The sequence below is a fragment of the Enterobacter sp. 168J2 genome (assembly GCF_034107265.1).
Taxonomy (GTDB): domain Bacteria; phylum Pseudomonadota; class Gammaproteobacteria; order Enterobacterales; family Enterobacteriaceae; genus Enterobacter; species Enterobacter nematophilus.
In genome coordinates, this window is the sequence record NZ_JAWNEB010000004.1 from 115344 (window position 1) to 173014 (window position 57671).

A 57671-nucleotide genomic window follows, 5' to 3' on the forward strand; every position below is an offset into this window, starting at 1 on the left:
GACGCAATGCGCAGCCCGCGTGGTCTGAAAGCGGTAGGTCCGTACGTGGTCACCAAAGCCATGGGTTCTGCGGTTTCCGCATGCCTGGCGACCCCGTTCAAAATCCACGGTGTGAACTACTCCATCAGCTCCGCGTGTGCAACTTCCGCACACTGCATCGGCAACGCGGTTGAGCAGATCCAGCTGGGCAAACAGGACATCGTATTTGCTGGCGGCGGCGAAGAGCTGGGCTGGGAAATGGCCTGTGAGTTCGACGCGATGGGCGCACTGTCCACCAAGTACAACGAAACCCCGGACAAAGCCTCCCGTACCTATGACGCGCACCGTGACGGTTTCGTCATCGCGGGCGGCGGCGGTATGGTTGTGGTTGAAGAGCTGGAGCACGCGCTGGCGCGCGGCGCGCACATTTACGCTGAGATCGTGGGCTACGGCGCGACGTCCGACGGCGCCGACATGGTTGCACCGTCCGGCGAAGGCGCGGTGCGCTGCATGAAGATGGCGATGCACGGCGTTGATACCCCAATCGACTACCTGAACTCCCACGGTACCTCTACTCCGGTAGGCGACGTGAAAGAGCTGGGCGCGATCCGTGAAGTGTTCGGCGACAACAGCCCGGCTATCTCTGCAACCAAAGCCATGACCGGCCACTCTCTGGGCGCGGCGGGCGTGCAGGAAGCGATTTACTCACTGCTGATGCTGGAAAACGGCTTTATCGCCCCGAGCATCAACATCGAAGAGATGGACGAGCAGGCGGCTGGCCTGAACATCGTGACCAAACCAACGGAAGCGACGCTGACTACCGTCATGTCCAACAGCTTCGGCTTCGGCGGCACCAACGCCACGCTGGTTATGCGCAAGCTGAAAGCATAAGCGTTTGAATGTATAATAGAAGGGAGCCGGAAGGCTCCCTTTTTTATGCCTGAACACGGAGTTATGCATGAAGGCTGTTACCCCCGAGAAGGGCACTCCTTCCGGGAACCTTTCTCTTTTCCGCATCGCCTTTGCGGTATTCCTGACCTACATGACCGTTGGCCTGCCGCTGCCGGTGATCCCGCTGTTCGTTCATCAGGAACTCGGCTACGGCAACACCATGGTCGGCATTGCCGTGGGCATTCAGTTTTTAGCCACGGTGTTAACCCGCGGCTACGCCGGACGGCTGGCGGATCAGCACGGTGCAAAACGCTCGGCCTTACAGGGCATGTTTGCCTGCGGGCTGGCGGGCGGCGCGTGGCTGCTGGCCGCTCTCCTGCCGGTCGACGCCGCGTATAAATTTGCGCTGCTGGTGGTGGGCCGTTTAATCCTTGGCTTCGGTGAAAGCCAGCTGCTGACCGGCACCCTGACCTGGGGGATGGGGCTGGTGGGGCCTGCGCGCTCCGGCAAAGTCATGTCCTGGAACGGGATGGCCATTTATGGCGCACTGGCCGCAGGCGCGCCGCTGGGGTTGCTGATCCACAGCCAGTTTGGATTTGCGGCGCTGGCGGGTACCACCATGGTGCTGCCGCTGCTGGCGTGGGCGTTTAACGGTTCAGTGCGTAAAGTGCCCGCGCACAAAGGCGATCGTCCTTCGCTGTGGAGCGTGGTGGGGCAAATCTGGCAGCCGGGGCTCGGGCTGGCGCTTCAGGGCGTGGGGTTTGCGGTGATTGGCACCTTCGTCTCCCTCTATTTCATGAGCCGCGACTGGGCGATGGCGGGCTTTACGCTGACGGCCTTTGGCGGCGCGTTTGTCCTGATGCGCGTCCTGTTCGGCTGGATGCCGGATCGCTTTGGCGGCGTGAAGGTGGCGGTGGCGTCGCTGGTGATCGAAACCATTGGGCTGGTGCTGCTCTGGCAGGCGCCGGTCGCCTCCGTGGCGCTGCTTGGCGCCGCGCTCACCGGCTGCGGCTGTTCGCTGATCTTCCCGGCGCTGGGCGTTGAGGTGGTGAAGCGCGTGGCGCCGCAGGTGCGCGGTACGGCGCTGGGCGGCTATGCGGCGTTTCAGGATATCTCATACGGGGTAACCGGGCCGCTGGCGGGGCTGTTGGCCACCTCGTTTGGCTACCCGTCCGTCTTCCTGGCCGGCGCGTTTTCCGCGGTGGTGGGGATCGTGGTGACGCTGGTGGCGTTTCGCAGGACTTGAGCCGTTGTAGGCCCGGTAAGCGGAGCGCCACCGGGCAAAACGTCAGGCAACCAGCCAGAAAATCGCCAGTGCAATCAGTAGCGCAATAAACATCAATCCCGGACGGGCAGAGAGCGTTCTGAACGTCTCTACAACGGGCGCAAACAGCGGGCTGTAGATCGGCTGAACGTTTCTTACCTCCGGCACGCCGCCTTCCCGCTCGGCGCGGCGAATGAAGATCTGATTGAGAAGATCCTGCACCTGCGCGGTGGTCAGCACCGTTTGCGGCGTGGCCTGCCAGTTCTGCTGGGCGTAATCCCGAATCACCTCGAGCTCGTGCGGCTCCAGCGGCTGTTTAAGCGCCGCCTGAACGGTATGCAGGGTAGGGGCGCTCTGGGTGCTGAGCGTCTGGCGCGCCTGTAGCCAGGTCACCAGATGGGTAAACTGTTTGGCCGGAATCAGCTCGCCCGCCTTCACGCCGGACAGTTCGAGCATGGATTGCCAGATAAGCTTCGTCGACTCGCCGGTCGCGGCGGCCAGTTTGGTCACCATCTGGTTCAGCGTGTTGTGCTCGGCAGGCTGCAGCGGGCGCTCGGTTGACGGGCGTACCTGAGGCTGAGGAATAGATAACTGATTGTTCTGCAACAGCGTCAGCACGGTTTTAAGCTGGTCTGGCGTCAGCTGGCTCAGGGCGGTCTGGCCATACTGCTGACGGATAAAGTCACTGACTGCCTGACGGTTATTTCCCTGGCCCAGCAGCTCGGTCAGCTGCGTGACAATCTGGCGCGTGGTGTGGTTCTGCTGCGCGGTCGTAATACGCTGGTTGAGATTTTGCTCGGCGGCAGGGAAATGGCGCGACTGCAGCGGTGCGTCGTTCCTCACGCCTAAATCATGCTTTACCCCGGCCCAGACTTCCGCGTTTTGCTGCGAAGTCAGCGCTATCAGGCGCGTGATCAGTCGCTCCAGCACGGTGCGCTGTTGCGTGGATAGCGGCTGTTCACCGGCAACGTTTGGCGTGACGGGGCTTTCACCCGGAGGGCGTGGCGGCGTACCTGAAATGGGCTGCATCGTCAAAAATCCTTAAAGTCAAAACTCAGCGTAAACCCGGCATACGTATATGCCTGGCGGCCAGATTATGGCACACTTGGCAGGTTTTCTTCCTCTCAAACAGGTACTCAGACGTGAAAATCCTCGTTGATGAAAATATGCCTTACGCCCGCGAGCTGTTTAGCCGCCTCGGCGACGTTAAGGCTGTCCCTGGTCGCCCGATTCCGGTTAACGAACTGGATGACGCAGACGCGCTGATGGTGCGCTCGGTGACCAAAGTAAATGAGGCGTTGCTTGCCGGTAAAGCGATTAAGTTTGTCGGAACCGCAACGGCAGGGACCGATCATGTGGATGATCAGTGGCTGAAGCAGGCCGGAATCGGTTTTTCCGCCGCGCCGGGCTGTAACGCCATTGCCGTCGTGGAATACGTTTTCTCCTCGCTGCTGATGCTGGCCGAGCGCGACGGTTTTGCGCTAAAAGACCGCACCGTGGGGATTGTCGGCGTGGGTAACGTTGGCGGGCGCCTGCAAAAGCGCCTTGAAGCGTTAGGGATCCGCACGCTGCTGTGCGATCCGCCGCGCAAAGATAACGGTGACGACGGGGATTTCCGCGCGCTGGATGAGCTGGTTGAACAGTGCGATGTGCTGACGTTCCACACGCCGCTGTTTAAAGAGGGGCCGTATAAGTCCCTGCATCTCGCGGACGAGGCGCTGATTCGCCGTCTGAAGGCTGGCACTATTCTGATAAATGCCTGCCGTGGCCCGGTGGTGGATAACGCCGCGCTGCTGAAATGTCTGAATGAAGGGCAGGACCTCAGCGTGGTGCTGGACGTCTGGGAGCCGGAGCCGGATCTCAACGTTGAGCTGCTGAACAAGGTTGACGTTGCTACCGCGCATATCGCGGGCTATACGCTTGAAGGTAAAGCGCGCGGCACGACGCAGGTGTTTGAAGCTTACAGCGCCTTTATCGGCCATCCGCAGCAGGTGGCGCTGGATACTTTACTCCCCGCGCCTGAATTTGGCCGCATTACCCTGCATGGCCCGCTCGATCAGGCAACGCTGAAAAGGCTGGTGCATTTGGTGTATGATGTGCGCCGCGACGATGCGCTGCTGCGTAAGGTGGCGGGGATCCCGGGTGAATTTGACAAGCTGCGTAAGAATTACGTTGAGCGCCGCGAGTGGTCTTCCCTGTATGTGATGTGCGACGACGCAGCGGCTGCGACGTTGCTCAAGAAACTGGGTTTTAACGCCGTTCATCACCCGGCGCATTAATGTCTTCATAATGCTCCCTGTCGGATACGCCGACAGGGACGCTTTTTTATTTCTGGAGTAAACCACCATGTCTGAAGGCTGGAACATTGCCATTTTAGGTGCCACGGGTGCCGTGGGCGAAGCCCTGCTCGAAACTCTTGCCGAGCGTCAGTTCCCGGTGGGCGATATCTATGCGCTGGCGCGCACCGACAGCGCGGGCGAGCATCTGCGTTTTGGTGGTAAATCCGTGATGGTTCAGGATGCGGCCGCGTTTGACTGGACCCAGGCGCAGCTGGCGTTTTTCGCCGCGGGCGCTGAAGCCACGGCGTCTTACATTGAAGAGGCGACCAATTCGGGTTGTCTGGTGATCGACCTGAGCGGCCTGTTCTCCCTGGAGCCGGACGTGCCGCTGGTGGTACCGGACGTCAACCCGTTTGTGCTGGCTGACTACCGCAACCGTAACGTCATCGCGGTACCGAACAGCCTGACCAGCCAGCTGCTGACCGCGCTGAAGCCGCTGATCGACGACGGCGGCCTGTCGCGCATTACCGTCACCAGCCTGCTGTCCGCGTCGGCGAACGGTAAAAAGGCCGTTGACGCGCTGGCCGGGCAGAGTGCGAAGCTGCTGAACGGCATCCCGATCGACGAAGATGATTTCTTTGGCCGCCAGCTGGCGTTCAACATGCTGCCGCTGTTGCCGGATCGTGAAGGTTCCGTGCGCGAAGAGCGCCGTCTCGTCGACGAAGCGCGCAAGATTCTGCAGGATGAGGGGCTGATGATTTCCGCCATCGTCGTGCAGTCCCCGGTCTTCTACGGCCACGCGCAGATGGTCGGTTTTGAGGCGCTGCGCCCGCTGGCGGCAGAAGAAGCGCGCGATGCGTTTGGCCGCGGTGAAGATATTGTTCTTTCCGAAGAGAGCGAGTTCCCGACCCAGGTTGGCGACGCCACCGGCAGCGCGCATCTCTCCGTTGGCTGCGTGCGTAACGACTACGGTATGCCGGAGCAGGTTCAGTTCTGGTCCGTTGCCGATAACGTTCGCTTTGGCGGCGCGCTGATGGCGGTCAAGATTGCCGAGAAGCTGGTGCAGGAGTATCTGTACTGATGTCCGAAGTGGAACAAAAGCCGGTTCATAAAATTGCCCTCGGTATTGAGTACGATGGCAGTAAATATTATGGCTGGCAGCGTCAGAATGAGGTGCGCAGCGTTCAGGAAAAGCTGGAGAAAGCGCTCTCACAGGTGGCAAACGAGCCGATTAGCGTCCTGTGCGCGGGACGTACGGACGCGGGTGTTCACGGCACGGGGCAGGTGGTTCACTTTGAAACCACCGCCGTGCGTAAGGATGCCGCCTGGACGCTGGGTGTAAATGCGAATTTACCTGGTGACATCGCGGTGCGTTGGGTGAAAGCTGTGCCGGATGATTTTCACGCGCGCTTCAGCGCGACGGCGCGTCGCTATCGCTATGTCATCTACAACCAGCGTCTGCGCCCGGCGGTATTAAGCCAGGGCGTGACGCATTTTTATGAACCGCTCGATGCAGAACGCATGCATCGCGCGGCGCAGTGCCTGATTGGTGAAAATGACTTTACGTCGTTTCGTGCGGTGCAGTGTCAGTCCCGTACGCCGTGGCGTAACGTCATGCACATTAACGTCAGTCGTTATGGCGCGTATGTGGTGGTGGATATCAAAGCCAATGCCTTTGTACATCATATGGTGCGGAATATTGTAGGCAGCCTGATGGAAGTGGGCGCCGGACACCAGCCGGAGAGCTGGATTGCAGAACTGCTGGCAGCGAAGGACAGAACGCTTGCGGCAGCAACGGCGAAAGCGGAAGGGCTTTATCTGGTCTCGGTAGACTATCCGGATCGGTTTGACCTGCCAAAACCGCCAATGGGCCCGCTGTTTTTAGCGGACTAAACAAAGGTGCAATTAAGGCTTAGACAATATGGACGTAATACGTTTTCTGATTGATTTCATTCTGCATATTGATGTTCACCTGGCGGAGCTGGTCGCGCAGTACGGCGTCTGGGTTTACGCCATTCTGTTCCTGATTCTGTTCTGTGAAACCGGTCTGGTCGTTACCCCGTTCCTGCCGGGAGACTCGCTGCTGTTCGTGGCCGGTGCGTTATCTGCCCTGCCAACCAATGACCTGAATGTCCACCTGATGGTCGTGCTGATGATCGTCGCGGCGATTATCGGTGATGCGGTCAACTACACCATCGGGCGGGTGTTCGGTGAGCGGTTGTTCAGCAATCCGGACTCGAAAATTTTCCGCCGCAGCTATTTAGACAAGACCCATGCCTTCTATGAACGTCATGGCGGAAAAACCATTATCCTTGCGCGTTTTGTGCCTATTGTGCGCACATTTGCACCGTTTGTGGCGGGAATGGGCCATATGTCCTATCGTCATTTTGCAATGTATAACGTGGTAGGGGCCCTGCTGTGGGTACTGCTGTTTACCTATGCAGGCTACCTGTTTGGCGACCTGCCGGTGGTTCAGGAAAACCTTAAGTTACTGATTGTAGCGATTATTGTGCTTTCCGTACTGCCAGGCATTATCGAAATTATTCGTCACAAACGTGCGGCGGCAAAGCAAGCGAAGTAAATGCACGCTGGCGGTTCGACCACTTTTTTATCCAAAGTTTCGGGCTGTTATGTTTTAATGTGCAACATTCATGGTCTGTTGGAGGCAAAAATGGCATTATTCGCCTCTTATAGCAAAACTGGCATACGACCAGGTTCAGGCAGAAAGGTTATCAATGAGCTGGATTGAACGAATTAAAAGCAACATTACCCCGACGCGCAAAGCGAGCATTCCTGAAGGGGTATGGACGAAGTGTGATAGCTGCGGCCAGGTTCTGTATCGCGCAGAGCTGGAACGCAATCTTGAGGTGTGTCCGAAGTGTGACCACCACATGCGTATGTCGGCGCGCAACCGCCTGCATAGCCTGCTGGACGAAGGTTCTCTGGTAGAACTGGGCAGCGAGCTTGAGCCAAAAGACGTGCTGAAGTTCCGCGATTCCAAAAAATACAAAGATCGTCTGGCCTCTGCACAGAAAGAGACCGGCGAGAAAGACGCGCTGATCGTCATGAAAGGCACCCTGCACGAGATGCCGGTTGTTGCCGCCGCGTTTGAGTTCTCCTTTATGGGCGGCTCAATGGGCTCCGTGGTGGGCGCGCGCTTTGTGCGTGCCGTTGAGCAGGCGCTGGAAGACAACTGTCCGCTGATCTGCTTCTCTGCCTCCGGCGGTGCACGTATGCAGGAAGCGCTGATGTCCCTGATGCAGATGGCGAAAACCTCTGCGGCGCTGGCGAAAATGCAGGAGCGCGGTCTGCCGTACATCTCCGTGCTGACCGACCCAACCATGGGTGGCGTCTCCGCAAGCTTCGCGATGCTGGGCGACCTGAACATCGCTGAGCCAAAAGCGCTGATCGGCTTTGCCGGTCCTCGCGTCATCGAGCAGACCGTTCGTGAAAAACTGCCGCCGGGCTTCCAGCGCAGTGAGTTCCTCATTGAGAAAGGCGCTATCGATATGATCGTCCGCCGTCCGGAAATGCGCCTGAAACTGGCCAGCATTCTGGCGAAGCTGATGAATCTGCCAGCGCCTAACCCGGATGAGCCGCGCGAAGGCGTGGTGGTACCGGATCAGGAACCCGAGGCCTGATAACTGAAAAGGGCAGGGCCAGATGGCGCTGCCCTTTTGCTTTATAACCTGTTAATGACAACCGGGCATTATGGAAAATAAAAGCATTCCCCAAGCCACGTCGCCCCTGGCCGCGTGGCTTTCTTATCTGGAAAACCTGCACAGTAAAACCATTGATATGGGGCTTGATCGCGTAAGCCAGGTTGCTGCTCGTCTCGACGTGCTGAAACCGGCGCCTTTCGTGTTTACCGTCGCCGGAACCAACGGTAAAGGGACGACCTGCCGCACGCTGGAATCAGTTCTGATGGCGGCGGGTTATAAGGTTGGCGTCTACAGCTCTCCGCATCTGGTGCGCTACACCGAGCGGGTTCGCGTGCAGAACAGCGAGCTGGCGGAATCTGCCCATACGGCGTCGTTCGCGGCTATCGAAGCTGCGCGCGGAGAAACCTCATTAACCTATTTCGAATACGGTACCCTGTCAGCGTTGTGGCTTTTTAAGCAGGCGCAGCTGGACGTGGTGATCCTGGAAGTGGGGCTGGGCGGGCGTCTGGATGCCACCAATATGGTGGATGCGGACGTGGCGGTGGTCACCAGCATCGCGCTGGATCATACCGACTGGCTGGGCCCGGATCGTGAAAGCATTGGCCGCGAGAAGGCCGGTATTTTCCGGGCGAATAAGCCCGCCGTGGTCGGCGAGCCGGACATGCCGCATACCATCGCTGATGTAGCAAACGAGAAGGGCGCTCAGCTCCTGTGTCGCGGCGTTGACTGGCACTATGAGGTGCAGGACAACGGCTGGCGCTTCAGCGATGCGCAGGGCGTGCTGGACAACCTGCCGCTGCCGCAGGTACCGCAGCCGAACGCGGCAACTGCGCTGGCGGCACTGCGCGCCAGCGGATTAGCGGTCAGCGAGCAGGCAATCCGTGACGGCATTCAGAATGCGCTGCTGCCGGGTCGTTTCCAGATAGTCAGCGAGTCACCGCGTCTGATACTCGACGTGGCGCACAACCCGCATGCGGCGGCGTATCTCGCAGGACGTCTCAAATCGTTACCAAAAACCGGGCGCGTGCTGGCGGTTATCGGTATGCTTCATGATAAAGATATCGGCGGGACGCTGGCCTGCATGGAGAGTGTGGTCGATAGCTGGTATTGTGCTCCTCTGGAGGGGCCGCGCGGCGCGACCGCTGAGCAGCTGATGGAGCATCTCGGCAAAGGCGCAATCTACTGTAGCGTGGCGCAGGCCTGGCATGCCGCGATGGCGGAGGCTAAACCAGAAGATACCGTGCTGGTGTGTGGCTCTTTCCACACGGTGGCACATGTCATGGAAGTGATGGACGCGGGGAGAACCGGTGGCGAGTAAGTTTCAGAACCGTTTAACAGGAACCATTGTGCTGGTCGCGCTCGGGGTGATTATTCTTCCCGGGCTGCTCGACGGGCAGAAAAAACATTATCAGGACGAGTTTGCAGCCATTCCGCTGGTGCCGAAGCCGGGCGACCGCGATGAGCCGGATATGCTGCCAGCGGCGACGCAGGCGCTGCCTGCGCAGCCGCCTGAAGGGGCGGCGGAAGAAGTCCGCGCGGGCGATGCCGCTGCGCCGTCGCTCGACCCGTCGCGTCTGGCGGCGAATAACAACATCGAGATCGATCCGGTACCGGTAGAGAAGCCAAAGCCTGTTGAAAAAACGAAGCCGGTAGAAAAACCGCAGCCGAAGCCACAGCAACAGCGAGATAAAGCAGCAGAGCAGCTGGCTGCAGCGTCTGAAACCCCACCGCCGGCGAAGCAAGACGCAGCGCCGACCGGCAAAGCCTATGTTGTGCAGCTGGGGGCGCTGAAAAACGCCGATAAAGTCAACGAGGTTGTCGGAAAACTGCGCAGCGCGGGATATCGTGTTTACACTTCACCTTCCACGCCGGTGCAGGGTAAAATTACCCGCATCCTCGTGGGGCCTGAGGCGTCGAAAGACAAGCTGAAAGGGTCGCTGGGCGAGCTGAAGCAGATCTCCGGGTTGAGCGGTGTGGTGATGAGCTACAGCGCGAACTGATAAGATCTACCCCCTCACCCCGGCCTTCTCCCCAAAGGGGAGAGGGTGAAAGTCGCATCGAGCGCGTTTGTATCATACTGCATCGTACAGTTCCCTCTCCCCTTTGGGGAGAGGGTTAGGGTGAGGGGCGTTGAACATTTTTTCAGCGCCTTTTTTATTTACGCGCGGGAAGGAAATCCCTACGCAAACGTTTTCTTTTTCTGTTAGAATTCGCCCCGAACTGGATGACAGGGCGTTTAATCGTGGGACACATATGGTCTGGATTGATTACGCCATCATTGCGGTGATTGGTTTTTCCTGTCTGGTTAGCCTGATCCGTGGCTTTGTTCGTGAAGCGTTATCGCTGGTAACCTGGGGTTGTGCTTTCTTTGTTGCCAGTCATTACTACACTTACCTGTCTGTCTGGTTCACGGGCTTTGAAGATGAACTGGTCCGAAATGGAATCGCCATCGCGGTGCTGTTTATCGCGACGCTGATTGTCGGCGCTATCGTGAATTACGTGATAGGTCAGCTGGTCGAGAAAACCGGTCTGTCAGGAACGGACAGGGTGCTCGGCATCTGTTTCGGGGCGTTGCGAGGCGTGCTGATTGTGGCCGCGATCCTGTTCTTCCTGGATACCTTCACCGGGTTCTCCAAAAGTGAAGACTGGCAGAAATCGCAGCTCATTCCAGAGTTCAGCTTCATCATCAGATGGTTCTTTGACTATCTGCAAAGCTCGTCGAGTTTTTTGCCCAGGGCATAAACCCTGAGATGTGGCTTAACGAGGAAAAGACGAATGTGCGGTATTGTCGGTATCGCCGGTTTCATGCCGGTAAACCAGTCGATTTATGACGCGTTAACGGTGCTTCAGCACCGTGGGCAGGATGCTGCGGGTATCATCACCATTGATGCAAACAACTGCTTCCGTTTACGTAAGGCCAATGGCCTGGTAAACGATGTGTTTGAAGCCCGCCATATGCAGCGTCTGCAAGGTAATATGGGGATCGGTCACGTTCGTTATCCTACTGCTGGCAGTTCCAGCGCCTCTGAGGCACAGCCTTTCTACGTCAACTCACCGTATGGCATCACGCTTGCCCATAACGGCAACCTGACCAACGCTCATGAGCTGCGTAAGAAGCTGTTCGAAGAGAAACGTCGCCACATTAACACCACCTCTGATTCAGAAATCCTGCTCAATGTGTTCGCCAGCGAGCTGGATAACTTCCGTCACTACCCGCTGGAAGCAGACAATATCTTCGCTGCCATTGCCGCGACCAACCGCCAGATCCGCGGCGCGTACGCCTGCGTGGCGATGATCATCGGTCACGGTATGGTCGCCTTCCGCGATCCAAACGGCATTCGTCCGCTGGTACTGGGCAAGCGCGACCTCGGCGATGGCCGTACCGAATATATGGTTGCCTCTGAGAGCGTGGCGCTGGATACCCTGGGCTTCGAGTTCCTGCGCGACGTTGCGCCGGGCGAAGCGGTGTATATCACCGAGAAGGGCCAGCTGTTTACCCGTCAGTGTGCCGACAACCCGGTCAGCAACCCGTGCCTGTTCGAATACGTCTATTTCGCCCGTCCGGATTCCTTCATCGACAAGATCTCCGTCTACAGCGCGCGCGTGAACATGGGCACGAAGCTCGGCGAGAAGATTGCCCGCGAGTGGGACGATCTCGACATCGACGTGGTTATTCCTATCCCGGAAACCTCCTGCGATATCGCTCTGGAGATCGCCCGTATTCTGGACAAGCCATACCGTCAGGGCTTCGTGAAGAACCGCTACGTTGGCCGCACCTTTATTATGCCGGGCCAGCATCTGCGCCGTAAGTCCGTGCGCCGTAAGCTGAACGCCAACCGCGCGGAATTCCGCGACAAGAACGTTCTGCTGGTGGATGACTCCATCGTTCGCGGCACCACCTCTGAGCAGATTATCGAGATGGCGCGCGAAGCGGGTGCGAAGAAAGTCTACCTGGCGTCTGCCGCGCCGGAAATTCGCTTCCCGAACGTCTACGGCATTGATATGCCAACCGCCAACGAGCTGATTGCTCACGGTCGCGAAGTGGACGAGATTCGCCAGATCATCGGTGCCGACGGCCTGATTTTCCAGGACCTGAACGATCTCATCGACGCGGTGCGCGCCGAGAACCCGGAAATTCAGCAGTTCGAATGCTCCGTGTTTAACGGCGTCTACGTGACGAAAGACGTTGACCAGCAGTACCTCGACTATCTTGATTCGCTGCGCAATGACGATGCGAAAGCCGTTCAACTGCAAAACGATCTCGAAAGCTTAGAGATGCATAACGAAGGTTAATCTCTCCGCAGGTGAGGGCGCTCGCCCTCACTTGCAACTCCCCGCAAAATCCTGCACAGTCAGCCCAGAAATCAGCAAGGGCGAAATCATGAAACGACTCATTATAGGCATCAGCGGTGCCAGCGGCGCGATTTACGGCGTACGCCTGCTACAGGTTTTGCGTAACGTGGCAGAAGTGGAAACGCATCTGGTGATGAGCCAGGCGGCGCGGCAAACCCTCTCCCTTGAAACGGATCTCTCCCTGCGCGATGTCCAGGCGCTGGCGGACATGGTTCACGATGCGCGCGATATCGCCGCCAGCATCTCCTCAGGCTCGTTTAAAACCGCCGGCATGGTTATCCTGCCCTGTTCAATCAAAACGCTCTCCGGGATTGTGAACAGCTATACCGACACGCTGGTCACGCGCGCGGCGGACGTGGTGCTGAAGGAGCGTCGACCGCTGGTGCTCTGCGTGCGGGAAACGCCGCTGCATCTGGGCCATCTGCGCCTGATGACCCAGGCCGCCGAACTGGGCGCGGTGATCATGCCGCCGGTGCCGGCGTTTTATCACCGGCCGCAGTCGCTGGACGATGTGATTAATCAGACCGTCAATCGCGTGCTGGATCAGTTTGACATCGATCTGCCCGAAGACCTCTTTACCCGCTGGCAAGGAGCCTGATTCTGTGCACAAATGCTGTGCATGAAAAGAGACGTTGCCCTGTTTCAGGGCAATTATGCAACGGCGATCATATCCTCGACATTTAATTCGCTTTTTCCCTTTTTCTCTTTCCGGTTCGTTCGGCAGACCTGCTATCTTTCACCATTAAGGCAATATCGCAACGTTTTATTAACATATTTAACGTCGAAGTTTTGACCAGACGGCAATGTGGCATAAGACCTGCAAGAGAAGCCTGCAACACAACACACAACACAATACATAATAAAATCACGGTACTTGAGGGTAAATGTATGAAGAAGACGGTTCTGGCTCTGTCTTTGCTGGTGGGGTTAAGTGCGGCAGCAGGTTGCTACGCAGCGCTTCCACAGACGGTTCGTATCGGTACAGACGCAACCTACGCGCCATTCTCTTCCAAGGATGCGAAAGGCGATTTCGTGGGGTTTGATATCGATCTGGGAAATGAAATGTGCAAACGTATGGAAGTGAAATGCACATGGGTGGGCAGCGACTTCGACGCGTTAATCCCGTCGCTGAAAGCCAAGAAAATCGACGCCATTATCTCTTCTCTCTCCATCACCGAAAAGCGTCAGCAGGAGATTGCCTTCTCTGACAAGCTCTACGCTGCGGATTCGCGTCTGATTGCCGCGAAAGGTTCTCCGATCCAGCCGACCATCGACTCGCTGAAAGGCAAGCATGTGGGCGTGCTCCAGGGCTCGACCCAGGAAGGTTACGCGAATGCCAACTGGCGCGAGAAGGGCGTCGACGTGGTGGCTTACCAGAACCAGGATCTGATCTACTCTGACCTGGCGGCAGGCCGTCTGGACGCCGCGTTCCAGGATGAAGTCGCCGCGAGCGAAGGCTTCCTGAAGCAGCCGGCCGGTAAAGACTACGCCTTTGCGGGCCCGTCCGTAAAAGACAAAAAATACTTTGGTGACGGTACCGGCATCGGCCTGCGCAAGGACGATAAAGAGCTGAAAGCCGCCTTTGACAAAGCGTTTGCCGAGCTGCGCAAAGACGGTACCTACGACAAACTGGCGAAGAAATACTTCGACTTCAACGTCTACGGTGACTAACGCATAACGGCGATGCACTAACATGGTGCTCCTGGGGTGCGAATGATTCAATATGGTGCAGGTTGTGCACCATATTGGGTCGCTATGTGCATACTTAAGCATTTATAATGCAAAAAATCCCGCCAGAAAGGCATTATTCTTTGCCTGACAGCGGGGATTAATGGCACATTAACCCCACCCCGTCGTCGTAAAAAACCGTATGTAGACAGTTTGTTGAGGACAAATATGAAAAAACTCGTGTTGTCACTATCCCTCGTGCTGGCCTTTTCCAGCGCCACCGCGGCATTCGCAGCCATTCCGCAGAAAATCCGTATTGGTACCGATCCAACCTATGCGCCGTTTGAATCGAAGAATTCTAAGGGTGAACTGGTAGGTTTTGACATCGATCTGGCCAATGAGCTGTGCAAACGCATCAAAGCGCAGTGTACTTATGTAGAGAACCCGCTGGATGCGCTGATCCCGTCCCTGAAAGCTAAAAAAATCGACGTAATTATGTCCTCGCTTTCCATTACCGAGAAACGTCAGCAGGAGATTGCCTTCACCGACAAGCTCTACGCGGCCGATTCACGTCTGGTAGTGGCGAAGTCTTCTGATATTCAACCGACACTCGAGTCGCTGAAGGGGAAACGCGTGGGCGTGCTGCAGGGCACCACGCAGGAAACCTACGGTAACGAACACTGGGCACCGAAGGGGATCGAAATCGTCTCCTATCAGGGCCAGGAAAATATTTACGCAGACCTGACGGCAGGCCGTATTGATGCGGCATTCCAGGATGAAGTCGCGGCAAGCGAAGGCTTCCTGAAAACGCCGGTGGGTAAAGATTACAAGTTCGGCGGTCCGTCCATTAAGGACGAGAAGCTCTTTGGCGTGGGCACCGGTATGGGCCTGCGTAAAGAAGACAACGAACTGCGTGAGGCGCTGAACAAAGCGTTTGCTGAAATGCGCGCTGATGGTACCTACGACAAGCTGGCGAAAAAGTACTTCGATTTCAATGTGTACGGCGGCTAATCGCTCCGTCAAATAACGTGCGGCCCCTCCCGCTGCGGGAGGGGATAAGACACGGTTTACCACTCACGATACGACAGGGCTCGCGGTATGCTGTACGGATTTTCTGGCGTTATTTTACAGGGCGCGCTTGTCACCCTTGAGCTGGCCATCAGCTCCGTGGTGCTGGCGGTGCTGATAGGTCTGGCGGGCGCAGGGGCGAAGCTTTCGGCTAACAAACCGCTGGCGCTCATTTTCGAAGGCTATACCACGCTCATTCGCGGCGTACCCGATCTGGTGCTGATGCTGCTTATCTTTTACGGTCTGCAGATTGCGCTGAACAGCGTGACGGATGCGATGGGCATGGGACAAATTGATATCGACCCGATGGTGGCCGGTATTATTACCCTCGGTTTTATCTACGGTGCCTACTTCACGGAAACCTTCCGTGGCGCTTACATGGCGGTCCCAAGAGGACACATTGAAGCGGCAACCGCATTTGGTTTTACCTCTTCACAAACGTTTCGCCGGATCATGTTCCCGGCCATGATGCGCTATGCGCTGCCGGGCATCGGTAACAACTGGCAGGTTATCCTCAAAGCGACGGCGCTGGTCTCGCTGCTCGGTCTTGAAGACGTCGTGAAAGCGACTCAGCTGGCGGGCAAGAGCACCTGGGAGCCGTTCTACTTTGCGGTGGTCTGCGGCGCGATCTATCTGGTCTTTACGACCGTCTCCAATGGTGTGCTACTTCTGCTCGAACGTCGCTACTCCGTGGGTGTGAAGAGGGCTGACCTGTGATTGAGATTATTCAGGAATACTGGAAATCCCTGCTGTGGACGGATGGCTACCGCTTTACCGGCGTGGCGATTACGCTCTGGCTGCTGATTTCTTCCGTGGTGATGGGCGGCATTCTGGCGGTGTTTCTTGCCATCGGCCGCGTGTCGAACAACAAATTTATTCAGTTCCCGATCTGGCTGTTTACCTATGTGTTTCGCGGTACGCCGCTGTACGTGCAGCTGCTGGTGTTCTATTCGGGGATGTATACGCTGGAGATCGTAAAAGGCACGGAAATGCTGAACGCGTTCTTCCGCAGCGGCCTGAACTGTACGGTGCTGGCGCTAACGCTCAACACCTGCGCCTATACCACCGAGATTTTCGCCGGGGCCATTCGTTCCGTGCCGCACGGTGAGATCGAGGCGGCACGCGCGTACGGCTTCTCCTCCGTGAAGCTTTACCGCTGCATTATTCTGCCGTCGGCGCTGCGCATTGCGCTACCGGCGTACAGCAACGAAGTGATTTTGATGCTGCACTCCACCGCGCTCGCCTTTACCGCCACGGTGCCGGACCTGCTCAAAATCGCGCGCGATATCAACTCCGCGACCTATCAGCCGTTTACCGCGTTTGGCATTGCGGCGGTGCTCTATTTAATTATCTCTTATGTTCTGATTAGCCTGTTCCGTAAGGCTGAAAAACGCTGGTTGCAGCATATAAAACCTTCTTCGACGCACTGAGAAAGATGATGGCTGAGAACAAATTAAACGTTATTGATTTGCACAAACGCTACGGCGAACATGAAGTGCTGAAAGGGGTGTCGCTGCAGGCGAATGCAGGCGATGTGATCAGTATCATCGGCTCATCCGGCTCGGGTAAGAGTACCTTCCTGCGCTGCATTAACTTCCTCGAAAAACCGAGCGAAGGCTCGATTGTGGTGAGCGGGCAGAATATTAACCTGGTCCGTGACAAAGACGGCCAGCTGAAGGTGGCGGATAAGAATCAGCTGCGCCTGCTGCGCACGCGCCTGACGATGGTGTTCCAGCACTTCAACCTCTGGAGCCACATGACGGTGCTGGAGAACGTAATGGAAGCGCCGGTTCAGGTGCTCGGCTTAAGCAAGCAGGAAGCCCGCGAGCGCGCGGTGAAATACCTGGCGAAAGTGGGTATCGACGAGCGTCAGCAGATGAAGTACCCGGTGCACCTCTCCGGCGGCCAGCAGCAGCGTGTCTCTATCGCCCGCGCGCTGGCGATGGAGCCGGAAGTGCTGCTGTTCGATGAACCGACCTCCGCGCTGGATCCGGAACTCGTCGGTGAAGTGCTGCGCATCATGCAGAAGCTGGCCGAAGAGGGCAAAACGATGGTGGTGGTGACGCACGAGATGGGCTTCGCCCGTAACGTCTCCAACCACGTAATTTTCCTGCATCAGGGGAAAATTGAAGAGCAGGGGCACCCCGATGAGGTGCTGGCAAACCCGCAGAGCCCGCGTTTGCAGCAGTTCCTGAAGGGATCGTTGAAGTAATTTTTCGCCTTTCCCCCTCCCTTTGGGCTGAGGATTCCCCACAAATTAATGCTAGCACTGAACAATCCCCTCGCCCCTTTGGGGAGAGGGTTAGGGTGAGGGGGAACATACGGCTCCGGTGGTCATTCCGTTCACTTTACGTTCCTTGCTACTCTGTAAGGACATGACCGGTGAACGTGCCAGGGCGGCTCAATCGCCACCGCCCTGGCGACCCGGGCTCCCGGCGGTAAATCGCCGCTTCGCGGTGCCCTCAGCTTATTCCTTCAGGCTATCGGGTCGGGCATGAGCCTGCATCCCTGCAGGCCACGCCCTCTCGGCGCATCCGTGCGCCTCGCCCCGGCCTTACGGAAACGCTTCGGCGATTTACAGCCGGACCAGGGCGTCGCTGAAAGCTTTAACTCGTTCTGAAACGACCTTATTGCTTCTGCTTATAAATTACTGGGGATTCCTCAGCCCTTTGGGAGAGGGCCGGGTTGAGGGCCTCAGGCCGCACCACACTCCAGGCGATACACCCAGTCGTCATAACGCACGCCGTCAATCTCATACGCCTTTTCCAGCACCTGCGTGCGCACAAACCCGGCTTTCTCCAGCACCCGCACAGACCCGCCGTTGTCCGCCAGCACGTACGCGTTAATCGCCCTCACGCCGGTCTGGTTAAACGCATAGTCACACACCGCGCACAGCGCCTCGCTGGCGATGCCTTTCCCCTGCGCGGCAGGCACAACCGTGTAGCCGATATCCGCCTCTTCACGATTCTCAGGGCTGATTTGCAGGCCGATATCGCCCAGCGGCGTATCGTCATCCCGAAAGCGGATCACGAAGACATGCTCCGCCATCAGGCGCGCGGCAAACACGCGTCGGGTCTCTTTTTCAGGCGCAATCGCGGCCATGTAGCGCATGATGTCGCGGTTTTCGCGCAGCGAGCGGAAGAACGCCCAGTCAGAGGGTTCGAAAGGGGTGAGATGAAGCCGGGGAGTGGTGATGGTTGCCATTGTTACGCCATTCCGATGAATTAGGCTTATTACCTTAACACCGGAATGGAACTGGCGAACAAAATGGATTCTGATGAGGTGGGTTAGCGTTTGGTTCTCATTAACTTTGAACGATCGACATAGTTGCCATATTGATCGTAATAACGACTGGGCCAGATCGATGCCGCATCTTTTTCCAGTGCCTCCGCGATGATCTTTTCCCCCTTGGGCCACGGCCTGGAGAGCGCGTTTGCTAGCGTAGAAGAACTTAAACCCGCCTGGCGAGAAAGAGCGGCCAATGAGAGCTTACGCTTGTGGAGCATGGCAATGATATCTGCTGGGTGCATGTCCTGATTTCTATTCATACATTTTCCTTTATATATGATTTTGTTCAAATTGCAGACACAAATACTAAGTAATACTTAGTACAATTTCAATAACGGAATACCAGAATCATGACTCTACTTCCAGATTTTGAAGAGTCATCATGCTTCCCCATCGACTTAAAGCGGCGCGATTGAAAGCCGGACTATCACAGCAAAAACTTGGGATCCTTGCGGGGATTGATGAAGCGACGGCTAGCGCACGTATGAACCAGTATGAGAAGGGGATCCATACGCCTGACTTTGCGCTGGCGTGTAAGTTGGCGGAAGTTTTGAATATCCCGGCTTGTTATTTTTATACGGTAGAGGATGATTTGGCTGAGTATATTTACTCTTATAAAAAATTAATTGTAATGAGAGGTGACAATGAAAATAGAAGAAAGACTTAGAAAACTTTCGGATGAGAACGCTAATTATTCATTATTATGGGCTCAATGGGAATTTGACAAGAAATTATTATCGAGAGCATTAAACTCCATTTCACGAGACTATCCTCATTACAGCCTTCATGATTCATCACATTCTTCTACCATCATAACCCAAATAGAGAAGGTGATAGCTCCAAATATACAGTATCTTTCTGCAACAGACTGCTGGATGTTGTTGGAGTCATGTTACTGGCATGATGCTGGAATGATAATCACCAATGAGGAAAAACAACGATTACTTAAGGACCCTGATTTCATAAGGCAGTTAAAAGAAATCGCACAAAGTGATCATGAATTAGCTCTTCATGCAAGTAATGTACTTAATGATAAAAAAGAAAATGATATAAAAAGAGCATTGGATATATCTAATTCTTTAACATTTCTAATCGCTGATTATTTCAGAAAAATTCATGCAGTGAGATCTGGAATGAATGTTAATGAGCCTGATAGAATAGCATTGCATTCACCAAGAACATCATTAATCCCCAAACGTTTATTTAATTTTGTTGCTCAAATAGTGGCATGCCATGGTATGGCTAGAGAATCGTTGTTGAACATAGCTAAATATAACGATGGTGTTGATGCGAATGATTATGCTCACCCAAGGTATATAGCAGCCCTACTCAGAATAGGAGATCTATTAGACATAGATGATGGACGTTTTTGCCCTTCTCTTTTGGCTAGTATAGGATGCGTTCCATTATCTTCCATAGCTCATCAAAGAAAGCACGCATCAATTAAACATCTATACATTGATTCTGAGATGATAGAAATTGATGCAGAGTGTGAAGACTATGAATCATATCATGCGCAGCAAGAATGGTTTAATTACATACAGAATGAATTTGATTATCAAAAAAGGATATGGAATAAGCTTGTCCCAGATTCTGGTTTCAGACCGTTACCAACTATTGAAAAATTAAACTGCGATATTAAAGGGTTTTTAGCAATAAACGGTAGGGCTCCTGAAATTACTCTTGATCATAAAAGAATTTATCATTATATAACAAGTGTTCTAGTTTATAGTGAAAACTATCCTTATGTTAGAGAAGTCATACAGAATGCTATTGATGCTACTTATTACAAAGTTTGGTTAGATGTTATTGACGAGTTAGATGTTAAAAATCTATCACAATTTGAGATTAGAAATTATTTTAATGAAAAATTGAGTGATACATTAATCCGAGTGAAACTTGAGAGGTTAAGTGAGAATGATGTTGATGAGACATTCAAACTTGTGATATCTGATGATGGAATTGGTATGTCATTAGATGATATAGAGAAGATATTTAAAGTGGGTTCTGAAACAACTTTATTTCGTAAAAAAATAAGAAGTGAAATGCCTGGGTGGGCTAAGCCAACAGGGTTCTTTGGTATTGGCCTTCAGACGGCGTTTACGTTTTGTGATAAAGTCTCTATTTATACAAAGATGGCAGAGCAGCCTGGATATAATTTAAATACGATTGATATTGAATTTAATGCACATAAATTTTCCCTTCAAAAAATTCCCCTTCGAAAAAATGGTACAAAAATAGATTTGATATTCCGTGTGAAAAAATCTGGAATTGGAGTAGCTACTAATCGTTTTAATTTTGATGTGCTTAAAGATGAAGCTCAGCCTGAGTTTTTCTCATATGTGCTTAATTTGTTAAGAAATGATTTTTCATCTTGTCCAATAAAATTATTTTTCAATGAAAATATCATAATAAAATCCAATAGAAATAAGCGATGGAAAAACAAAGGGGAGTACATACAATCGACCGATTTTGATTTGAATGTTGATTTCAACTTATCAGTTGATTTGTCAGATAGAGCAGGCGTTGCAACTTATTATAAAGGTGTAAGATTTGAATTAAATAAAAGATTTGAATTCCTAACGGGATATGTAGACATATTTTCTCATGATGCTGGTTATTGGCTTACCATAGACCGAAGGAAAGGGAGGGCGGATAGAAGTGAGGAACTAGAAGAGTTAATAGGAAAGATTTGTTTCAAACATATGGAGTATATTCGTTCTAATACAAAAGATAATGCATTGGCGGATTTTTATTTATATTCAATGTATGGCTCTACAATGGATCAGCTTTGGAAAAATTATGAAATATGTGATAATGAGTTATCCACTTACTTAGATGGTGATGAACCTATAATAATTGTAGATGATCCTATGGGATATGATGATGAATATGGGTTATATAGGCTATCCCCAGTTTTCGATGTTTTAGGTTTACTGATCCAAAGAAGGAAAATTTCCATCTCGGTCTCAGAACTTACAATAAATACGAGGAAAAATGGAGAAGATAGTACGATATCTTACAAACTTCACTTAGTTGATGATTCTAAGGGTAATGTTAACATTGAACCAAGTATATTTAAGTATTTAATCGACGATTATTTATTCGAAAGCCGAGCTGTGATGCCATGTTTTAATGAAAAATATAAGCAAATAGCCATTAATAAAGGTAAACTACCAAAAAACGTGATTGATTTATTGCCATTTACAAATTGGGTTAAGGATTTTATTTTTCTGCCACTTAAAAAATATGATATTTTAAGTGATGATGTAAAAATTATATTTAATTATTATAAAACTCACTCATTAACAAGTATGAATGAAGAATCATTTACTGAACTTTATTTAGATTGTTGGTCTTATATAGTTAGTTAGCCTCGTTAAATATAGACGGGGGATTTATTTTATACCACATCCCCCAGCGCCTCTTCTAAATCATACCAGCGAAACGCAAACCCGGCCGCTTCCAGCCGTTTTGGCAGCGCGCGCTGTCCGCCCAGCACCAGCACGGACGCTTCGCCCATCAACAGGCGAATCGCCGTCGCAGGCACGCGTAAAATCGCCGGGCGATGCAGGGCATGACCCAGCGCGTGGGCAAACTGTTCATTACGCACCGGATACGGCGCAACCATGTTAAACGGCCCGCGCAGATCGTTATCCAGCAGCCAGATGATGCCGTCCACCATATCGTCGATATGGATCCAGGCCAGATACTGACGCCCGTTGCCGATCGGCCCGCCGAGCCCAAGCCTGAAGGGCGGAAGCATTTTACCCAGAATGCCGCCTTTCGGCGCAAGCACCACGCCGGTACGCAGCAGGCAGACGCGGGTGTTATCGCTTTGCGCCGCGCAGGCGATGCGCTCCCACTGGGCGCAAAGTTTATGGGTAAACTCGTTGTGCGGCGGCTCTTCCTCGGTCACCACCACTTCACCGAGATCGCCGTAGTACCCCGTCGCAGAGCCTGAAATCAGCACCGACGGCGGGGTCTGGCTGTTGCGAATCAGTTCAACCAGCTTCTCGGTAATATTCCAGCGGCTGCTGCACAGCCGCTGTTTCTGCTCTTCGGTCCAGCGCTTGTCGGCGATGGGTTCGCCCGCAAGGTTGATGACGGCGTCGAAGCCGTCCAGATTCTGCCGATCGGCCAGCCCTTTCCAGATATCGACACCCGCTCCCAGCACCTGACGCGCTTTCTCCGGGCTGCGGGTCACTACGGTAATGTCGTGATGCAGCGCCTGCAAACGCGCAATGAGATGGCGCCCAATCAGGCCTGTACCGCCAGTCAGCAGAATCTTCATACAACCTCCAGGTTTACGCCTGGCGTCGCCAGCTTAACGTCATGGAGACGGAGTCGGCATAGCGCAGGGCGTGAAGTTTATCGATCTCTACTTCAGCATAAGTGACCCAGTGATGATCGCGTGCGATATCGAGCACATCCTGAGTTAATTTCTCCAGCAGAGAGAAGCGGTTATTTTCTACGTACTGAATGATGTTTTTGGTTATCGTGCGGTAGTTCAGCGCGTCATTGATGTCTTCGCTGGCCCGCGCTATGTCTGCCGGGTAGTGGATCACCACGTTTATGACAATATCCTGACGGTTGGCAATCTCTTCCTCTTTGATACCAATGAACGTGCGCAAGCGTAAATTTTTTATACGAATAATAGCGTCGGGCTGTGACATTGCAGGTCTTCTCCGTGTCAGTATTTCCCGCCCATAATACATGAGAGCCTCGCAGGCACCCAGCCTCCTACAGGGTTAAATTTGCTGGATTTTTTGCATGGCGCGTTCGGTGGCCGGGCGGGTCCGGATACGCTCAAACCAGTTGTTCACCGCCGGGTAAGAGGCTAAGTCAATCCGGTGTTTTTCGTGCGTATTCACCCACGGCCAGCAGGCGATATCGGCGATGCTGTAATGGTCGCCCCCGAGCCACGGCGTTTTCTCCAGCCGCTGGTTCAGAACGCCGTAAAGACGCTGGGTTTCAACCTGATATCGCTCGATGGCATAAGGAATGGTCTGCGGCGCGAAGGCGGTGAAGTGGTGGTTATGCCCCAGCATCGGCCCAAAGCCGCTTGACTGCCAGAAAAGCCACTGCAGAGTGTGGTGACGCTCGCGCAGTTCACCGCTCAGCAGCTTGCCGGTTTTCTCCGCCAGATAAAGCAAAATTTCACCGGATTCAAACAGGCTCAACGGCCTGCCTCCGTCCGCTGGCTGGCTATCAATAATGGCCGGAATTTTATTGTTCGGCGAGATAGCCAAAAACACAGGGTTGAACTGTTCGCCTTTGCTGATATCCACGCGGATGATTCTGTAATCCAGTTCGGCTTCTTCGAGAAAGAGGGTGATCTTATGGCCGTTTGGGGTAGGGGCGTAATAAAGGTCAATCATTCTCAACTCCTGTCAGTCGAATAGTGGTGCCATGACAAATGAGTATAGGTGGTGGTTGTAAATCGTGAGTTTTCATCAAGTGACAGCGACGCAAAGAGATTATATGTTGAGTAAAAACCGATCAGCCGATGAGGATGTTATGAACCAGCCCGTAATTACGTTGTGGTCCGATGCGAATTTCTTCTCTCCCTATGTTATGAGCGTTTACGTTGCGCTGGCCGAAAAGGGGCTCTCTTTTACGCTGAAGACCGTCGATCTCGACGGTGGTGAACACCTCAAACCCCAGTGGCAGGGTTACGACCTGACGCGACGCGTGCCGGCGCTGGAAATCGATGGCTTTGCGCTGAGCGAATCGTCGGCGATCGATGAATATCTGGAAGACCGCTTTGCGCCGCCGGAGTGGGAGCGCATCTATCCTCACGATCTGCAAAAACGCGCCCGCGCGCGGCAGATCCAGGCGTGGCTGCGCAGCGACCTGGTGCCGATTCGCGTCGAGCGATCCACGGATGTCGTGTTTGCCGGTGTGAAAAAGCCCGCGCTCAGCGCAGAAGGCGTCGACAGCGCGCAAAAGCTGATTGAAACCGCCACCTCGCTGCTTGCCCACGGTAATCCGAACCTGTTTGGCGAGTGGTGCATTGCCGATACCGATCTGGCGCTGATGCTGAACCGTTTGATCCTCAACGGCGATGAGGTGCCTCAACTGCTGGTGGATTATGCGGCGTTCCAGTGGCAGCGGGCCTCCGTACAGCGCTATGTGGCACTCTCCGCTAAGCGCGCGGGCTGATAAGCCCTGACGCTTCAGGTATGATAGGGGCAGTCTGTTTTCCCGAGGAGTGACTGATGAAACTGATGTTTGCGTCGGATATCCATGGATCGCTGCCCGCGACCGAGCAAGTGCTTTCTCTGTTTTCGCAAAGCGGGGCGCAATGGCTGGTGATTCTGGGGGATGTATTAAATCATGGTCCGCGCAATGCGCTGCCGGAAGGCTATGCCCCGGCGCAGGTGGCGGACAAGCTTAACCCGTTTGCCTCGCGCATTATCGCCGTTCGCGGCAACTGCGACAGCGAAGTGGATCAGATGCTGCTCCATTTTCCCATTACCGCGCCGTGGCAACAGGTGCTGCTGGAAAATAGCCGGCTGTTCCTGACGCATGGGCATCTTTTTAGCCCGGACAATCTCCCTGCGCTCGCGGCTGGCGATGTCCTGGTTTACGGTCATACTCATATTCCGGTTGCTGAAAAACGCGGTGAGATCTATCACTTTAACCCGGGGTCGGTCAGCATCCCGAAAGGCGGATATCCTGCGAGCTATGGCCTGCTGGATGGAAATACCCTGAGCGTTATCGCACTTAATGATCAGCAAGTTATTGCGCAGGTAGCGATTAATCCGTAAGTTACACCACAACTGCAAACGCGCCGAAAGAGCGCTTAGACGAGAAGGTTTCCCGATGGTGGAGCAGAATCATTTGGCAAGTACTGAATGGGTTGACATTGTCAGCGAAGAAAATGAAGTGATCGCGCAGGCGAGCCGCGAACAAATGCGTGCAGAGCGCCTGCGTCACCGTGCAACGTACATCGTTGTGCATGATGGCATGGGCAAGATTCTGGTCCAGCGCCGCACGGACACCAAAGATTTTCTTCCAGGCATGCTGGATGCCACCGCGGGCGGCGTCGTGCAGGCCGATGAAGTGCTGCTGGATTCCGCGCGTCGTGAAGCGGAAGAAGAGTTAGGTATCGCCGGAGTGCCGTTTGCCGAGCACGGGCAGTTCTATTTCGAAGACGAACATTGCCGCGTCTGGGGTGGACTGTTTAGCTGCGTGTCCCACGGGCCTTTCGCCCTGCAGGAAGAGGAAGTGAGCGAAGTCTGCTGGATGACGCCGGAAGAGATTACCGCCCGCTGCGACGAGTTCACGCCGGATTCGTTAAAAGCGCTGGCGCTGTGGATGACCCGCAACGCCAAAAACGAATCCGCTAAGCCGGAAAACAAAGCGGAAAAAGAGGAAGAGGCTGAGTAAGCCTTAACAGCTTTCCCGCAGGCACAGGCTGGACGCGATGGTTTTTTGGTCGCGCCAGTCTCCGTCATTCAGACGTTCCAGTAGCGCTTTTCCTGCCTCAATCCCAATCTTACGATGCGGTACCGCCATCGTCGTCAGCGGCGGCTGGCAAACGCGGCTTACGTCGCTATCGCCAAAGCCCACCACTGCCAAATCGTCCGGCACTTTAATGCGTCGACGCTGACATTCATACAGCGCGCCGCAGGCCAGCTCGTCTGATACGCACACCAGCGCATCCAGCTCCGGCCACGCCAGCAGGAACTCTGGCAGCTGTGCCGCGCCGGTCGAGAAGCTCGGCGGCATCGCCGCGTTAATCACCCGGTTCGGCGACAGATGATGGCGCAGCATCGCCTTGTACCAGCCCTGCAAATGCTGCTGGAAAATCCACTGCTCCTGGTTAGCACACAGCAGGCCGATATTCTGGTAGCCGCGCCTGATCACCATTTCCGTTAGCTCGTACATGGCCGCCACGTTATCGATCCCTATATTCATATCGATCGGATCGGCGCGCATGGCACCCATCTCCATCACCGGAATCGAGGCGTTTTTCAGCCAGTGGCGAACGGTGTCGGTGTGCTCGACGCTGAGCAAAATCGCGGCGGCGATATTCGACGCCAGCAGCGTTTCGAGCAGCTTCTCTTCCTGCTCAAGCCGATGCTGGGACTCAGCCAGCATGATCTGGTATCCGGCGGGCTGCAGCACCTGCTGCAGGCCGGCAAACATCTCTGAACAACCGGCTTCGGAAAGGTTGGGAACAACCATCGCTATCGTCCATGACGACGCGGATGCCAGTGCGCTGGCGGCGAGATTGGGCATATAGCCCAGCTCCTGCACCGCAGCTTCAATTTTTTCACGCAGTTTATCGGAAACCTGTTCAGGCGTGCGGAGCGCACGGGAGACGGTCATCGTGCCGACTCCGGCAAGCTGTGCGACATCAGCGAGCGTGACTTTTCCGGTACTGCGCCGTTTTCGGGTTAAAGACATACACCTTCCTGCTGACCAGACGCGTTCTTTTTTCCTTCATTTCAGATGACAGGCAGTATACGCCTTAAATCCCTTTTTTTGCTGTGATTTCACACGATGATGATAATTTGATAGCGCTATCACACTTCTGCATGTTAGTAATTGGTAGCGCTATCTTTGTGATCGCGATCGCAGTCAATGATTGATGGGTTGAATAAAGTTTGCCCATCTTTAGCGTTTGGCGGGAGGGAAAATGCTCAAAAAGTGGATATATGATACAACCATCACGCTGCAGGATAGCGTTGAAAGCTGGCCACAGGCGCTGGAGATATGCGCGAAACCGCTGCTGGATCTGCAGGTTATTGCACCGGAATACGTGACGGCAATCATCCAGCAGCACCACACGTTAGGACCCTATTATGTGCTGGCACCAGGGCTAGCCATGCCGCATGCGCGGCCGGAGGAAGGCGCCAAAGGACTGGGCTTGTCATTACTAAAACTAAAACAGGGCGTCTCGTTTGGTGCCGGAGAGTTTGACCCTGTCGATCTGATTATTATGCTTGTGGCACCGGATAAACATAGCCATATCGAAATGATATCCGCGCTCGCTGAATTATTTTCCAGCGACGAGGAGATGGAAAAATTACATCAGGCGAATACCCTGGAGGACATTAAAACCATTATTGACCGCTTCTGATTTAATTCTTTAATCCGATTATTCACAACATTACGCGCCAGCGTGATGGGGCGTGCTCTACTCAAAATAAGGGGACAACAATGAAAATCATGGCTATTTGCGGTTCTGGCTTGGGCAGCAGTTTTATGGTCGAAATGAACATTAAAAAAGTGCTTAAAAAGCTGGACATCGAGGCCGAAGTTGAACACTCCGATCTCTCCTCCGCCACGCCGGGCGCGGCGGACCTGTTCGTGATGGCGAAAGACATTGCGGCCAGCGCCAGCGTGCCGGAAAGCCAGCTGGTGGTGATCAACAACATCATTGATATCAACGAACTTGAAGCGCAGCTGCGCGCCTGGTTCGACAGACAATAACCCTGATAAGGCGAGGTGGATATGTTTATCCTTGAAACGCTGAATTTCGTTGTCGATATTTTAAAAGTCCCTTCGATACTGGTGGGGTTAATTGCATTAATTGGTCTGGTCGCGCAGAAAAAAGCGTTTTCTGATGTCGTAAAAGGCACCATTAAAACGATTCTCGGCTTTATTGTACTGGGCGGTGGCGCCACGGTGCTGGTGGGGTCGTTAAACCCGCTAGGCGGCATGTTTGAGCACGCCTTTAATATCCAGGGCATTATTCCAAACAATGAAGCGATTGTGTCAATTGCGCTGGAAAAATACGGTGCCTCGACCGCGCTGATCATGGCCTTCGGCATGGTCGCGAATATTGTCGTCGCTCGCTTTACCCGCCTGAAGTACATCTTCCTGACCGGGCACCACACCTTCTACATGGCGTGCATGATTGGCGTGATCCTGACGGTAGCGGGCTTTGAAGGGGTGGGGCTGGTATTTACCGGCTCGCTGATCCTCGGCCTGATTATGGCCTTCTTCCCGGCCATTGCGCAGCGCTACATGAAGCGCATTACCGGTAACGATGAAATTGCTTTTGGCCACTTCGGGACGCTGGGCTACGTGCTGTCCGGCTGGATTGGCAGCAAGGTCGGCAAAGGCTCCCGCTCAACCGAAGAGATGAACCTGCCGAAGAACCTGAGCTTCCTGCGCGACTCTTCGATCTCCATCTCCCTGACCATGATGATTATCTACCTGATCATGGCGGTGAGCGCCGGACGCGAGTACGTCGAGGCGACCTTCAGCGGCGGCCAGAACTACCTGGTATACGCCATCATCATGGCGATCACCTTCGCGGCGGGCGTATTCATCATCCTGCAGGGCGTGCGCCTGATTCTGGCGGAAATCGTCCCGGCCTTTACCGGCTTCTCGGAAAAGCTGGTGCCGAACGCGCGTCCCGCGCTGGACTGCCCGGTGGTCTACCCGTATGCGCCAAACGCGGTGCTGATTGGCTTCCTGTTCAGCTTCCTGGGTGGGATTGTGGGGTTAATCATCTGCGGCCAGTTCAACTGGGTGCTGATCCTGCCGGGCGTGGTCCCGCACTTCTTCACCGGTGCGACGGCGGGCGTGTTCGGTAACGCCACCGGCGGACGCCGCGGGGCAATGATAGGCGCCTTCGCCAACGGCCTGCTGATCACCTTCCTGCCGGTTCTGCTGCTGCCGGTACTGGGCGCGATTGGCTTTGCTAACACCACCTTCTCGGATGCCGACTTCGGCGCGGTCGGGATTGTGCTGGGTAACCTGGCGCGCTTCCTGTCACCGCTCGCCATCACCGGGCTGGTTGTGGCGCTGTTCGCGCTGCTGGTGGCGTACAACCTCTTCGCGAAAAACAAACCTGCCGGCGGTAACGCGCAGGAAAATACCGGAGCCAAATCATGAATGAGAACGAGATAACTGAACTGGCGCGTCAGATCCGCCTTGAGACGCTGAAATCGCTAACGCAGCTGGGCTTTGGGCATTACGGCGGCAGCATGTCGGTGGTCGAAACCCTGGCCGTGCTGTACGGCGCGGTGATGAAGATCGACCCGGCGGATCCGGACTGGCCAGAGCGCGACTATTTTGTGCTTTCAAAGGGCCATGCGGGGCCGGCGCTCTACAGCACCCTGGCGATTAAGGGCTACTTCCCGATGGCGGAGCTGAGCACCCTGAACCAGAACGGCACGCGTCTGCCTAGCCACCCGGACCGCCTGAAAACGCGCGGCGTGGACGCCACCACCGGCTCGCTCGGGCAGGGAATTTCCATCGCTGGCGGCATGGCGCTGTCGCACAGGCTAGCAGGGCGACCGAATCGGGTCTTCTGCATCGTCGGCGACGGCGAGCTGAACGAGGGACAGTGCTGGGAGGCCTTCCAGTTTATTGCCCACCATCGCCTGAATAACCTGACGGTGTTCGTCGACTGGAACAAACAGCAGCTCGACGGCGAGCTGGACGAGATCGTCTGCGCGTTCGACCTGGAAGGGAAATTCCGCGCCTTTGGCTTTGATGTGATGACGGTGAAGGGGGATGACGTTCCGGCGCTGCTGGAGGTGACCTCGAGGGTACCGGAGGCCGATGCGCGTCCGCGGGTGGTGATCCTCGACAGCGTTAAAGGGCAGGGGGTGCCGTACCTGGAACAGCTCAGCAACTCGCACCACCTGCGTTTGACCGCGGAGAGCAAAGCGGCCCTCAACGAGACGATTCGCCAACTGGAGGCTTCACATGATTAAGGTTGCACCGGCAGGACAGAAAGACGCCGTTGAGATGCGTAAGGTCTACGCGGGCTTTGTGGCAAAGCAGATTGAGGCCGGCAGTGAGATTATTGCCCTGGAAGCGGACCTGATGAGCTCAATGGCGATGGACGGCGTGGCGCGCGATTATCCGCAGCACGTGATTAACTGCGGCATTATGGAGGCCAACGTCATCGGCACCGCGGCGGGGCTGTCGCTCACTGGCCGTAAGCCGTTCGTGCACACCTTCACCGCGTTTGCAAGCCGCCGCTGCTTCGACCAGCTGTTTATGTCCCTGGACTACCAGCGCAACAACGTGAAGGTGATTGCCTCAGACGCGGGCGTGACGGCCTGCCACAACGGCGGGACGCACATGTCGTTCGAAGATATGGGCATCGTGCGCGGTCTGGCACATTCGGTAGTGCTGGAAGTCACCGACGTGGTGATGTTCGAGGACGTGCTGCGCCAGCTTATCGATCTGGAAGGCTTCTACTGGGTGCGGACCATTCGGAAACAGGCACCGAGCGTGTATGAACCGGGCTCAACCTTCACCATTGGCAAAGGCAACGTGCTGCGCGAAGGAAGCGATATCACGCTAATTGCCAACGGCATCATGGTGGCGGAAGCGCTGGAAGCGGCGCGCCAGCTTGAGCAGGAGGGGGTCAGCGCGGCGGTCATCGACATGTTTACCCTGAAGCCTATCGACAGAATGCTGGTGAAAAACTACGCCGAGAAAACCGGGCGCATCGTCACCTGCGAAAACCACAGCATTCACAACGGCCTCGGGTCAGCGGTGGCGGAAGTGCTGGTGGAGACCTGCCCGGTGCCGATGCGTCGCGTGGGCGTGAAGGAGCGTTACGGCCAGGTGGGGACGCAGGAGTTCCTGCAGAAGGAGTATGGCCTGACGGCGCACGATATTGTGTCGGCGGCGAGAGAGCTGCTGTAAATAAAAAAGGCGACCGGTTAAGTGGTCGCCTTTTTGTTGCCCGGTGGCGCTAGCGACACCGGGCTTTTTAACATTACTGCTGCTGCGAAGACTGAATCGCCGTTAGTGCGATGGTGTAGACGATATCGTCAACCAGCGCGCCGCGGGACAGGTCGTTCACAGGTTTGCGCATACCCTGCAGCATTGGCCCGATGGAGATCAGGTCTGCTGAACGCTGTACCGCTTTGTAGGTGGTGTTACCGGTGTTCAGATCCGGGAAGATGAACACGGTCGCACGGCCTGCAACCGGCGAGTTCGGCGCTTTGGATTTCGCAACGTCAGCCATGACCGCGGCGTCGTACTGCAGCGGGCCGTCGATCATCAGATCGGGACGTTTTTCCTGCGCAATACGTGTCGCTTCACGCACTTTCTCTACGTCGCTACCTGCACCAGAGGTGCCGGTAGAGTAGGAGAGCATCGCTACGCGCGGCTCGATACCGAAAGCGGTCGCGGAGTCTGCGGACTGGATAGCGATCTCAGCCAGCTGTTCTGCGGTAGGATCCGGGTTGATTGCGCAGTCGCCGTAAACGTAAACCTGTTCAGGCAGCAGCATGAAGAACACGGAGGAGACCAGCGAGCTGCCCGGTGCCGTTTTGATCAGCTGCAGCGGTGGGCGGATGGTGTTCGCGGTGGTGTGAACCGCACCGGAAACCAGACCGTCAACTTCGTCCTGCTCCAGCATCAGCGTGCCCAGCACCACGTTGTCTTCCAGCTGCTCGCGCGCAACGGCTTCGGTCATGCCTTTGTTCTTACGCAGCTCAACCAGACGGGCAACGTAGCTTTCGCGAACCACTTCAGGGTCAACGATTTCGATACCTGTGCCCAGCTCAACGCCCTGAGACGCCGCTACGCGGTTGATCTCATCCGGGTTACCCAACAGCACGCAGGTCGCGATGCCGCGCTCTGCACAGATGGCCGCCGCTTTAACGGTACGTGGTTCGTCGCCTTCTGGCAGCACAACGCGTTTGCCCGCTTTACGCGCCAGCTCGGTCAGCTGGTAACGGAAGGCCGGTGGCGACAGACGACGGCTGCGCTCGGAGGTGGCAGTCAGGGATTCGATCCAGTCTGCGTTGATGTAGCCCGCAACGTATTCCTGAACTTTCTCGATACGCTCGTGGTCATCAACCGGCACTTCCAGGTTGAAGCTCTGCAGGCTCAGGGAGGTCTGCCAGGTGTTGGTGTTCACCATGAAGACCGGCAGGCCGGTTGCGAACGCGCGTTCGCACAGCTTGCTGACGCGTGGGTCCATCTCGTAGGCTCCGGTCAGCAGGATGGCGCCAATTTCCACGCCGTTCATCGCCGCCAGGCACGCTGCAACCAGCACGTCAGGACGGTCTGCGGAGGTGACCAGCAGGGAGCCTGCGCGGAAGTGTTCCAGCATGTGCGGAATGCTGCGCGCACAGAAGGTCACGGACTTCACGCGGCGGGTGTTGATGTCGCCTTCGTTAACGATGGTAGCGTTCAGGTGACGCGCCATATCGATTGCACGGGTGGCAATCAGATCGAAGCTCCATGGCACCGCGCCGAGTACCGGCAGCGGGCTGGATTCCTGCAGCTTAGCCGGGTCAACTTTGATGACTTTCGCTTTGGAAGAGTCATCGAAGATTTCGGACAGGTCAGGACGCGTACGGCCCTGCTCATCCACAGGCGCGTTCAGCTTGTTGACGATCACGCCGGTGATGTTGGTGTTTTTCGCGCCGCCGAAGCTGCTGCGCGTCAGTTCGATGCGCTCGTTCAGCTGCTCAGGGGTATCAGTGCCCTGAGACATCACGAAAACGATCTCTGCGTTCAGGGTTTTCGCGATTTCAAAGTTCAGAGACTGGGCAAACTGGTGTTTGCGGGTTGGGACCAGACCTTCAACCAGCACCACTTCCGCGTCCTGCGCGTTAGCGTGGTAGTTAGCGATGATCTCTTCCATCAGCACATCTTTCTGGTTGCTGGAGAGCAGAGACTCAACGTGGCTCATCTTCAGCGGTTCAGCCGCTGGCAGATTGGAGTTTTTACGAACGATGGTGGTGGTCTGGTCTGGCGCATCGCCACCGGCACGTGGCTGGGCGATAGGCTTAAAGACGCTCAGACGAACGCCTTTGCGTTCCATAGCACGGATCACGCCAAGGCTGACGCTGGTCAGGCCGACGCTGGTTCCGGTAGGGATCAGCATAATAGTACGGGACACGGTTTATCCTCTTTCGTTACCGCCGCGTTGGGCGGGTTACAAAACAGCACCGCCAGCATTGCTGGCGGTGTGGAATCAGGCAGTCAGGCGGTGCGCGTCTTGCGCGATGACCAGCTCTTCGTTAGTTGGGATAACGATAGCAGGACGGGTGCCTTCTTTGTTGATGAAACCAGACTTGCCGAAGCGAGCAGCCAGGTTACGCTCGTGATCAACGTCGAAGCCCAGAACGCCCAGTTTGCCCAGGGACAGTTCACGAACCATTGCCGCGTTCTCACCGATGCCACCGGTGAAGATAACCGCGTCCAGACGACCGTCCATCAGCGCAGTGTAAGAACCGATGTACTTCGCCAGACGGTGGCAGTAAACGTCCATTGCACGTTTAGCGTCTGCTTTTTCTGCGTAGTTGTCTTCAACGTAACGGCAGTCGCTGGTGACTTCGGTCAGACCCAGCAGGCCAGACTCTTTAGTCAGCATTTTGTTGATGTCGTCAACGCTCATGCCCAGGGTGTCGTGCAGGTGGAAGATGATCGCCGGATCGATGTCACCGGAACGGGTACCCATCACCAGACCTTCCAGCGGGGTCAGACCCATGGAGGTATCAACACATTTACCGTTGCGGATAGCAGAAACAGAACCACCGTTGCCCAGATGGCAGGTGATGATGTTCACTTCTTCAACAGGTTTGTTCAGGATTTTCGCGGCTTCCTGAGTCACATAGAAGTGGCTGGTGCCGTGCGCGCCGTAACGACGTACGCCGTGCTCTTTGTACAGGCTGTACGGCAGGGCATAGAGGTAAGACTCTTCCGGCATGGTCTGGTGGAACGCGGTGTCGAATACGGCCACGTTTTTGTCTTTCAGATTCGGGAAGGACTTCAGCGCTTCAGCGATACCGATCAGGTGCGCCGGGTTGTGCAGCGGTGCGAAGGATGCAGAGTCTTTGATGCCCTGAATCACTGATTCGTCGATCACAACGGAGCTGGTGTATTTTTCGCCGCCGTGGACGATACGGTGACCAATCGCAGTCAGCTGAGCAGACAGTTCTGGTTTTTGTGCCAGAATAGTGTTAACGATAAAGTTCAGCGCTTCACTGTGAGCGGCGCCTGCACCTAAAGCCGCTTCTTGTTTGCTGCCGTCCATCTTCCACTTGATACGTGCTTCAGGCAGATGGAAACATTCGGCCAAACCAGAGAGGTACTCGTCACCGTTGAGCGCATCGATGATGGCGAATTTCAGTGAGGAGCTACCGCAGTTCAGAACCAGTACTAACTTACTCGACATGGAAGTACCTATTATTGATACGTGGCTAAAAAAACGTCAGTGAGTCTAACAGCGTAACGCATGATGACTCAGACATTTATGATTAACATCATGGCAAACGAACATTCTGGCATGATGAAAGAAATAACTATGATTTTATGCCATTTTGCACAATTTTCAGCCAATGGCATAATATGCGATAATTTGACGAGTTAATGCTTCTCGTCTACGGCCCTATCAGGCTGGCACAGGATACCCGATACGGGGTAGCGATGACAAAATATTTTGAACGTTGTCATAGCCTGTTGTGGTTTTGCACAAAAATTTTAATTTTTATATGTGAAGTTGAGGTACAGCCATGTCGACACCCGAAATCCCGTCCGTGAACTTTTTCAGTCTGTTTCGTCGGGGACAGCATTACGCAAAGACGTGGCCAATGGAAAAGCGCCTTGCGCCAATGTTTATTGAGAATCGCACTATCCGCGCCACGCGCTATGCGATTCGCTTTATGCCCCCCGTCGCCATCTTTACCCTGTGCTGGCAAATCGCCCTCGGTGGACAGCTTGGCCCTGCCGTCGCGACGGCGCTCTTCGCGTTAAGCCTGCCGATGCAGGGGCTGTGGTGGTTAGGCAAACGCTCCATTACGCCGCTTCCGCCTTCTATTTTACACTGGTTTTATGAAGTGCGTGGAAAACTGGAGGAGGCCGGGCAGGCGCTGGCCCCGGTTGAAGGCAAGCCGGATTACCAGGCGCTGGCGGACACGTTAAAGCGTGCTTTTAAGCAGCTGGATAAAACATTCCTCGATGACTTGTGATTGATCATCGAAACGACTAACAAAAGAAGGCACAGTAACACACCGTTACCGTGTCTTTTTTTTACAGTGCAATGCGCTACAGGAGTCGAAAGATGGAAATGACCCATGCTCAACGTCTGATTTTGTCTAACCAGTACAAGATGATGACTATGCTTGATCCCGATAACGCTGCGCGCTACAGCCGCCTGCAGACCATCGTCGAACGTGGGTTTGGTTTGCAAATGCGCGAACTGGACCGCGAGTTTGGCGAGCTGAAAGAAGAAACCTGCCGCATCGTGATCGACATTATGGAGATGTATCACGCCCTGCATGTGTCCTGGACGAATCTCAAAGACCAGCAGACCATTGACGAACGTCGTGTGACCTTCCTAGGCTTTGACGCAGCGACGGAAGCGCGCTATCTGAGCTATGTTCGCTTTATGGTGAACACCGAGGGGCGTTATACCCACTTTGATGCGGGCACCCACGGCTTCAACGCGCAGACCCCAATGTGGGACAAATACCAGCGCATGCTGAGCGCGTGGCACGCCTGCCCGCGTCAGTACCATTTAAGTAGCAACGAAATTCAACAAATCATTAATGCCTGACGGAGGTGCGTGTGCAGTGTAAAGGTTTTCTGTTTGATCTGGACGGTACGCTGGTGGATTCACTGCCGGTTGTGGAGCGCTCGTGGTGCCACTGGGCCGACCGGCACGGCATCGACCACCAGGACGTGCTGAATTTTATCCATGGCAAACAGGCCATTACCTCATTGCGGCACTTCTTAGCGGAGCGTTCTGAGGAAGAGATCCAGGCGGAGTTCAAATACCTGGAGCAGATTGAGGCCACCGACACCGAGGGCATTACCGCGCTGCCGGGGGCGCGCGAACTGCTTGAGCATCTGAACGAAGCGCAGATCCCGTGGGCTATCGTCACCTCCGGCTCTGTTCCGGTCGCTCATGCCCGCCATAAGGCGGCCGGCTTACCGAAGCCAGAGGTATTCATTACGGCTGAGCGCGTCAAACGCGGCAAGCCGGAGCCGGATGCCTTTCTGCTTGGTGCAGAAATGCTGGGCTTCGCGCCTGCAGAGTGCGTGGTGGTGGAAGATGCGGCCGCTGGCGTGATGGCCGGGCTGAACGCCGGTAGCCACGTCATTGCCGTAAACGTTCCGGCGGGGTCCCCACGCCTGGACGAGGCGGATTTTGTGATTCATTCCCTGGCGGCGCTGGCGGTGTCAAAAGCGCCCGACGGAGTTGTAACCGTCTCGCTAAAAATGTAATCCCATGATATAGCCCCACGCTGCTGGGGCTTTTTTATGGCAAAATTTCTCATCTTCCACTGACAAGGATAGGTTGTGAACGGTGAACTGATCTGGGTTCTGAGCCTGCTTTTAATCGCCATTATTCTCTTCGCCACAGGCAAGGTGCGCATGGATGCCGTCGCCCTGTTTGTCATCGTCGCGTTTGCGCTGAGCGGCACGCTCACGCTACCGGAAGCCTTCTCCGGGTTCAGCGACCCCAACGTTATCCTGATTGCCGCCCTGTTTATCATCGGCGACGGCCTTGTGCGCACCGGCGTGGCGACCATCATGGGCGCGTGGCTGGTCAAGGTGGCCGGCAGCAGTGAAACCAAGATGCTGATCTACCTGATGCTGACGGTCGCCGGTCTGGGAGCGTTTATGAGCTCAACGGGCGTGGTCGCCATTTTTATCCCGGTGGTGCTGAGCGTCTCCATGCGGATGCAGAGCTCGCCGTCGCGCCTGATGATGCCCCTGAGCTTTGCCGGTTTGATCAGCGGTATGATGACGCTGGTGGCGACGCCGCCGAACCTGGTCGTCAACAGCGAGCTGCTTCGGGAAGGATTTCAGGGCTTCAGCTTTTTCAGCGTCACCCCGCTTGGGCTGGTGATTCTGGCGATGGGCGTGGTCTACATGCTGCTGACCCGTTTTGCCCTGAAGGGCGACAAGCAGGATAAGAACAAAGAGGGGTGGAAGCGACGCACCTTCCGCGATCTGATCAAAGAGTACCGCCTCACCGGGCGGGCGCGCCGCCTGGCCATTCGCCCCGGCTCGCCGCTGATCGGCCAGCGGCTTGATGACCTGAAGCTGCGCGAGCGTTATGGCGCGAACGTGATCGGCGTAGAGCGCTGGCGCCGTTTTCGCCGGGTAATCGTCAACGTTAACGGGGTGTCGGAATTCCGCGCGCGAGACGTCCTGCTGATCGATATGTCTACCGCCGAGGTGGATCTGCGCGAGTTCTGCAGCGAACAGCAGCTGGAGCCGATGGTATTGCGCGGGGAGTATTTCTCCGACCAGGCGCTGGATGTGGGTATGGCCGAAGTGTCTCTGATACCGGAATCGGAACTGTTGGGTAAAACCGTGCGTGAAATGGGGTTCCGTACCCGATATGGCCTGAACGTTGTTGGGCTGAAGCGCGATGGCGTAGCGATGGAAGGGGCCGTCGTCGATGAGCCGATCCTGCTGGGCGATATCTTTCTCGTCGTCGGTAACTGGAAGCTAATCAGCCAGCTCGGGCAAAAAGGGCGCGATTTTGTGGTGCTTAACATGCCGGTCGAGGAGAGCGACGCCTCCCCGGCGCACAGCCAGGCACCCCACGCGATTTTCTGTCTGGTGTTGATGGTGGCGCTGATGCTGACCGATGAAATCCCCAATCCGGTCGCAGCAATCATCGCTTGCCTGCTGATGGGGAAATTCCGCTGCATAGACGCCGAAAGCGCGTATAAAGCCATTCACTGGCCGAGCATTATTCTTATCGTCGGGATGATGCCCTTTGCCCTGGCGCTGCAAAAAAACGGCGGGGTGGATCTGATCGTAAAAGGCTTGATGGACGTGGGCGGTGGGTATGGACCGTACATGATGATGGTCTGTCTGTTTGTCATGTGCGCCACGATAGGGTTGTTTATCTCGAACACCGCGACGGCGGTGCTTATGGCGCCTATTGCGCTGGCGATGGCGAAATCAATGGGCGTGTCGCCGTACCCGTTTGCGATGATGGTCGCGATGGCGGCGTCCGCGGCGTTTATGACGCCGGTTTCATCGCCGGTGAACACGCTGGTGCTGGGGCCGGGGAATTATAAGTTCAGCGATTTCGTGAAGCTGGGCGTGCCGTTCACCGTGCTGGTGATGGTGGTGTGCGTGGTGTTAATTCCGGTTTTATTCCCGTTTTAAGCGTGAGCGCAGAAGCGCTGGCCGGGTAAGGCGAAGTCGCCACCCGGCGAAAAATTACAACGGTGAATCCTGGCTAATCTCATCCAGCGATAGATGGAAGCTCGGCACAAATACCTGCATGAAATAGTCCATCTCTTCGCTGCGGCGGGATTCCAGCGTTTTTTCCAGGCGCGTTTTCGCCAGTAAAAACTCATTATTGCCCGCAGACAGCTCTTCCAGACACTTCAGATAGGCGCACAGCGCGTCGGCCTGCTTGACCAGCGACTTTTCATCTTCCGTATACTGATGCTCGTCGATGAGCGGTTCAAAGATATCGCGCAGCTCTTCGGGCACCATCTCGATAAGCTTTTGCTGGGCAATCTTCTCGATAGCCTTATATTCCTGAGCAATCTGCGAATTGAAATATTTCACCGGCGTAGGCAGGTCTCCGGTCAGCACCTCTGATGCGTCGTGGTACATCGCCAGCAGCGCGATGCGCTCGGCATTCACCTGCCCGTTAAATTTGCGATTCTTAATGGCAGCCAGCGCATGAGCGACCATGGCAACCTGCAGGCTGTGCTCAGATACGTTCTCTGTACGCACGTTGCGCATCAGCGGCCAGCGGTTGATCAGTTTCAGGCGGGAGAGGTGGGCAAAGAAATGGCTCTGACTCATAGGTTACCTTTTGTCTTTACTGCGACAGGAATTCATTGTGCGGGGAGGGGAGGGAAGATGCAAATCAGGCTACCGAAGTAGCCTGATTTTTAAGATTACTGATGGTATCCAGAGAGGAATCGCCCAAAGCGGCTGATGGCCATTTCGAGATCGTCTTCGCGCGGCAGGGTCACGATACGCACGTGGTCCGGCCACGGCCAGTTAAACGCCGTCCCCTGAACCAGCAGCACTTTTTCCTGCAGCAGGAAATCGAGCACCATTTTCTGATCGTCGTGGATATTGAAGCGCTTCGCGTCAATTTTCGGGAACATATACAGCGCCCCGTTCGGCTTCACGCAGGAGACGCCCGGGATATCGTTGATCAGTTCCCATGCGCGGTTACGCTGCTCGTACAGACGACCGCCAGGGACGATAAACTCGCTGATGCTCTGGTAGCCGCCCAGCGCCGTCTGGATCGCGTGCTGCGCGGGCACGTTGGCGCAAAGACGCATCGACGCCAGCATCTCAAGCCCTTCAATATAGCCTTTCGCGTGTTTTTTCGGGCCGTTCAGCACCATCCAGCCCTGACGGAAACCGGCCACGCGGTAGGTTTTAGACAGGCCGTTGAAGGTGACGGTCAGCAGATCCGGGGCCAGCGCGGCGATAGAGTGGTGCTGAGCCGCGTCATACAGGATCTTGTCGTAGATTTCGTCAGCGAAGATGATCAGGTTGTGCTGGCGGGCGATCTCCACGATCTCCAGCAGCAGCTCTTTTGAATAGACCGCGCCCGTCGGGTTGTTCGGGTTTATGATCACAATCCCACGCGTGCGAGGCGTGATTTTCGCGCGAATGTCATCCAGATCCGGGAACCAGTCAGAGGATTCGTCGCAAAGATAATGTACCGCTTTACCGCTGGAGAGCGATACGGCAGCGGTCCACAGCGGGTAATCCGGTGCGGGAACCAGCATTTCGTCACCGCTATTCAGCAGCGCCTGCATGGCCTGAACGATCAGTTCGGAGACGCCGTTGCCGATATAGATATCTTCGACGGTAACGTCACGCATACCGCGCGCCTGGTAGTGCTGCATAATGGCTTTACGGGCGGAGTAAAGTCCCTTTGAGTCACAATAGCCTTGTGCCGTAGGCAGGTTGCGGATCACATCAACCAGAATTTCATCCGGCGCTTCAAAACCAAATGGCGCGGGGTTACCAATATTGAGCTTCAGAACCTTGTTGCCTTCTTCTTCAAGGCGTTTTGCCTCTTTCAGAACCGGGCCACGGATGTCATAACAGACGTTATCAAGCTTGCTGGATTTTTCGATAGGGGACATGAACCTTTAACCTTTTCGCTATTATTGCCGCTCCCTGCCGTGGAAGTCAGCACGGAATAATGTACTCCCCCCTCGCTTCGTTTTGAAGGGTGTGCAGTAGAAGATTTTGTGCTTACTGCGAAATTGTGATGAATCTTTTTTACTATTGACTGACGCTTTTACTGCCTTAACGTAACGCGCAAACCATAAGTAAAGGTTAATTGTGCTGCATATTTCTATGAAATATGTATATTGTTCTGCTGTAAAATAAAAGGCGTGCAGACAACAAGCAGAAGTCACGCTGGGTGACTTTTCGTAAAACCTGAGTGTTGAAGGGGTCTTGCAGTAATAGCCCGGAGCGGCTAAAAGTTAATCATGTGAAATTAATGTTAAGTGTTATTAATGAATGGCCATAATCTAAATTAAAATTTATTTATTATTAACCAACAAAATGCAACTTTAGTTAATTCTAATAAAATTAGTTTAGAAGCTTAACAAACCCCTTTAATCCTGAATATTGCAATAAGACTTATAAATAAAGTGGATTTGGGTTAAGATGTCTATAAGGAAAGCAGTAGGAAGATGCAGTGATTTTGCATATTTGAAACTGATTTTCCGATTTAATTGATTGTTATTGTTGGAGTTATCTCTGGCTGGAATGTGTCAAACATCTCCTGCTACGTTGACAGCGCTGCGAAAAAGATGGCAGAAAAAGTGTTACGCCTTTAATGTAATTTACATAACCCTGCGAACATCTAAATATCCTGAACGTTTAAGAGAATAAAAATAACGTCATGAAACGTGCTTTCTGACTGTTGATATAAAGCAGCACAATAACTATCTGTCAGGCAGTCTGCCGGGCCGGGATGCGAGGGAAAACCTTCAGAAGGAATTGCTTAACTGTTACACACAGCTTCAACCCGGGCAGCTCCGCACGAGCAACCTGAAAGTGAATAGATATGATAAATGCAAATCGTCCGATAATGAATCTCGACCTCGATCTGCTGAGAACGTTTGTTGCGGTCGCCGATCTCAACACTTTTGCAGCAGCTGCTGCCGCCGTCTGCCGAACTCAGTCCGCCGTTAGCCAGCAAATGCAGCGGCTGGAGCAACTGGTTGGGAAAGAGCTTTTTGCCCGTCACGGGCGCAATAAGCTCTTAACGGAACACGGTATTCAGCTACTGGGTTATGCCAGGAAAATTCTTCGCTTTAATGATGAAGCATGTATGTCATTAATGTTTAGCAACCTTCAGGGGGTGTTAACCTTAGGGGCATCTGATGAGTCAGCGGATACTATATTGCCGTTTCTTCTCAATCGAATTAGCTCGGTTTATCCGAAGCTTGCGCTGGATGTAAGCGTAAAACGTAACGCCTTTATGGTTGAGATGTTAAATGAGAACAAGGTCGACCTTGTGGTTACGACGCATCGTCCCGGGCAGTTTGATTGTCTGACCTTGCGCACATCGCCAACGCACTGGTATTGCGCGGCGGAATATGTGCTGCAAAAAGGGGAACCCGTACCGCTGGTTTTACTGGACGATCCGAGTCCTTTCCGCGATATGGTGCTGACGACGTTAAATGAAGCCAACATTCCGTGGCGTCTGGCCTATGTAGCGTCCACGCTGCCCGCAGTGCGTGCCGCCGTGAAAGCGGGTCTTGGCGTAACGGCCCGTCCGGTAGAGATGATGAGCCCTGATTTACGCGTTCTCGGTAAATCTGATGGTCTCCCCGCGCTGCCGGATACCGAGTATCTGCTTTGCCATAACGCGTCCAGTCATAACGAGCTGGCGAAGGTGGTGTTTGAGGCGATGGAAAATTACCATAACCCATGGCAGTTCGAGCATGTTACCTCCGAAGGGGGGGATGATTCCCTGATCGTTGAAGGTGACTTTGAGTGATCAAAAGCTCAAAATTCTGGTAACAAATTGTAAGTGTAAAAAAAAGCCACTCGTGCCGTTTTCGCACGCAGTGGCTTTTTTTTGCCAATATTATCCTCGCTCGTTACAAGGTTTTCATAAATAAATCATACATATCAATGGGGTAAATGCATCTGCTCAAATGCTGTTCACTTTCTGTTCTAACTTCATCCATAACCCTTTGATGTTAAAAAAGCAGCAAATATGTTGCCGGTTTTTTGGGTGAATTAACAAAAGCGTGTCTCAGATCAAGAAAATACTCCTATTTGGGGGGAGGAATCGTTGGCAAATCCTGTCAAAATAGGAGGGTTATTTTTTTTACTTCCAAAACGGACACGATTCAACAACACGCATTTGACGAAAAGTCAGGTAACCACCAGGGTTAAAGGGCACCAAATGTTAATGAGAATCGCTCGATGTAATTTAATGTGAAGAAACCTTTGTTAAAGTTGACAAAAGGTTATAGAAAGGAGTAAAAAACCCCATCATTTTGCTGTCTACGTCCCATTTCTGACAGTTAGTGTAAGGTTATTTGTTCCTCCCCATGAATCGATGTGATGCCTATCTGCCAGCAAGAGCAGTGTCATCGGTATCACTTTTGATGAGTAAGCAATGAGTATGTCAACATCCACAGAAGTCATCGCTCATCACTGGGCATTCGCAATCTTTCTTATTGTAGCCATTGGCCTGTGCTGCCTGATGTTAGTCGGCGGCTGGTTCCTGGGCGGTCGCGCCCGTGCAAGGCACAAAAACACACCTTTCGAATCAGGTATTGATTCAGTAGGTTCCGCTCGCTTACGCCTGTCTGCCAAGTTTTACCTGGTAGCGATGTTCTTCGTCATCTTCGACGTGGAAGCGCTCTACCTGTTCGCGTGGTCGACCTCCATTCGCGAAAGTGGTTGGGTGGGCTTTGTCGAGGCCGCAATTTTCATTTTAGTGCTACTGGCCGGTCTGGTTTATCTGGTGCGTATTGGCGCGCTTGACTGGACGCCTGCGCGTTCACGTCGTGAACACATCAACCCGGAAAACAGTATCTCTAATCGTCAGCAGTAACAGCGAGGCAATAAGATGGATTATACGCTCACCCGCATAGATCCTAACGGTGAGAATGACCGTTACCCCCTGCAAAAACAGGAGATCGTAACCGACCCCCTGGAGCAAGAAGTCAACAAAAGCGTGTACATGGGCAAACTCGAACATGCCATGCACGATATGGTCAACTGGGGTCGTAAGAACTCCATCTGGCCATACAACTTTGGCCTTTCTTGCTGCTACGTTGAAATGGTGACGTCATTCACTGCGGTGCATGACGTTGCGCGTTTTGGGGCCGAGGTACTGCGTGCTTCCCCGCGTCAGGCTGACCTGATGGTGGTGGCCGGTACCTGCTTTACCAAGATGGCACCTGTTATTCAGCGTCTGTATGACCAGATGCTGGAGCCAAAATGGGTTATTTCCATGGGCGCATGTGCAAACTCTGGCGGTATGTACGACATTTATTCCGTTGTGCAGGGCGTTGATAAGTTCATTCCGGTGGATGTTTACATCCCGGGCTGCCCGCCGCGTCCAGAAGCCTATATGCAGGCGCTGATGCTGCTGCAGGAGTCTATCGGTAAAGAACGTCGCCCACTCTCATGGGTTGTTGGCGATCAGGGTGTCTATCGCGCGAACATGCAGTCCGAGCGCGAGCGTAAACGTGGTGAACGTATTGCCGTCACCAACCTGCGTACGCCTGACGAAATTTAATTTGCGCCTGTAGGCCTGGAGAAAACCTTCGCATATCACTACTCAAATAGCGCGAAGCCAGGCTTAACAGTCACCACGGACCATTTGCAATGGTGAACAATATGACCGACTTAACCGCGCAAGAAGCCGCCTGGCAGACCCGGGATCATCTTGATGACCCCGTCATTGGCGAACTGCGCAACCGTTTTGGGCCGGATGCCTTTACCGTTCAGGCGACCCGCACCGGGGTACCCGTTGTTTGGGTGAAGCGTGAACAATTGCTGGAAGTTGTCGATTTCCTCAAGAAATTGCCAAAACCTTACGTCATGCTGTTTGACTTACACGGCATGGACGAACGTCTGCGTACTCACCGCCAGGGCCTCCCTGCTGCGGATTTTTCCGTTTTCTACCACCTGATCTCAATAGACCGCAACACGGATATCATGCTCAAGGTGGCATTGTCTGAAAACGATATGCATCTGCCGACGATCACCAAACTTTTCCCGAACGCCAACTGGTACGAGCGTGAAACCTGGGAAATGTTCGGCATGACCTTCGACGGCCACCCGCACCTGACGCGCATCATGATGCCGCAGACCTGGACCGGCCACCCGCTGCGTAAAGACTACCCGGCACGTGCGACTGAATTCGATCCGTTTGAGCTGACCAAAGCCAAGCAGGATCTGGAGATGGAAGCGCTGACCTTCAAGCCGGAGGACTGGGGCATGAAGCGCGGTACCGAAAACGAGGACTTCATGTTCCTCAACCTCGGTCCGAACCACCCGTCTGCGCACGGTGCATTCCGTATTATTCTTCAGCTTGATGGCGAAGAGATTGTCGACTGCGTCCCTGACATCGGTTACCACCACCGCGGTGCTGAGAAGATGGGCGAGCGTCAGTCCTGGCACAGCTACATTCCGTATACCGACCGTATCGAGTACCTCGGCGGCTGCGTAAACGAAATGCCATACGTGCTGGCCGTTGAGAAACTGGCAGGCATCACCGTACCGGATCGCGTTAACGTGATTCGCGTTATGCTGTCAGAACTGTTCCGCATCAACAGCCACCTGCTGTACATCTCCACGTTCATTCAGGACGTCGGCGCGATGACCCCGGTCTTCTTCGCCTTTACCGATCGTCAAAAAATCTACGATCTGGTGGAAGCGATTACCGGTTTCCGTATGCACCCGGCATGGTTCCGTATCGGCGGCGTGGCGCACGATCTGCCGCGCGGCTGGGACCGCCTGCTGCGTGAGTTCCTCGACTGGATGCCGAAACGTCTGGCCTCTTACGAGAAAGCCGCTCTGCGCAACACCATCCTGAAAGGCCGTTCCCAGGGCGTTGCTGCCTACGGCGCGAAAGAAGCGCTGGAGTGGGGTACTACAGGTGCTGGCCTGCGCGCGACCGGTATTGATTTCGACGTGCGTAAAGCCCGTCCTTACTCTGGCTACGAGAACTTCGACTTTGAAGTCCCGGTTGGCGGCGGCGTGTCCGACTGCTACACCCGCGTGATGCTGAAAGTGGAAGAGCTGCGCCAGAGTCTGCGCATCCTTGAGCAGTGCCTCAACAACATGCCGGAAGGCCCGTTCAAAGCGGATCACCCGCTGACCACGCCGCCGCCGAAAGAGCGCACGCTGCAGCATATCGAAACCCTGATCACCCACTTCCTGCAGGTTTCCTGGGGCCCGGTCATGCCGGCGCAAGAATCCTTCCAGATGATTGAAGCGACCAAGGGTATTAACAGTTACTACCTGACCAGCGACGGCAGCACCATGAGCTACCGTACCCGCGTGCGTACGCCGAGCTTTGCGCACCTGCAGCAGATCCCGTCCGCCATCCGCGGCAGTCTGGTCTCCGACCTGATTGTGTATCTGGGTAGTATCGATTTTGTTATGTCAGATGTGGACCGCTAATTATGCACGAGAATCAACAACCACAAACCGAGGCTTTTGAGCTGAGTGAAGCAGAGCGTGCCGCGATTGAGCACGAGATGCACCACTACGAAGACCCGCGTGCGGCGTCCATTGAAGCGCTGAAAATCGTACAGAAACAGCGTGGTTGGGTGCCGGATGGGGCGATCTATGCGATCGCGAAAGTGCTGGGTATTCCGGCCAGTGACGTAGAGGGCGTAGCCACGTTCTACAGCCAGATCTTCCGTCAGCCGGTAGGCCGCCATGTGATCCGCTACTGTGACAGCGTTGTCTGCCACATCACCGGCTATCAGGGCATTCAGGCTGCGATTGAGAAGAAGCTCAATATCAAGCCGGGCCAGACCACGTTCGATGGACGCTTTACTCTGCTGCCAACCTGCTGCCTGGGTAACTGCGACAAGGGGCCGACCATGATGATTGATGAGGACACTCACAGCCATCTGACGCCGGAAGCGATTCCTGACCTGCTGGAGCAGTACAAATGAAAACTGTAATTCGTACTGCTGAGACGCATCCGCTGACCTGGCGTCTGCGCGATGACAAACAGCCGGTATGGCTTGACGAATACCAGAGCAAAAACGGCTATGCCGGTGCGCGTAAAGCCCTTGGCGGCATGGCACCGGACGACATCGTTAACGCGGTAAAAGATTCCGGCCTGAAAGGGCGCGGCGGTGCGGGCTTCTCCACCGGCCTGAAGTGGAGCCTGATGCCGAAAGACGAATCCATGAACATCCGTTACCTGCTGTGTAACGCCGATGAAATGGAGCCGGGCACCTATAAAGACCGCCTGCTGATGGAACAACTGCCGCACCTGCTGGTGGAAGGCATGCTGATCTCCGCGTTTGCGCTGAAAGCGTACCGTGGCTACATCTTCCTGCGCGGTGAGTACATCGAAGCGGCAGAAAACCTGCGTCGCGCGATTGCCGAAGCGACAGAAGCGGGCCTGCTGGGTAAAAACATCCTGGGCACCGGCTTTGACTTCGAACTGTTCGTGCACACCGGCGCCGGTCGTTACATCTGCGGTGAAGAAACCGCGCTGATTAACTCCCTTGAAGGCCGCCGTGCGAACCCGCGTTCCAAGCCACCGTTCCCGGCAAGCTCCGGCGTCTGGGGTAAACCGACCTGCGTCAACAACGTCGAAACCCTGTGTAACGTCCCGGCTATCCTCGCGAACGGCGTGGAGTGGTATCAGGGCATTTCCTCAAGCAAAGATGCCGGTACCAAGCTGATGGGCTTCTCCGGTCGCGTGAAGAATCCTGGCGTCTGGGAACTGCCGTTCGGTACCACCGCACGTGAAATTCTTGAAGACTACGCCGGCGGCATGCGCGATGGCCTGAAATTCAAAGCCTGGCAGCCGGGTGGGGCAGGGACGGACTTCCTGACCGAAGCCCACCTTGACCTGCCGATGGAATTCGAAAGCATTGGTAAAGCAGGCAGCCGTCTGGGTACGGCGCTGGCGATGGCCGTCGACCACGAGATCGGCATGGTCTCGCTGGTGCGTAACCTGGAAGAATTCTTTGCTCGCGAGTCCTGCGGCTGGTGTACACCGTGCCGTGACGGTCTGCCGTGGAGCGTGAAGATCCTGCGCGCTATCGAGCGTGGCGAAGGCCAGCCGGGCGATATCGAGACGCTTGAGCAACTGTGTCGATTCTTAGGGCCAGGCAAAACCTTCTGCGCCCACGCACCGGGTGCCGTCGAGCCGCTGCAGAGCGCGATTAAATATTTCCGCGACGAATTCGAAGCAGGCATCAAGCAGCCGTTCAGCAATACCCATTCAATCAATGGTATTCAGCCGAACCTGCTGAAAGCGCGCTGGTAAAAACAGAATTTTGATTAACGCTCGGTTTCGGCCGAGCCAACTGGAAGCATGCTAATGGCTACGATTCATGTAGACGGCAAAGAATACGAAGTCAACGGGGCGGACAACCTGCTGGAAGCTTGTCTGTCTCTTGGCCTCGATATTCCGTACTTTTGCTGGCATCCGGCGCTGGGCAGCGTCGGTGCTTGCCGCCAGTGTGCGGTGAAGCAATATCAAAACGCGGAAGACACGCGTGGTCGCCTGGTGATGTCCTGTATGACGCCAGCCACCGAAGGCACCTTTATTTCGATTGATGACGAAGAAGCCAAACAGTTCCGCGAAAGCGTGGTGGAGTGGTTGATGACCAACCACCCGCACGACTGTCCGGTTTGCGAAGAGGGCGGTAACTGCCACCTTCAGGATATGACCGTGATGACCGGTCACAGCTTCCGTCGCTATCGCTTTACTAAACGTACCCACCGTAACCAGGATCTGGGGCCGTTCATCTCTCACGAAATGAACCGCTGCATCGCCTGCTACCGCTGCGTGCGTTACTACAAAGACTATGCAGACGGTCAGGATCTGGGCGTGTACGGCGCGCATGACAACGTCTACTTCGGTCGTCCGGAAGACGGTACGCTGGAGAGCGAATTCTCCGGTAACCTGGTAGAAATCTGCCCGACCGGCGTATTCACTGATAAAACCCACTCCGAGCGCTACAACCGTAAATGGGACATGCAGTTTGCACCTAGCATCTGCCAGCAGTGCTCCCTCGGCTGTAACACCAGCCCGGGTGAACGTTACGGCGAACTGCGCCGTATCGAAAACCGCTACAACGGTACCGTAAACCACTACTTCCTGTGCGACCGCGGTCGTTTCGGCTATGGCTATGTGAACCTGAAAGACCGTCCGCGTCAGCCGGTTCAGCGCCGTGGCGACGACTTCATTACCCTGAACGCCGAGCAGGCGATGCAGGGCGCGGCAGATATTCTGCGCCAGTCGAAGAAAGTGATCGGTATCGGCTCCCCGCGCGCCAGCATCGAAAGCAACTTTGCGCTGCGCGAGCTGGTTGGGGCAGAAAACTTCTATACCGGTATCGCTCAGGGCGAGCAGGAGCGTCTGCAGCTGGTACTAAAAGTGCTGCGCGAAGGCGGTATTCATACCCCTGCGCTGCGCGAAATTGAATCTTACGATGCGGTTCTGGTGCTGGGTGAAGACCTGACGCAGACCGGTGCACGCGCGGCTCTGGCGGTTCGTCAGGCGGTGAAGGGCAAAGCGCGCGAGATGGCAGCGGCACAGAAAGTGGCTGACTGGCAGATTGCGGCAATCCTTAACATCGGCCAGCGCGCGAAGCATCCTCTGTTTGTGACCAACGTCGACAACACCCGCCTGGACGATATCGCCGCGTGGACCTACTGCGCGCCGGTTGAAGATCAGGCGCGCCTTGGCTTTGCGATTGCCCACGCGCTGGACAGCAACTCTCCGGCCGTCGAGCTGGATCGCGATCTGCAAAACAAGGTCGACGTGATTGTTCAGGCCCTGGCGGGCGCGAAGAAACCGCTGATTATTTCCGGTACCAACGCCGGCAGCGCGGAGATTATTCAGGCGGCAGCCAACGTTGCCAAAGCCCTGAAAGGCCGCGGTGCGGACGTTGGCGTGACGATGATTGCCCGTGCGGTGAACAGCATCGGTCTGGGGATGATTGGCGGCGGTTCGCTGGAAGAAGCGTTAAGCGAACTGGAGTCCGGTTCCGCTGACGCCGTTGTGGTGCTGGAAAATGACCTGCATCGCCACGCTTCTGCCGCTCGAGTTGACGCCGCGCTCTCCAAAGCGCCGCTGGTGATGGTCATTGACCATCAGCGCACCGCGATCATGGACAAAGCGCACCTGGTGCTCTCTGCGGCAAGCTTCGCAGAAAGCGACGGTACGGTTATCAACAACGAAGGCCGCGCCCAGCGTTTCTTCCAGGTTTACGACCCGGCGTACTACGACAGCAACACCGTGATGCTGGAAAGCTGGCGCTGGCTGCACTCCCTGCACAGCACCGTGCAGAGCCGTGAAGTGGACTGGACGCAGCTCGACCACGTTATCGACGCGGTAGTCGAAAAACTGCCTCAGCTGGCAGGCATTAAAGATGCCGCACCTGAAGCAAGCTTCCGCATTCGTGGCCAGAAGCTGGCACGTGAACCGCACCGCTACAGCGGCCGTACCGCGATGCGCGCTAACATCAGCGTGCACGAACCGCGCCAGCCGCAGGATAAAGACACCATGTTCGCCTTCTCCATGGAAGGGAACAACCAGCCGTCTGCGCCGCGTTCGCAAATCCCGTTCGCATGGGCTCCGGGCTGGAACTCCCCGCAGGCGTGGAACAAGTTCCAGGCTGAAGTGGGCGGCTCCCTGCGCCACGGCGATCCGGGCGTGCGTCTGATTGAAGCCTCCGAAACCGGACTGGACTTCTTCACCAGCGTACCGGCGAGCTTCCAGGCTCAGGATGGTCAGTGGCGTATTGCGCCGTACTACCATCTGTTCGGTAGCGACGAGCTGTCCCAGCGTTCACCGGTCTTCCAGACCCGTATGCCGCAGCCTTACATCAAGCTCAACACGGCGGATGCCGCGAAGCTTGGCGTTAACGCGGGTGCGAACATCGCCTTTAGCTATGACGGCCAGACAATCAGCCTGCCGCTGATTATCTCTGAAAGCCTGACAGCAGGGCAGGTGGGTCTGCCGATGGGTATGCCTGGCATCGCGCCGGTTCTGGCGGGTGCGCGTCTTGATAATCTGCAGGAGGCAAAAGCATGAGTTGGTTAACGCCGGATCTTATCGACATCCTGCTGAGCATTCTGAAAGCGATTGTTATCCTGCTGGTGGTGGTCACCTGCGGCGCGTTCATGAGCTTTGGTGAACGTCGTCTGCTCGGTCTGTTCCAGAACCGTTACGGGCCGAACCGCGTGGGCTGGGGTGGTTCACTCCAGCTGGTGGCGGACATGATCAAGATGTTCTTTAAAGAGGACTGGGTTCCGCGCTTCTCTGACCGCGTGATCTTTACTCTGGCACCGATGATCGCCTTCACCTCGCTGCTGCTGGCGTTTGCTATCGTTCCGGTCAGCCCGACCTGGGTGGTCGCTGACCTGAACATCGGCATTCTGTTCTTCCTGATGATGGCAGGCCTCGCGGTTTACGCGGTGCTGTTCGCAGGCTGGTCCAGTAACAACAAATACTCGCTGCTGGGCGCGATGCGTGCTTCCGCGCAGACGCTGAGCTACGAAGTGTTCCTGGGTCTTTCCCTGATGGGCGTGGTGGCGCAGGCCGGTTCATTCAACATGACCGACATCGTCAACAACCAGGCCGACATCTGGAACGTTATCCCGCAGTTCTTTGGGTTTATTACCTTTGCTATCGCGGGCGTGGCCGTGTGTCACCGTCACCCGTTTGACCAGCCAGAAGCCGAACAGGAACTGGCCGACGGTTACCACATCGAATATTCCGGTATGAAGTTCGGTCTGTTCTTCGTGGGCGAGTACATCGGTATCGTCACCATTTCCGCGTTGATGGTAACGCTGTTCTTTGGTGGCTGGCATGGCCCGTTCTTACCGCCGTTCATCTGGTTCGCGCTGAAAACCGCGTTCTTCATGATGATGTTCATTTTGATTCGCGCAGCGTTACCGCGTCCACGTTATGACCAGGTAATGTCCTTCGGCTGGAAAGTGTGCCTGCCGCTGACGCTCGTCAACTTGTTGGTAACGGCAGCTGTCATTCTCTGGCAGCAGCCATAAGGGGCTATAGACCATGACCTTAAAAGAATTACTGGTAGGCTTCGGTACCCAGGTACGCAGTATCTGGATGATCGGCCTGCACGCGTTTGCTAAACGCGAAACCCGGATGTACCCGGAAGAGCCGGTATATCTGCCGCCGCGCTACCGTGGCCGTATCGTGCTGACGCGCGACCCGGACGGCTCCGAGCGCTGCGTTGCCTGTAACCTGTGTGCGGTAGCGTGTCCGGTTGGCTGTATCTCTCTGCAGAAAGCAGAGACGGTAGACGGCCGCTGGTACCCTGAGTTCTTCCGCATCAACTTCTCACGCTGCATCTTCTGCGGTCTGTGTGAAGAAGCGTGCCCAACCACGGCGATTCAGCTGACTCCAGACTTCGAGCTGGGTGAGTACAAGCGTCAGGACCTGGTGTACGAGAAAGAGGATCTGCTGATTTCCGGTCCGGGCAAATACCCGGAATATAACTTCTACCGGATGGCGGGTATGGCAATCGACGGCAAAGATAAGGGCGAAGCAGAGAACGAAGCTAAGCCTATCGACGTCAAGAGCCTGTTACCGTAAGGAGAGGGCAATGGAATTCGCTTTTTATATCTGTGGCCTTATCGCCATCCTGGCCACGCTGCGAGTGATTACGCACACCAATCCGGTGCATGCGCTGCTGTACTTAATCATCTCGCTGCTGGCTATTTCCGGGGTGTTCTTCGCGCTGGGCGCGCACTTCGCCGGTGCGCTGGAAATCATCGTTTACGCCGGGGCCATCATGGTGCTGTTCGTCTTCGTTGTGATGATGCTGAACCTGGGCGGCTCTGAAATTGAGCAGGAACGTCAGTGGTTAAAACCGCAGGTGTGGATTGGCCCGGCGATTTTGTCGGCCATCATGCTGGTGGTGATCGTTTACGCCATTCTGGGTGTTAACGATCAGGGCATCGACGGCACGCCAATTGGCGCGAAAGAGGTGGGTATCACGCTCTTTGGCCCATACGTTCTGGCGGTGGAACTGGCCTCTATGCTGCTGCTGGCAGGCCTGGTTGTGGCTTTCCACGTTGGCCGCGAAGAGCGTGCTGGCGAGGTGCTGAGCAACCGCACTGACGACCGCGCGAAAAGAAAAACGGAGGAGCGCGCATGATCCCCTTAACACATGGACTGATCCTCGCTGCGATTTTATTCGTTCTGGGTCTGACCGGTCTGGTTATCCGCCGCAATCTGCTGTTTATGCTGATCGGCCTGGAAATCATGATTAACGCCTCCGCGCTGGCCTTTGTGGTCGCCGGAAGCTACTGGGGCCAGACCGATGGTCAGGTGATGTACATTCTCGCCATCAGCCTCGCGGCTGCCGAAGCGAGTATTGGCCTGGCGCTGTTACTGCAGCTCCATCGTCGCCGCCAGAATCTGAACATCGATTCAGTAAGTGAGTTGCGTGGATGAACATGCTTGCCTTAACCATTATTTTTCCGCTGATTGGCTTCGTGCTGCTGGCGTTTTCTCGCGGCCGCTGGTCTGAGAATCTGTCCGCGACCGTTGGCATGGGCTCTGTCGGTCTGGCCGCGCTGGTCACAGCGTATGCGGGTATCGACTTCTTCAACAACGGACGCCAGCCTTTCAGCGTGCCGCTGTGGACCTGGATGTCGGTCGGTGATTTCAACATCGGTTTCAACCTGGTACTGGACGGCCTCTCGCTGACCATGCTCTCCGTGGTTACCGGCGTCGGCTTCCTGATCCACATGTTCGCCTCCTGGTACATGCGCGGTGAAGAGGGATACTCCCGCTTCTTCGCCTACACCAACCTGTTTATCGCCAGCATGGTCGTTCTGGTGCTGGCCGATAACCTGCTGCTGATGTATCTGGGCTGGGAAGGCGTGGGTCTGTGTTCTTACCTGCTGATCGGTTTCTACTACACCGATCCGAAGAATGGCGCAGCGGCCATGAAAGCGTTCGTCGTGACCCGCGTGGGTGACGTCTTCCTCGCGTTCGCGCTGTTCATTCTCTACAACGAACTGGGCACGCTGAACTTCCGCGAAATGGTGGAACTGGCGCCGGCGCACTTCGAAGCAGGCAACAACATGCTGTGGTGGGCGACGCTGATGCTGCTGGGTGGTGCCGTGGGTAAATCCGCGCAGCTGCCGCTGCAGACATGGCTGGCAGACGCGATGGCGGGTCCAACCCCGGTCTCCGCGCTGATCCACGCTGCGACCATGGTAACCGCCGGTGTTTACCTGATTGCGCGTACTCATGGCCTGTTCCTGATGACTCCGGAAATTCTGCATCTGGTGGGTATCGTCGGTGCGGTCACGCTGGTGCTGGCAGGCTTTGCCGCGCTGGTGCAGACCGACATCAAACGCGTGCTCGCGTACTCCACAATGAGCCAGATTGGCTACATGTTCCTGGCGCTGGGCGTTCAGGCGTGGGACGCGGCCATTTTCCACCTGATGACGCACGCGTTCTTTAAAGCGCTGCTGTTCCTCTCATCCGGTTCCGTCATTCTGGCCTGCCATCACGAGCAGAACATCTTCAAGATGGGCGGACTGCGTAAGTCCATCCCGCTGGTCTATGTCTGCTTCCTGGTGGGCGGCGCGGCGCTGGCGGCACTGCCGCTGATTACCGCGGGCTTCTTCAGTAAGGACGAAATCCTTGCGGGTGCCATGGCGAATGGTCATATCAATCTGATGGTTGCGGGTCTGGTCGGTGCGTTCATGACCTCCCTGTATACCTTCCGTATGATTTTCATCGTATTCCACGGTAAAGAACAAATTCACGCTCACGCAGGGAAGGGGATTACCCACCACCTGCCGCTGATTGTGCTGCTGGTACTCTCCACCTTCGTTGGCGCGATGATTGTGCCACCGCTGCAGGGCGTACTGCCAGACACCACCGAGCTTGAGCACGGTCGCGTTCTGACGCTTGAAATCACCTCCGGTGTGGTCGCTATCGCGGGCATCCTGATTGCGGCATGGCTGTGGCTGGGCAAACGTACGCTGGTAACCGCCGTTGCCAACAGCGCGCCGGGCCGTCTGCTGGGCACCTGGTGGTACAACGCGTGGGGCTTCGACTGGCTGTACGACATGATCTTCGTTAAGCCGTTCCTGGGCATTGCGTGGCTGCTGAAACGCGACCCGTTGAACAGCCTGATGAACATCCCGGCGATCCTTTCCCGCTTTGCAGGTAAAGGCCTGCTGTACAGCGAGAACGGCTACCTGCGCTGGTATGTGGCGTCCATGAGCATCGGTGCGGTTGTCGTGCTGGCGCTGCTGATGGTATTGCGTTGATCGTTAAGTGAATTTTATTCGAATTCGTTGAAAATCAGGCCCCCGCAGGGGGCCTTAAAAAGGAATGTAAATCGCCATGTTACTACCCTGGCTAATATTAATTCCCTTCATCGGCGGCTTCCTGTGCTGGCAGACCGAACGCTTTGGCGTGAAGATGCCGCGCTGGATCGCGCTGATCACCATGGGATTGACGCTCGCGCTTGGCCTGCAACTGTGGTTGCAGGGCGGTTACTCACTGACCCAGTCTGCGGGCATTCCGCAGTGGCAGTCTGAGTTCATCCTGCCGTGGATCCCACGTTTCGGCATTACGATCCACCTGGCGATTGACGGTCTGTCGCTGCTGATGGTAGTGCTGACCGGTCTGCTCGGCGTTCTGGCGGTACTTTGCTCCTGGCGAGAAATCGAAAAATACCAGGGCTTCTTCCACCTGAACCTGATGTGGATCCTGGGCGGCGTGATCGGCGTGTTCCTTGCCATCGACATGTTCCTGTTCTTCTTCTTCTGGGAGATGATGCTGGTGCCGATGTACTTCCTGATCGCGCTGTGGGGCCATAAGGCGTCCGACGGTAAAACGCGTATCACGGCGGCAACCAAGTTCTTCATCTATACCCAGGCGAGCGGTCTGGTAATGCTGATTGCTATTCTGGCGCTGGTGTTTGTTCACCACAGCGCAACCGGCACCTGGACCTTCAACTACGAAGACCTGCTGAAGACCCCGATGTCCCACGGCGTTGAATACCTGCTGATGCTGGGCTTCTTCATCGCCTTCGCGGTGAAAATGCCGGTGGTTCCGCTGCACGGCTGGCTGCCAGACGCGCACTCCCAGGCACCAACGGCGGGTTCCGTTGACCTGGCGGGCATCTTGCTGAAAACGGCGGCCTACGGTCTGCTGCGCTTCGCACTGCCGCTGTTCCCGAACGCCTCCGCGGAATTCGCACCGATTGCTATGTGGCTGGGTGTGATCGGTATCTTCTACGGTGCCTGGATGGCCTTCACGCAGTACGATATCAAGCGTCTGATTGCTTACACCTCCGTTTCCCACATGGGCTTCGTGCTGATTGCTATCTACACCGGCAGCCAGCTGGCGTACCAGGGCGCGGTGATCCAGATGATTGCGCACGGTCTGTCCGCAGCCGGTCTCTTCATTCTGTGCGGTCAGCTGTACGAACGTCTGCATACCCGCGACATGCGCATGATGGGCGGCCTGTGGAGCAAAATTAAATGGCTGCCAGCGCTGTCCATGTTCTTCGCGGTGGCTACCCTGGGGATGCCGGGCACCGGTAACTTCGTCGGCGAATTTATGATTCTGTTCGGCAGCTTCAAAGTGGTACCGGTAATTACCGTGATCTCCACCTTTGGTCTGGTGTTCGCTTCCGTCTACTCGCTGGCGATGCTGCACCGCGCTTACTTCGGTAAAGCGAAGAGCGAAATTGCTGCACAAGAACTGCCGGGGATGTCGCTGCGCGAGCTGTTCATCATCCTGCTGCTGGTCGTACTGCTGGTGCTGCTGGGCTTCTTCCCGCAGCCGATTCTGGATACCTCGCACAGCGCGATGGGTAACATCCAGCAGTGGTTTGTTAATTCTGCTTCTACTACAAGGCCGTAATTCGCCATGACAATAACTCCACAACAACTGATCGCGCTGCTACCGCTGCTGATCGTCGGATTGACGGTGGTGGTTGTGATGCTCTCCATTGCGTGGCGACGCAATCACTTCCTGAATGCCACGCTGTCGGTCATCGGCCTGAACGCCGCGTTAGTCTCTCTCTGGTTTGTTGGCCAGGGCGGGGCGATGGACGTCACCCCGCTGATGCGCGTTGACGGCTATGCCATGCTTTACACCGGTCTGGTGCTGCTGGCGAGCCTGGCAACCTGTACCTTTGCGTACCCGTGGCTTGAAGGCTACAACGACAACAAAGAAGAGTTTTACCTGCTGGTTCTGATTGCCGCGCTGGGCGGCATTCTGCTGGCGAATGCCAACCATCTGGCCGCGCTGTTCCTCGGCATTGAGCTGATCTCTCTGCCGCTGTTCGGCCTGATTGGTTACGCCTTCCGTCAGAAGCGCTCTCTGGAAGCGAGCATCAAGTACACCATTCTGTCTGCTGCTGCGTCCTCCTTCCTGCTGTTTGGTATTGCGCTGCTGTACGCACAGTCCGGTAACCTCTCCTTCATGGCGCTCGGTAAGAGCCTCGGCGACGGCATGCTGCATGAGCCGCTGCTGCTGGCAGGTCTGGGCATGATGATCGTTGGCCTCGGCTTCAAGCTCTCTCTGGTTCCGTTCCACCTGTGGACGCCAGACGTCTACCAGGGCGCTCCGGCTCCGGTGTCGACCTTCCTGGCGACGGCGAGCAAAATCGCTATCTTCGGTGTGGTCATGCGTCTGTTCCTGTACGCACCGGTGGGTGACAGCGAAGCCGTTCGCGTGGTGCTGGGCATCATCGCGTTCGTCTCCATCATCTTCGGTAACCTGATGGCGCTGAGCCAGACCAACATCAAGCGTCTGCTGGGCTACTCGTCTATCTCTCATCTGGGCTACCTGCTGGTGGCGCTGATTGCGCTGCAGAGCGGTGAGATGTCGATGGAAGCCGTGGGCGTGTATCTGGCAGGTTACTTGTTCAGCAGCCTCGGCGCCTTCGGCGTGGTGAGCCTGATGTCCAGCCCGTACCGTGGTCCGGATGCCGATTCACTGTTCTCCTACCGTGGTCTGTTCTGGCACCGTCCAATTCTGTCCGCGGTAATGACCGTGATGATGCTCTCTCTGGCGGGTATCCCGATGACGCTGGGCTTTATCGG

Annotated in this window: 56 protein-coding genes (2 of these 56 cut by a window edge); 45 read left to right on the forward strand and 11 right to left on the reverse strand. The window is 55.2% G+C overall.

The features are described 5' to 3' along the window. Positions 1–870, forward strand: partial view of a beta-ketoacyl-ACP synthase I gene (gene fabB, locus USG84_RS12925; RefSeq protein WP_014832795.1) — the 3' portion only. It extends 348 nt beyond the left edge of the window; 870 of the gene's 1218 nt are visible here — the last part of the coding sequence; the start codon falls outside the window, past its left edge; it ends in the stop codon at positions 868–870. 67 nt (positions 871–937) lie between these two features. Continuing rightward, a complete protein-coding gene (locus tag USG84_RS12930) occupies positions 938–2116 on the forward strand; it encodes an MFS transporter (protein WP_320738301.1) in 1179 nt (392 codons plus the stop codon). Between the two features lie 42 nt (positions 2117–2158). Here USG84_RS12930 and flk read toward each other — a convergent pair whose 3' ends face one another. Beyond that, entirely contained in the window at positions 2159–3163 is a 1005-nt protein-coding gene (gene flk, locus USG84_RS12935; RefSeq protein WP_151412964.1) for a flagella biosynthesis regulator Flk, read from the reverse strand. A 113-nt stretch (positions 3164–3276) separates the two neighbouring features. On the opposite strand from flk, the gene pdxB reads away from it, so the two are divergent. The 15 genes from pdxB (at position 3277) to hisP (ending at position 17376) form a co-directional block, all read left to right on the forward strand. Beyond that, on the forward strand, positions 3277–4413 hold the full coding sequence (gene pdxB, locus USG84_RS12940; RefSeq protein WP_151412963.1) for a 4-phosphoerythronate dehydrogenase PdxB: 1137 nt from the start codon (positions 3277–3279) through the stop codon (positions 4411–4413). A 67-nt stretch (positions 4414–4480) separates the two neighbouring features. Continuing rightward, a complete protein-coding gene (locus tag USG84_RS12945; protein ID WP_151412962.1) occupies positions 4481–5494 on the forward strand; it encodes an aspartate-semialdehyde dehydrogenase in 1014 nt (337 codons plus the stop codon). Continuing rightward, positions 5494–6306 (forward strand): tRNA pseudouridine(38-40) synthase TruA, encoded by an 813-nt coding sequence (gene truA, locus USG84_RS12950; protein WP_151412961.1) that lies wholly within the window; start codon positions 5494–5496, stop codon positions 6304–6306. The genes USG84_RS12945 and truA overlap by 1 nt, the downstream gene beginning before the upstream one ends. 28 nt (positions 6307–6334) lie before the next feature. Beyond that, a complete protein-coding gene (locus tag USG84_RS12955) occupies positions 6335–6994 on the forward strand; it encodes a DedA family protein (protein WP_151412960.1) in 660 nt (219 codons plus the stop codon). A 154-nt stretch (positions 6995–7148) separates the two neighbouring features. Then, complete coding sequence (gene accD / locus USG84_RS12960; RefSeq protein WP_003861408.1) at positions 7149–8054, forward strand: acetyl-CoA carboxylase, carboxyltransferase subunit beta; 906 nt, start codon at positions 7149–7151, stop codon at positions 8052–8054. A 70-nt stretch (positions 8055–8124) separates the two neighbouring features. Further along, on the forward strand, positions 8125–9393 hold the full coding sequence (gene folC / locus USG84_RS12965) for a bifunctional tetrahydrofolate synthase/dihydrofolate synthase (RefSeq protein ID WP_151412959.1): 1269 nt from the start codon (positions 8125–8127) through the stop codon (positions 9391–9393). After that, complete coding sequence (dedD, locus tag USG84_RS12970) at positions 9383–10075, forward strand: cell division protein DedD (RefSeq protein WP_151412958.1); 693 nt, start codon at positions 9383–9385, stop codon at positions 10073–10075. The genes folC and dedD overlap by 11 nt, the downstream gene beginning before the upstream one ends. Positions 10076–10328: 253 nt before the next feature. Further along, the gene (gene cvpA / locus USG84_RS12975; protein ID WP_000262116.1) at positions 10329–10817 is read left to right on the forward strand and encodes a colicin V production protein; all 489 of its coding nucleotides are present in this window, start codon (positions 10329–10331) and stop codon (positions 10815–10817) included. Between the two features lie 33 nt (positions 10818–10850). Then, entirely contained in the window at positions 10851–12368 is a 1518-nt protein-coding gene (gene purF / locus USG84_RS12980) for an amidophosphoribosyltransferase (protein WP_014884664.1), read from the forward strand. Between the two features lie 88 nt (positions 12369–12456). After that, positions 12457–13026 (forward strand): UbiX family flavin prenyltransferase, encoded by a 570-nt coding sequence (locus tag USG84_RS12985; protein ID WP_253542866.1) that lies wholly within the window; start codon positions 12457–12459, stop codon positions 13024–13026. A gap of 290 nt (positions 13027–13316) precedes the next feature. Beyond that, positions 13317–14099 (forward strand): lysine/arginine/ornithine ABC transporter substrate-binding protein ArgT, encoded by a 783-nt coding sequence (gene argT / locus USG84_RS12990; protein ID WP_253542864.1) that lies wholly within the window; start codon positions 13317–13319, stop codon positions 14097–14099. 225 nt (positions 14100–14324) lie between these two features. Continuing rightward, positions 14325–15107 carry a histidine ABC transporter substrate-binding protein HisJ gene (gene hisJ / locus USG84_RS12995; protein ID WP_028013955.1) on the forward strand — a complete coding sequence of 261 codons (783 nt, stop codon included), beginning with the start codon at positions 14325–14327 and terminating at the stop codon, positions 15105–15107. Between the two features lie 87 nt (positions 15108–15194). After that, positions 15195–15881: a histidine ABC transporter permease HisQ gene (locus USG84_RS13000; RefSeq protein ID WP_028013954.1), complete on the forward strand. Its 687-nt coding sequence runs from the start codon at positions 15195–15197 to the stop codon at positions 15879–15881. Then, positions 15878–16594 (forward strand): ABC transporter permease, encoded by a 717-nt coding sequence (locus tag USG84_RS13005; RefSeq protein ID WP_028013953.1) that lies wholly within the window; start codon positions 15878–15880, stop codon positions 16592–16594. Before USG84_RS13000 ends, USG84_RS13005 begins: the two co-directional genes overlap by 4 nt. Before the next feature lie 8 nt (positions 16595–16602). Beyond that, positions 16603–17376 carry a histidine ABC transporter ATP-binding protein HisP gene (gene hisP / locus USG84_RS13010; RefSeq protein WP_028016220.1) on the forward strand — a complete coding sequence of 258 codons (774 nt, stop codon included), beginning with the start codon at positions 16603–16605 and terminating at the stop codon, positions 17374–17376. Between the two features lie 482 nt (positions 17377–17858). On the opposite strand, the gene USG84_RS13015 is transcribed toward hisP, so the two are convergent. After that, positions 17859–18368 carry a GNAT family N-acetyltransferase gene (locus tag USG84_RS13015; RefSeq protein ID WP_253542858.1) on the reverse strand — a complete coding sequence of 170 codons (510 nt, stop codon included), beginning with the start codon at positions 18366–18368 and terminating at the stop codon, positions 17859–17861. An 83-nt stretch (positions 18369–18451) separates the two neighbouring features. Beyond that, positions 18452–18712 carry a helix-turn-helix domain-containing protein gene (locus USG84_RS13020; protein ID WP_061097526.1) on the reverse strand — a complete coding sequence of 87 codons (261 nt, stop codon included), beginning with the start codon at positions 18710–18712 and terminating at the stop codon, positions 18452–18454. A gap of 122 nt (positions 18713–18834) precedes the next feature. Between USG84_RS13020 and USG84_RS13025 the strand changes: the two genes are divergently transcribed. Together USG84_RS13025 and USG84_RS13030 are read left to right on the forward strand one after the other, a co-directional pair. Then, positions 18835–19119, forward strand: a complete 285-nt coding sequence (locus USG84_RS13025) for a helix-turn-helix transcriptional regulator (RefSeq protein WP_151413953.1) — start codon at positions 18835–18837, stop codon at positions 19117–19119. Beyond that, positions 19097–21826 carry an ATP-binding protein gene (locus tag USG84_RS13030; RefSeq protein ID WP_253542856.1) on the forward strand — a complete coding sequence of 910 codons (2730 nt, stop codon included), beginning with the start codon at positions 19097–19099 and terminating at the stop codon, positions 21824–21826. Before USG84_RS13025 ends, USG84_RS13030 begins: the two co-directional genes overlap by 23 nt. Before the next feature lie 29 nt (positions 21827–21855). On the opposite strand, the gene USG84_RS13035 is transcribed toward USG84_RS13030, so the two are convergent. From USG84_RS13035 to yfcG, 3 genes are all read right to left on the reverse strand, one after another. Then, complete coding sequence (locus USG84_RS13035; RefSeq protein WP_320738302.1) at positions 21856–22746, reverse strand: TIGR01777 family oxidoreductase; 891 nt, start codon at positions 22744–22746, stop codon at positions 21856–21858. 13 nt (positions 22747–22759) lie between these two features. Further along, positions 22760–23128 (reverse strand): dihydroneopterin triphosphate 2'-epimerase, encoded by a 369-nt coding sequence (gene folX, locus USG84_RS13040; RefSeq protein ID WP_320738303.1) that lies wholly within the window; start codon positions 23126–23128, stop codon positions 22760–22762. A gap of 75 nt (positions 23129–23203) precedes the next feature. Beyond that, entirely contained in the window at positions 23204–23833 is a 630-nt protein-coding gene (gene yfcG / locus USG84_RS13045; RefSeq protein ID WP_320738304.1) for a GSH-dependent disulfide bond oxidoreductase, read from the reverse strand. A gap of 139 nt (positions 23834–23972) precedes the next feature. On the opposite strand from yfcG, the gene yfcF reads away from it, so the two are divergent. The 3 genes from yfcF to yfcD are packed head-to-tail and all read left to right on the forward strand — an operon-like array spanning position 23973 to position 25847. Continuing rightward, on the forward strand, positions 23973–24617 hold the full coding sequence (yfcF, locus tag USG84_RS13050; RefSeq protein ID WP_253542854.1) for a glutathione transferase: 645 nt from the start codon (positions 23973–23975) through the stop codon (positions 24615–24617). A 56-nt stretch (positions 24618–24673) separates the two neighbouring features. Beyond that, a complete protein-coding gene (yfcE, locus tag USG84_RS13055; protein WP_151413957.1) occupies positions 24674–25225 on the forward strand; it encodes a phosphodiesterase in 552 nt (183 codons plus the stop codon). A 55-nt stretch (positions 25226–25280) separates the two neighbouring features. Next, positions 25281–25847 carry an NUDIX hydrolase YfcD gene (gene yfcD, locus USG84_RS13060; protein WP_006811396.1) on the forward strand — a complete coding sequence of 189 codons (567 nt, stop codon included), beginning with the start codon at positions 25281–25283 and terminating at the stop codon, positions 25845–25847. A gap of 3 nt (positions 25848–25850) precedes the next feature. Here yfcD and USG84_RS13065 read toward each other — a convergent pair whose 3' ends face one another. Beyond that, positions 25851–26870, reverse strand: coding sequence for a LacI family DNA-binding transcriptional regulator (locus tag USG84_RS13065; protein WP_028013946.1), 1020 nt, complete (start codon positions 26868–26870; stop codon positions 25851–25853). Positions 26871–27102: 232 nt separating this feature from the next. Between USG84_RS13065 and USG84_RS13070 the strand changes: the two genes are divergently transcribed. The 5 genes from USG84_RS13070 to USG84_RS13090 all read left to right on the forward strand — a co-directional run bounded on the left by USG84_RS13070 (position 27103) and on the right by USG84_RS13090 (position 31085). Then, the gene (locus tag USG84_RS13070) at positions 27103–27546 is read left to right on the forward strand and encodes a PTS sugar transporter subunit IIA (protein WP_151413958.1); all 444 of its coding nucleotides are present in this window, start codon (positions 27103–27105) and stop codon (positions 27544–27546) included. An 80-nt stretch (positions 27547–27626) separates the two neighbouring features. Continuing rightward, positions 27627–27899, forward strand: coding sequence for a PTS sugar transporter subunit IIB (locus USG84_RS13075; RefSeq protein ID WP_041908914.1), 273 nt, complete (start codon positions 27627–27629; stop codon positions 27897–27899). Positions 27900–27920: 21 nt separating this feature from the next. Continuing rightward, positions 27921–29312: a PTS ascorbate transporter subunit IIC gene (locus USG84_RS13080; RefSeq protein ID WP_151413959.1), complete on the forward strand. Its 1392-nt coding sequence runs from the start codon at positions 27921–27923 to the stop codon at positions 29310–29312. Further along, positions 29309–30139, forward strand: a complete 831-nt coding sequence (locus USG84_RS13085) for a transketolase (RefSeq protein WP_253542853.1) — start codon at positions 29309–29311, stop codon at positions 30137–30139. The genes USG84_RS13080 and USG84_RS13085 overlap by 4 nt, the downstream gene beginning before the upstream one ends. Further along, positions 30132–31085, forward strand: coding sequence for a transketolase family protein (locus USG84_RS13090; protein WP_151413960.1), 954 nt, complete (start codon positions 30132–30134; stop codon positions 31083–31085). The genes USG84_RS13085 and USG84_RS13090 overlap by 8 nt, the downstream gene beginning before the upstream one ends. A 73-nt stretch (positions 31086–31158) precedes the next feature. Here the strand turns inward: USG84_RS13090 and pta are convergent, their stop codons facing one another. Both pta and ackA read right to left on the reverse strand, forming a co-directional pair. After that, positions 31159–33300, reverse strand: a complete 2142-nt coding sequence (gene pta / locus USG84_RS13095; RefSeq protein WP_266178685.1) for a phosphate acetyltransferase — start codon at positions 33298–33300, stop codon at positions 31159–31161. A gap of 75 nt (positions 33301–33375) precedes the next feature. Continuing rightward, positions 33376–34578 carry an acetate kinase gene (gene ackA / locus USG84_RS13100; protein WP_061097538.1) on the reverse strand — a complete coding sequence of 401 codons (1203 nt, stop codon included), beginning with the start codon at positions 34576–34578 and terminating at the stop codon, positions 33376–33378. A gap of 337 nt (positions 34579–34915) precedes the next feature. Between ackA and yfbV the strand changes: the two genes are divergently transcribed. The 4 genes from yfbV to USG84_RS13120 all read left to right on the forward strand — a co-directional run bounded on the left by yfbV (position 34916) and on the right by USG84_RS13120 (position 38537). After that, entirely contained in the window at positions 34916–35371 is a 456-nt protein-coding gene (gene yfbV / locus USG84_RS13105; RefSeq protein WP_061097539.1) for a terminus macrodomain insulation protein YfbV, read from the forward strand. A 92-nt stretch (positions 35372–35463) separates the two neighbouring features. Next, on the forward strand, positions 35464–35958 hold the full coding sequence (locus USG84_RS13110; RefSeq protein ID WP_003861461.1) for a YfbU family protein: 495 nt from the start codon (positions 35464–35466) through the stop codon (positions 35956–35958). An 11-nt stretch (positions 35959–35969) separates the two neighbouring features. Further along, complete coding sequence (locus USG84_RS13115; RefSeq protein ID WP_151413961.1) at positions 35970–36629, forward strand: sugar phosphatase; 660 nt, start codon at positions 35970–35972, stop codon at positions 36627–36629. Positions 36630–36704: 75 nt separating this feature from the next. Then, positions 36705–38537 (forward strand): SLC13 family permease, encoded by a 1833-nt coding sequence (locus USG84_RS13120; RefSeq protein ID WP_320738305.1) that lies wholly within the window; start codon positions 36705–36707, stop codon positions 38535–38537. Positions 38538–38591: 54 nt separating this feature from the next. Here the strand turns inward: USG84_RS13120 and yfbR are convergent, their stop codons facing one another. Continuing rightward, positions 38592–39191, reverse strand: a complete 600-nt coding sequence (gene yfbR / locus USG84_RS13125) for a 5'-deoxynucleotidase (protein ID WP_028013935.1) — start codon at positions 39189–39191, stop codon at positions 38592–38594. A gap of 95 nt (positions 39192–39286) precedes the next feature. Next, a complete protein-coding gene (gene alaA / locus USG84_RS13130; protein ID WP_061097542.1) occupies positions 39287–40501 on the reverse strand; it encodes an alanine transaminase AlaA in 1215 nt (404 codons plus the stop codon). A 938-nt stretch (positions 40502–41439) separates the two neighbouring features. On the opposite strand from alaA, the gene lrhA reads away from it, so the two are divergent. The 14 genes from lrhA to nuoN form a co-directional block, all read left to right on the forward strand. Next, positions 41440–42378 carry a transcriptional regulator LrhA gene (lrhA, locus tag USG84_RS13135; protein ID WP_253542844.1) on the forward strand — a complete coding sequence of 313 codons (939 nt, stop codon included), beginning with the start codon at positions 41440–41442 and terminating at the stop codon, positions 42376–42378. 630 nt (positions 42379–43008) lie between these two features. Continuing rightward, positions 43009–43449 (forward strand): NADH-quinone oxidoreductase subunit NuoA, encoded by a 441-nt coding sequence (nuoA, locus tag USG84_RS13140; protein WP_014171000.1) that lies wholly within the window; start codon positions 43009–43011, stop codon positions 43447–43449. Positions 43450–43464: 15 nt separating this feature from the next. Next, positions 43465–44139, forward strand: coding sequence for an NADH-quinone oxidoreductase subunit NuoB (gene nuoB, locus USG84_RS13145; protein WP_003861482.1), 675 nt, complete (start codon positions 43465–43467; stop codon positions 44137–44139). A gap of 89 nt (positions 44140–44228) precedes the next feature. Next, on the forward strand, positions 44229–46031 hold the full coding sequence (gene nuoC, locus USG84_RS13150; protein ID WP_028013933.1) for an NADH-quinone oxidoreductase subunit C/D: 1803 nt from the start codon (positions 44229–44231) through the stop codon (positions 46029–46031). Between the two features lie 2 nt (positions 46032–46033). Then, positions 46034–46534 carry an NADH-quinone oxidoreductase subunit NuoE gene (gene nuoE, locus USG84_RS13155; RefSeq protein WP_008500208.1) on the forward strand — a complete coding sequence of 167 codons (501 nt, stop codon included), beginning with the start codon at positions 46034–46036 and terminating at the stop codon, positions 46532–46534. Continuing rightward, a complete protein-coding gene (gene nuoF, locus USG84_RS13160; protein WP_006811381.1) occupies positions 46531–47868 on the forward strand; it encodes an NADH-quinone oxidoreductase subunit NuoF in 1338 nt (445 codons plus the stop codon). The genes nuoE and nuoF overlap by 4 nt, the downstream gene beginning before the upstream one ends. Before the next feature lie 54 nt (positions 47869–47922). Continuing rightward, on the forward strand, positions 47923–50646 hold the full coding sequence (gene nuoG / locus USG84_RS13165; RefSeq protein ID WP_151413962.1) for an NADH-quinone oxidoreductase subunit NuoG: 2724 nt from the start codon (positions 47923–47925) through the stop codon (positions 50644–50646). Then, entirely contained in the window at positions 50643–51620 is a 978-nt protein-coding gene (nuoH, locus tag USG84_RS13170; protein WP_061097544.1) for an NADH-quinone oxidoreductase subunit NuoH, read from the forward strand. The genes nuoG and nuoH overlap by 4 nt, the downstream gene beginning before the upstream one ends. Before the next feature lie 13 nt (positions 51621–51633). Next, a complete protein-coding gene (nuoI, locus tag USG84_RS13175; RefSeq protein WP_003861491.1) occupies positions 51634–52176 on the forward strand; it encodes an NADH-quinone oxidoreductase subunit NuoI in 543 nt (180 codons plus the stop codon). 10 nt (positions 52177–52186) lie between these two features. Next, positions 52187–52741: an NADH-quinone oxidoreductase subunit J gene (gene nuoJ, locus USG84_RS13180; protein ID WP_008500212.1), complete on the forward strand. Its 555-nt coding sequence runs from the start codon at positions 52187–52189 to the stop codon at positions 52739–52741. Beyond that, positions 52738–53040 (forward strand): NADH-quinone oxidoreductase subunit NuoK, encoded by a 303-nt coding sequence (gene nuoK, locus USG84_RS13185; protein ID WP_003861496.1) that lies wholly within the window; start codon positions 52738–52740, stop codon positions 53038–53040. The genes nuoJ and nuoK overlap by 4 nt, the downstream gene beginning before the upstream one ends. After that, positions 53037–54878: an NADH-quinone oxidoreductase subunit L gene (nuoL, locus tag USG84_RS13190; RefSeq protein ID WP_061097545.1), complete on the forward strand. Its 1842-nt coding sequence runs from the start codon at positions 53037–53039 to the stop codon at positions 54876–54878. The genes nuoK and nuoL overlap by 4 nt, the downstream gene beginning before the upstream one ends. 76 nt (positions 54879–54954) lie before the next feature. Then, positions 54955–56484 carry an NADH-quinone oxidoreductase subunit M gene (gene nuoM / locus USG84_RS13195; protein WP_151413963.1) on the forward strand — a complete coding sequence of 510 codons (1530 nt, stop codon included), beginning with the start codon at positions 54955–54957 and terminating at the stop codon, positions 56482–56484. 6 nt (positions 56485–56490) lie between these two features. Continuing rightward, a protein-coding gene (nuoN, locus tag USG84_RS13200) for an NADH-quinone oxidoreductase subunit NuoN (RefSeq protein WP_061097547.1) crosses the window boundary here: on the forward strand, positions 56491–57671 show its 5' portion. 277 nt of this gene lie beyond the right edge of the window; only the first 1181 of its 1458 coding nucleotides appear in the window; the start codon lies at positions 56491–56493; the stop codon falls past the right edge of the window.

Coding starts and splice junctions, on each gene's coding strand:
- accD (WP_003861408.1), top strand. CDS start 7,149: ATGAGCTGGATTGAACGAATTAAAAGCAACATTACCCCGACGCGCAAA.
- hisJ (WP_028013955.1), top strand. CDS start 14,325: ATGAAAAAACTCGTGTTGTCACTATCCCTCGTGCTGGCCTTTTCCAGC.
- nuoH (WP_061097544.1), top strand. CDS start 50,643: ATGAGTTGGTTAACGCCGGATCTTATCGACATCCTGCTGAGCATTCTG.
- yfcD (WP_006811396.1), top strand. CDS start 25,281: ATGGTGGAGCAGAATCATTTGGCAAGTACTGAATGGGTTGACATTGTC.
- USG84_RS13025 (WP_151413953.1), top strand. CDS start 18,835: ATGCTTCCCCATCGACTTAAAGCGGCGCGATTGAAAGCCGGACTATCA.
- flk (WP_151412964.1), bottom strand. CDS start 3,163: ATGCAGCCCATTTCAGGTACGCCGCCACGCCCTCCGGGTGAAAGCCCC.
- USG84_RS13035 (WP_320738302.1), bottom strand. CDS start 22,746: ATGAAGATTCTGCTGACTGGCGGTACAGGCCTGATTGGGCGCCATCTC.
- nuoI (WP_003861491.1), top strand. CDS start 51,634: ATGACCTTAAAAGAATTACTGGTAGGCTTCGGTACCCAGGTACGCAGT.
- USG84_RS12985 (WP_253542866.1), top strand. CDS start 12,457: ATGAAACGACTCATTATAGGCATCAGCGGTGCCAGCGGCGCGATTTAC.
- USG84_RS13085 (WP_253542853.1), top strand. CDS start 29,309: ATGAATGAGAACGAGATAACTGAACTGGCGCGTCAGATCCGCCTTGAG.
- yfbV (WP_061097539.1), top strand. CDS start 34,916: ATGTCGACACCCGAAATCCCGTCCGTGAACTTTTTCAGTCTGTTTCGT.
- USG84_RS13110 (WP_003861461.1), top strand. CDS start 35,464: ATGGAAATGACCCATGCTCAACGTCTGATTTTGTCTAACCAGTACAAG.
- nuoA (WP_014171000.1), top strand. CDS start 43,009: ATGAGTATGTCAACATCCACAGAAGTCATCGCTCATCACTGGGCATTC.
- cvpA (WP_000262116.1), top strand. CDS start 10,329: ATGGTCTGGATTGATTACGCCATCATTGCGGTGATTGGTTTTTCCTGT.
- nuoB (WP_003861482.1), top strand. CDS start 43,465: ATGGATTATACGCTCACCCGCATAGATCCTAACGGTGAGAATGACCGT.
- folX (WP_320738303.1), bottom strand. CDS start 23,128: ATGTCACAGCCCGACGCTATTATTCGTATAAAAAATTTACGCTTGCGC.
- hisP (WP_028016220.1), top strand. CDS start 16,603: ATGGCTGAGAACAAATTAAACGTTATTGATTTGCACAAACGCTACGGC.
- yfcF (WP_253542854.1), top strand. CDS start 23,973: ATGAACCAGCCCGTAATTACGTTGTGGTCCGATGCGAATTTCTTCTCT.
- lrhA (WP_253542844.1), top strand. CDS start 41,440: ATGATAAATGCAAATCGTCCGATAATGAATCTCGACCTCGATCTGCTG.
- nuoE (WP_008500208.1), top strand. CDS start 46,034: ATGCACGAGAATCAACAACCACAAACCGAGGCTTTTGAGCTGAGTGAA.
- USG84_RS13015 (WP_253542858.1), bottom strand. CDS start 18,368: ATGGCAACCATCACCACTCCCCGGCTTCATCTCACCCCTTTCGAACCC.
- folC (WP_151412959.1), top strand. CDS start 8,125: ATGGAAAATAAAAGCATTCCCCAAGCCACGTCGCCCCTGGCCGCGTGG.
- USG84_RS13000 (WP_028013954.1), top strand. CDS start 15,195: ATGCTGTACGGATTTTCTGGCGTTATTTTACAGGGCGCGCTTGTCACC.
- USG84_RS12955 (WP_151412960.1), top strand. CDS start 6,335: ATGGACGTAATACGTTTTCTGATTGATTTCATTCTGCATATTGATGTT.
- yfcG (WP_320738304.1), bottom strand. CDS start 23,833: ATGATTGACCTTTATTACGCCCCTACCCCAAACGGCCATAAGATCACC.
- nuoL (WP_061097545.1), top strand. CDS start 53,037: ATGAACATGCTTGCCTTAACCATTATTTTTCCGCTGATTGGCTTCGTG.
- argT (WP_253542864.1), top strand. CDS start 13,317: ATGAAGAAGACGGTTCTGGCTCTGTCTTTGCTGGTGGGGTTAAGTGCG.
- nuoC (WP_028013933.1), top strand. CDS start 44,229: ATGGTGAACAATATGACCGACTTAACCGCGCAAGAAGCCGCCTGGCAG.
- nuoK (WP_003861496.1), top strand. CDS start 52,738: ATGATCCCCTTAACACATGGACTGATCCTCGCTGCGATTTTATTCGTT.
- USG84_RS13090 (WP_151413960.1), top strand. CDS start 30,132: ATGATTAAGGTTGCACCGGCAGGACAGAAAGACGCCGTTGAGATGCGT.
- ackA (WP_061097538.1), bottom strand. CDS start 34,578: ATGTCGAGTAAGTTAGTACTGGTTCTGAACTGCGGTAGCTCCTCACTG.
- purF (WP_014884664.1), top strand. CDS start 10,851: ATGTGCGGTATTGTCGGTATCGCCGGTTTCATGCCGGTAAACCAGTCG.
- USG84_RS12930 (WP_320738301.1), top strand. CDS start 938: ATGAAGGCTGTTACCCCCGAGAAGGGCACTCCTTCCGGGAACCTTTCT.
- USG84_RS13070 (WP_151413958.1), top strand. CDS start 27,103: ATGCTCAAAAAGTGGATATATGATACAACCATCACGCTGCAGGATAGC.
- yfcE (WP_151413957.1), top strand. CDS start 24,674: ATGAAACTGATGTTTGCGTCGGATATCCATGGATCGCTGCCCGCGACC.
- nuoM (WP_151413963.1), top strand. CDS start 54,955: ATGTTACTACCCTGGCTAATATTAATTCCCTTCATCGGCGGCTTCCTG.
- USG84_RS13080 (WP_151413959.1), top strand. CDS start 27,921: ATGTTTATCCTTGAAACGCTGAATTTCGTTGTCGATATTTTAAAAGTC.
- nuoF (WP_006811381.1), top strand. CDS start 46,531: ATGAAAACTGTAATTCGTACTGCTGAGACGCATCCGCTGACCTGGCGT.
- nuoG (WP_151413962.1), top strand. CDS start 47,923: ATGGCTACGATTCATGTAGACGGCAAAGAATACGAAGTCAACGGGGCG.
- alaA (WP_061097542.1), bottom strand. CDS start 40,501: ATGTCCCCTATCGAAAAATCCAGCAAGCTTGATAACGTCTGTTATGAC.
- nuoJ (WP_008500212.1), top strand. CDS start 52,187: ATGGAATTCGCTTTTTATATCTGTGGCCTTATCGCCATCCTGGCCACG.
- USG84_RS13075 (WP_041908914.1), top strand. CDS start 27,627: ATGAAAATCATGGCTATTTGCGGTTCTGGCTTGGGCAGCAGTTTTATG.
- USG84_RS13030 (WP_253542856.1), top strand. CDS start 19,097: ATGAAAATAGAAGAAAGACTTAGAAAACTTTCGGATGAGAACGCTAAT.
- USG84_RS13020 (WP_061097526.1), bottom strand. CDS start 18,712: ATGAATAGAAATCAGGACATGCACCCAGCAGATATCATTGCCATGCTC.
- USG84_RS13065 (WP_028013946.1), bottom strand. CDS start 26,870: ATGTCTTTAACCCGAAAACGGCGCAGTACCGGAAAAGTCACGCTCGCT.
- yfbR (WP_028013935.1), bottom strand. CDS start 39,191: ATGAGTCAGAGCCATTTCTTTGCCCACCTCTCCCGCCTGAAACTGATC.
- truA (WP_151412961.1), top strand. CDS start 5,494: ATGTCCGAAGTGGAACAAAAGCCGGTTCATAAAATTGCCCTCGGTATT.
- USG84_RS12945 (WP_151412962.1), top strand. CDS start 4,481: ATGTCTGAAGGCTGGAACATTGCCATTTTAGGTGCCACGGGTGCCGTG.